57 protein-coding genes and 1 pseudogene (2 of these 58 only partly in view) are annotated in these 56036 nt (G+C 64.9%); 15 read left to right on the forward strand and 43 right to left on the reverse strand.

The features are described from left to right. The 6 genes from LCM4577_RS08695 to LCM4577_RS08720 form a co-directional block, all read right to left on the reverse strand. Nucleotides 1-186, reverse strand: the 5' end (the start) of a protein-coding gene (locus LCM4577_RS08695; protein WP_071030939.1) for an ABC transporter ATP-binding protein. The gene continues 519 nt to the left of window position 1, outside the view; 186 of the gene's 705 nt are visible here — the first part of the coding sequence; it begins with the start codon at nucleotides 184-186; the stop codon falls past the left edge of the window. After that, nucleotides 183-995, reverse strand: a complete 813-nt coding sequence (locus tag LCM4577_RS08700; protein ID WP_071070766.1) for an ABC transporter ATP-binding protein — start codon at nucleotides 993-995, stop codon at nucleotides 183-185. The genes LCM4577_RS08695 and LCM4577_RS08700 overlap by 4 nt, the downstream gene beginning before the upstream one ends. Continuing rightward, on the reverse strand, nucleotides 992-2200 hold the full coding sequence (locus LCM4577_RS08705) for an ABC transporter substrate-binding protein (protein ID WP_071070768.1): 1209 nt from the start codon (nucleotides 2198-2200) through the stop codon (nucleotides 992-994). The genes LCM4577_RS08700 and LCM4577_RS08705 overlap by 4 nt, the downstream gene beginning before the upstream one ends. A 289-nt stretch (nucleotides 2201-2489) precedes the next feature. Then, on the reverse strand, nucleotides 2490-2906 hold the full coding sequence (locus LCM4577_RS08710) for a type II toxin-antitoxin system HigA family antitoxin (RefSeq protein WP_071070770.1): 417 nt from the start codon (nucleotides 2904-2906) through the stop codon (nucleotides 2490-2492). Continuing rightward, complete coding sequence (locus tag LCM4577_RS08715) at nucleotides 2906-3202, reverse strand: type II toxin-antitoxin system HigB family toxin (protein WP_041009523.1); 297 nt, start codon at nucleotides 3200-3202, stop codon at nucleotides 2906-2908. The genes LCM4577_RS08710 and LCM4577_RS08715 overlap by 1 nt, the downstream gene beginning before the upstream one ends. A gap of 80 nt (nucleotides 3203-3282) precedes the next feature. Then, nucleotides 3283-3990 (reverse strand): SDR family NAD(P)-dependent oxidoreductase, encoded by a 708-nt coding sequence (locus tag LCM4577_RS08720; RefSeq protein WP_071070772.1) that lies wholly within the window; start codon nucleotides 3988-3990, stop codon nucleotides 3283-3285. Nucleotides 3991-4302: 312 nt separating this feature from the next. On the opposite strand from LCM4577_RS08720, the gene LCM4577_RS08725 reads away from it, so the two are divergent. After that, nucleotides 4303-4629, forward strand: a complete 327-nt coding sequence (locus LCM4577_RS08725; protein WP_071030934.1) for a hypothetical protein — start codon at nucleotides 4303-4305, stop codon at nucleotides 4627-4629. A 116-nt stretch (nucleotides 4630-4745) separates the two neighbouring features. On the opposite strand, the gene LCM4577_RS08730 is transcribed toward LCM4577_RS08725, so the two are convergent. The 4 genes from LCM4577_RS08730 to LCM4577_RS08745 all read right to left on the reverse strand — a co-directional run bounded on the left by LCM4577_RS08730 (nucleotide 4746) and on the right by LCM4577_RS08745 (nucleotide 7805). Next, nucleotides 4746-5348, reverse strand: a complete 603-nt coding sequence (locus LCM4577_RS08730; RefSeq protein ID WP_071030933.1) for a YdeI family protein — start codon at nucleotides 5346-5348, stop codon at nucleotides 4746-4748. Between the two features lie 133 nt (nucleotides 5349-5481). Beyond that, a complete protein-coding gene (locus tag LCM4577_RS08735; RefSeq protein ID WP_071070774.1) occupies nucleotides 5482-6204 on the reverse strand; it encodes an amino acid ABC transporter ATP-binding protein in 723 nt (240 codons plus the stop codon). Continuing rightward, nucleotides 6191-6859: an amino acid ABC transporter permease gene (locus LCM4577_RS08740; RefSeq protein ID WP_040980680.1), complete on the reverse strand. Its 669-nt coding sequence runs from the start codon at nucleotides 6857-6859 to the stop codon at nucleotides 6191-6193. The genes LCM4577_RS08735 and LCM4577_RS08740 overlap by 14 nt, the downstream gene beginning before the upstream one ends. Before the next feature lie 130 nt (nucleotides 6860-6989). Then, complete coding sequence (locus LCM4577_RS08745) at nucleotides 6990-7805, reverse strand: transporter substrate-binding domain-containing protein (RefSeq protein ID WP_198541030.1); 816 nt, start codon at nucleotides 7803-7805, stop codon at nucleotides 6990-6992. A gap of 327 nt (nucleotides 7806-8132) precedes the next feature. Between LCM4577_RS08745 and LCM4577_RS08750 the strand changes: the two genes are divergently transcribed. After that, entirely contained in the window at nucleotides 8133-8861 is a 729-nt protein-coding gene (locus LCM4577_RS08750; RefSeq protein ID WP_071070776.1) for an SDR family oxidoreductase, read from the forward strand. On the opposite strand, the gene LCM4577_RS08755 is transcribed toward LCM4577_RS08750, so the two are convergent. Both LCM4577_RS08755 and LCM4577_RS08760 read right to left on the reverse strand, forming a co-directional pair. Next, on the reverse strand, nucleotides 8812-9753 hold the full coding sequence (locus LCM4577_RS08755) for a LysR family transcriptional regulator (protein ID WP_071030930.1): 942 nt from the start codon (nucleotides 9751-9753) through the stop codon (nucleotides 8812-8814). The two genes, LCM4577_RS08750 and LCM4577_RS08755, sit on opposite strands and share 50 nt — an antisense overlap. A gap of 13 nt (nucleotides 9754-9766) precedes the next feature. Then, complete coding sequence (locus LCM4577_RS08760; RefSeq protein ID WP_040980673.1) at nucleotides 9767-10669, reverse strand: S1C family serine protease; 903 nt, start codon at nucleotides 10667-10669, stop codon at nucleotides 9767-9769. Between the two features lie 224 nt (nucleotides 10670-10893). Between LCM4577_RS08760 and yghU the strand changes: the two genes are divergently transcribed. After that, the gene (yghU, locus tag LCM4577_RS08765; RefSeq protein WP_041009511.1) at nucleotides 10894-11763 is read left to right on the forward strand and encodes a glutathione-dependent disulfide-bond oxidoreductase; all 870 of its coding nucleotides are present in this window, start codon (nucleotides 10894-10896) and stop codon (nucleotides 11761-11763) included. Nucleotides 11764-11794: 31 nt separating this feature from the next. Here yghU and LCM4577_RS08770 read toward each other — a convergent pair whose 3' ends face one another. Together LCM4577_RS08770 and LCM4577_RS08775 are read right to left on the reverse strand one after the other, a co-directional pair. Beyond that, complete coding sequence (locus LCM4577_RS08770) at nucleotides 11795-12340, reverse strand: YbhB/YbcL family Raf kinase inhibitor-like protein (RefSeq protein ID WP_041009509.1); 546 nt, start codon at nucleotides 12338-12340, stop codon at nucleotides 11795-11797. Nucleotides 12341-12605: 265 nt separating this feature from the next. Next, entirely contained in the window at nucleotides 12606-13775 is a 1170-nt protein-coding gene (locus LCM4577_RS08775) for a PLP-dependent aminotransferase family protein (RefSeq protein WP_198541033.1), read from the reverse strand. Nucleotides 13776-13947: 172 nt separating this feature from the next. On the opposite strand from LCM4577_RS08775, the gene LCM4577_RS08780 reads away from it, so the two are divergent. Together LCM4577_RS08780 and LCM4577_RS08785 are read left to right on the forward strand one after the other, a co-directional pair. After that, nucleotides 13948-14787, forward strand: coding sequence for a sulfotransferase family protein (locus tag LCM4577_RS08780; protein ID WP_371410034.1), 840 nt, complete (start codon nucleotides 13948-13950; stop codon nucleotides 14785-14787). A gap of 222 nt (nucleotides 14788-15009) precedes the next feature. Next, on the forward strand, nucleotides 15010-15324 hold the full coding sequence (locus LCM4577_RS08785) for a GYD domain-containing protein (protein ID WP_040980665.1): 315 nt from the start codon (nucleotides 15010-15012) through the stop codon (nucleotides 15322-15324). Nucleotides 15325-15381: 57 nt separating this feature from the next. On the opposite strand, the gene LCM4577_RS08790 is transcribed toward LCM4577_RS08785, so the two are convergent. From LCM4577_RS08790 to LCM4577_RS08810, 5 genes are all read right to left on the reverse strand, one after another. Continuing rightward, nucleotides 15382-15651, reverse strand: a complete 270-nt coding sequence (locus tag LCM4577_RS08790) for a hypothetical protein (RefSeq protein ID WP_131803220.1) — start codon at nucleotides 15649-15651, stop codon at nucleotides 15382-15384. 306 nt (nucleotides 15652-15957) lie between these two features. After that, nucleotides 15958-16680: a DJ-1/PfpI family protein gene (locus tag LCM4577_RS08795; RefSeq protein WP_071070782.1), complete on the reverse strand. Its 723-nt coding sequence runs from the start codon at nucleotides 16678-16680 to the stop codon at nucleotides 15958-15960. Between the two features lie 73 nt (nucleotides 16681-16753). Further along, nucleotides 16754-17947, reverse strand: coding sequence for an amidohydrolase family protein (locus tag LCM4577_RS08800; protein ID WP_371410037.1), 1194 nt, complete (start codon nucleotides 17945-17947; stop codon nucleotides 16754-16756). Nucleotides 17948-18272: 325 nt separating this feature from the next. Continuing rightward, complete coding sequence (locus tag LCM4577_RS08805; protein WP_041012435.1) at nucleotides 18273-18728, reverse strand: GFA family protein; 456 nt, start codon at nucleotides 18726-18728, stop codon at nucleotides 18273-18275. Between the two features lie 64 nt (nucleotides 18729-18792). Further along, on the reverse strand, nucleotides 18793-19344 hold the full coding sequence (locus LCM4577_RS08810; protein WP_071070784.1) for an isochorismatase family protein: 552 nt from the start codon (nucleotides 19342-19344) through the stop codon (nucleotides 18793-18795). 141 nt (nucleotides 19345-19485) lie between these two features. On the opposite strand from LCM4577_RS08810, the gene LCM4577_RS08815 reads away from it, so the two are divergent. Then, entirely contained in the window at nucleotides 19486-20013 is a 528-nt protein-coding gene (locus tag LCM4577_RS08815) for a hypothetical protein (RefSeq protein ID WP_371410035.1), read from the forward strand. A gap of 9 nt (nucleotides 20014-20022) precedes the next feature. Here LCM4577_RS08815 and LCM4577_RS08820 read toward each other — a convergent pair whose 3' ends face one another. Continuing rightward, nucleotides 20023-20931: a LysR family transcriptional regulator gene (locus LCM4577_RS08820; protein WP_071070786.1), complete on the reverse strand. Its 909-nt coding sequence runs from the start codon at nucleotides 20929-20931 to the stop codon at nucleotides 20023-20025. A gap of 97 nt (nucleotides 20932-21028) precedes the next feature. Here LCM4577_RS08820 and LCM4577_RS08825 point away from each other — a divergent pair, with 97 nt between their 5' ends. After that, on the forward strand, nucleotides 21029-22267 hold the full coding sequence (locus LCM4577_RS08825) for an MFS transporter (protein ID WP_116390005.1): 1239 nt from the start codon (nucleotides 21029-21031) through the stop codon (nucleotides 22265-22267). Nucleotides 22268-22346: 79 nt separating this feature from the next. On the opposite strand, the gene LCM4577_RS08830 is transcribed toward LCM4577_RS08825, so the two are convergent. The 4 genes from LCM4577_RS08830 to LCM4577_RS08845 all read right to left on the reverse strand — a co-directional run bounded on the left by LCM4577_RS08830 (nucleotide 22347) and on the right by LCM4577_RS08845 (nucleotide 27301). Then, nucleotides 22347-24368 carry an amidase gene (locus LCM4577_RS08830; RefSeq protein WP_071030920.1) on the reverse strand — a complete coding sequence of 674 codons (2022 nt, stop codon included), beginning with the start codon at nucleotides 24366-24368 and terminating at the stop codon, nucleotides 22347-22349. 109 nt (nucleotides 24369-24477) lie between these two features. Next, a complete protein-coding gene (locus LCM4577_RS08835; protein WP_371410038.1) occupies nucleotides 24478-25380 on the reverse strand; it encodes an SEL1-like repeat protein in 903 nt (300 codons plus the stop codon). Next, a complete protein-coding gene (locus LCM4577_RS08840) occupies nucleotides 25356-25643 on the reverse strand; it encodes a hypothetical protein (protein WP_131803438.1) in 288 nt (95 codons plus the stop codon). The genes LCM4577_RS08835 and LCM4577_RS08840 overlap by 25 nt, the downstream gene beginning before the upstream one ends. 77 nt (nucleotides 25644-25720) lie before the next feature. Further along, the gene (locus tag LCM4577_RS08845) at nucleotides 25721-27301 is read right to left on the reverse strand and encodes a WD40 repeat domain-containing protein (RefSeq protein ID WP_071070792.1); all 1581 of its coding nucleotides are present in this window, start codon (nucleotides 27299-27301) and stop codon (nucleotides 25721-25723) included. A gap of 288 nt (nucleotides 27302-27589) precedes the next feature. On the opposite strand from LCM4577_RS08845, the gene LCM4577_RS08850 reads away from it, so the two are divergent. Next, the gene (locus LCM4577_RS08850; RefSeq protein ID WP_116390006.1) at nucleotides 27590-27679 is read left to right on the forward strand and encodes a putative RiPP precursor; all 90 of its coding nucleotides are present in this window, start codon (nucleotides 27590-27592) and stop codon (nucleotides 27677-27679) included. 196 nt (nucleotides 27680-27875) lie between these two features. Here LCM4577_RS08850 and xth read toward each other — a convergent pair whose 3' ends face one another. The 10 genes and pseudogenes from xth to LCM4577_RS08900 all read right to left on the reverse strand — a co-directional run bounded on the left by xth (nucleotide 27876) and on the right by LCM4577_RS08900 (nucleotide 39354). After that, on the reverse strand, nucleotides 27876-28649 hold the full coding sequence (xth, locus tag LCM4577_RS08855; protein WP_071070794.1) for an exodeoxyribonuclease III: 774 nt from the start codon (nucleotides 28647-28649) through the stop codon (nucleotides 27876-27878). Between the two features lie 173 nt (nucleotides 28650-28822). Continuing rightward, a complete protein-coding gene (locus LCM4577_RS08860; RefSeq protein WP_041009483.1) occupies nucleotides 28823-29479 on the reverse strand; it encodes an alpha/beta fold hydrolase in 657 nt (218 codons plus the stop codon). 238 nt (nucleotides 29480-29717) lie between these two features. Beyond that, a complete protein-coding gene (locus LCM4577_RS08865; protein WP_071070796.1) occupies nucleotides 29718-30830 on the reverse strand; it encodes a tetratricopeptide repeat protein in 1113 nt (370 codons plus the stop codon). Beyond that, nucleotides 30827-31735 (reverse strand): Ku protein, encoded by a 909-nt coding sequence (locus tag LCM4577_RS08870; protein ID WP_040980642.1) that lies wholly within the window; start codon nucleotides 31733-31735, stop codon nucleotides 30827-30829. Before LCM4577_RS08870 ends, LCM4577_RS08865 begins: the two co-directional genes overlap by 4 nt. Nucleotides 31736-32096: 361 nt before the next feature. Further along, nucleotides 32097-32385: pseudogene (locus LCM4577_RS08875) on the reverse strand (GIY-YIG nuclease family protein). A gap of 191 nt (nucleotides 32386-32576) precedes the next feature. Next, nucleotides 32577-35069, reverse strand: a complete 2493-nt coding sequence (gene ligD / locus LCM4577_RS08880) for a DNA ligase D (RefSeq protein WP_071070798.1) — start codon at nucleotides 35067-35069, stop codon at nucleotides 32577-32579. Between the two features lie 238 nt (nucleotides 35070-35307). After that, entirely contained in the window at nucleotides 35308-35532 is a 225-nt protein-coding gene (locus LCM4577_RS08885) for a hypothetical protein (RefSeq protein ID WP_040980638.1), read from the reverse strand. A gap of 94 nt (nucleotides 35533-35626) precedes the next feature. Then, the gene (locus tag LCM4577_RS08890; protein WP_116390007.1) at nucleotides 35627-36856 is read right to left on the reverse strand and encodes a GNAT family N-acetyltransferase; all 1230 of its coding nucleotides are present in this window, start codon (nucleotides 36854-36856) and stop codon (nucleotides 35627-35629) included. 9 nt (nucleotides 36857-36865) lie between these two features. Next, complete coding sequence (locus tag LCM4577_RS08895; RefSeq protein ID WP_116390008.1) at nucleotides 36866-38173, reverse strand: hypothetical protein; 1308 nt, start codon at nucleotides 38171-38173, stop codon at nucleotides 36866-36868. Beyond that, entirely contained in the window at nucleotides 38170-39354 is a 1185-nt protein-coding gene (locus LCM4577_RS08900; protein ID WP_083354672.1) for a glycosyltransferase family 4 protein, read from the reverse strand. Before LCM4577_RS08900 ends, LCM4577_RS08895 begins: the two co-directional genes overlap by 4 nt. Nucleotides 39355-39708: 354 nt before the next feature. Between LCM4577_RS08900 and LCM4577_RS08905 the strand changes: the two genes are divergently transcribed. Together LCM4577_RS08905 and LCM4577_RS08910 are read left to right on the forward strand one after the other, a co-directional pair. Next, the gene (locus LCM4577_RS08905; RefSeq protein ID WP_244508258.1) at nucleotides 39709-40896 is read left to right on the forward strand and encodes a DUF1972 domain-containing protein; all 1188 of its coding nucleotides are present in this window, start codon (nucleotides 39709-39711) and stop codon (nucleotides 40894-40896) included. Nucleotides 40897-40906: 10 nt separating this feature from the next. Then, complete coding sequence (locus LCM4577_RS08910) at nucleotides 40907-42181, forward strand: glycoside hydrolase family 5 protein (protein WP_071031006.1); 1275 nt, start codon at nucleotides 40907-40909, stop codon at nucleotides 42179-42181. Nucleotides 42182-42203: 22 nt separating this feature from the next. On the opposite strand, the gene LCM4577_RS08915 is transcribed toward LCM4577_RS08910, so the two are convergent. Both LCM4577_RS08915 and LCM4577_RS08920 read right to left on the reverse strand, forming a co-directional pair. Further along, a complete protein-coding gene (locus LCM4577_RS08915) occupies nucleotides 42204-43514 on the reverse strand; it encodes a VpsF family polysaccharide biosynthesis protein (RefSeq protein WP_206744896.1) in 1311 nt (436 codons plus the stop codon). Nucleotide 43515: 1 nt separating this feature from the next. After that, nucleotides 43516-45609: a GumC family protein gene (locus LCM4577_RS08920; protein ID WP_071070801.1), complete on the reverse strand. Its 2094-nt coding sequence runs from the start codon at nucleotides 45607-45609 to the stop codon at nucleotides 43516-43518. Nucleotides 45610-45857: 248 nt separating this feature from the next. On the opposite strand from LCM4577_RS08920, the gene LCM4577_RS08925 reads away from it, so the two are divergent. The 3 genes from LCM4577_RS08925 (at nucleotide 45858) to LCM4577_RS08935 (ending at nucleotide 49587) form a co-directional block, all read left to right on the forward strand. Further along, complete coding sequence (locus LCM4577_RS08925) at nucleotides 45858-47378, forward strand: formyl transferase (RefSeq protein ID WP_071070802.1); 1521 nt, start codon at nucleotides 45858-45860, stop codon at nucleotides 47376-47378. A 92-nt stretch (nucleotides 47379-47470) separates the two neighbouring features. Then, nucleotides 47471-48748 (forward strand): NAD(P)/FAD-dependent oxidoreductase, encoded by a 1278-nt coding sequence (locus tag LCM4577_RS08930; protein WP_071070804.1) that lies wholly within the window; start codon nucleotides 47471-47473, stop codon nucleotides 48746-48748. A gap of 341 nt (nucleotides 48749-49089) precedes the next feature. Further along, nucleotides 49090-49587 carry an N-acetyltransferase gene (locus LCM4577_RS08935; protein ID WP_071070806.1) on the forward strand — a complete coding sequence of 166 codons (498 nt, stop codon included), beginning with the start codon at nucleotides 49090-49092 and terminating at the stop codon, nucleotides 49585-49587. Between the two features lie 7 nt (nucleotides 49588-49594). Here the strand turns inward: LCM4577_RS08935 and LCM4577_RS08940 are convergent, their stop codons facing one another. After that, a complete protein-coding gene (locus LCM4577_RS08940; protein WP_071070807.1) occupies nucleotides 49595-50332 on the reverse strand; it encodes an ABC transporter ATP-binding protein in 738 nt (245 codons plus the stop codon). Next, nucleotides 50325-51476 carry a hypothetical protein gene (locus LCM4577_RS08945; protein ID WP_071030905.1) on the reverse strand — a complete coding sequence of 384 codons (1152 nt, stop codon included), beginning with the start codon at nucleotides 51474-51476 and terminating at the stop codon, nucleotides 50325-50327. The genes LCM4577_RS08940 and LCM4577_RS08945 overlap by 8 nt, the downstream gene beginning before the upstream one ends. Nucleotides 51477-51604: 128 nt before the next feature. Here LCM4577_RS08945 and LCM4577_RS08950 point away from each other — a divergent pair, with 128 nt between their 5' ends. Then, nucleotides 51605-52606, forward strand: a complete 1002-nt coding sequence (locus LCM4577_RS08950; RefSeq protein ID WP_071070809.1) for an aldo/keto reductase — start codon at nucleotides 51605-51607, stop codon at nucleotides 52604-52606. Between the two features lie 14 nt (nucleotides 52607-52620). Here the strand turns inward: LCM4577_RS08950 and LCM4577_RS08955 are convergent, their stop codons facing one another. From LCM4577_RS08955 to LCM4577_RS08970, 4 genes are all read right to left on the reverse strand, one after another. Continuing rightward, nucleotides 52621-52848, reverse strand: coding sequence for a hypothetical protein (locus LCM4577_RS08955; protein WP_071030903.1), 228 nt, complete (start codon nucleotides 52846-52848; stop codon nucleotides 52621-52623). Between the two features lie 116 nt (nucleotides 52849-52964). Beyond that, nucleotides 52965-53594, reverse strand: coding sequence for a glutathione S-transferase family protein (locus LCM4577_RS08960; protein ID WP_071070811.1), 630 nt, complete (start codon nucleotides 53592-53594; stop codon nucleotides 52965-52967). Nucleotides 53595-53787: 193 nt separating this feature from the next. Then, nucleotides 53788-54885: an NAD(P)/FAD-dependent oxidoreductase gene (locus LCM4577_RS08965; RefSeq protein ID WP_071030901.1), complete on the reverse strand. Its 1098-nt coding sequence runs from the start codon at nucleotides 54883-54885 to the stop codon at nucleotides 53788-53790. A gap of 89 nt (nucleotides 54886-54974) precedes the next feature. Continuing rightward, nucleotides 54975-55208 carry a hypothetical protein gene (locus tag LCM4577_RS08970; RefSeq protein ID WP_071030900.1) on the reverse strand — a complete coding sequence of 78 codons (234 nt, stop codon included), beginning with the start codon at nucleotides 55206-55208 and terminating at the stop codon, nucleotides 54975-54977. Between the two features lie 116 nt (nucleotides 55209-55324). Here LCM4577_RS08970 and LCM4577_RS08975 point away from each other — a divergent pair, with 116 nt between their 5' ends. Then, nucleotides 55325-55918: a DUF922 domain-containing Zn-dependent protease gene (locus LCM4577_RS08975; RefSeq protein ID WP_071070813.1), complete on the forward strand. Its 594-nt coding sequence runs from the start codon at nucleotides 55325-55327 to the stop codon at nucleotides 55916-55918. A gap of 9 nt (nucleotides 55919-55927) precedes the next feature. On the opposite strand, the gene LCM4577_RS08980 is transcribed toward LCM4577_RS08975, so the two are convergent. Further along, on the reverse strand, nucleotides 55928-56036 hold the 3' portion of the coding sequence (locus tag LCM4577_RS08980; protein WP_244508259.1) for a LuxR C-terminal-related transcriptional regulator. 1766 nt of this gene lie beyond the right edge of the window; the window shows 109 of its 1875 coding nt (coding positions 1767-1875); its start codon lies beyond the right edge, outside the window; its stop codon occupies nucleotides 55928-55930.

Genomic DNA, 56036 nt, shown 5'->3' on the forward strand with positions numbered 1-56036 from the left:
GACGCTTCCCGTCCGCTTGCGGATTAGCCCCATGATGGCGCGCAGCGTCGTCGTCTTGCCGACGCCGTTGCGGCCGAGCAGCGTCACGGTCTCGCCGCGCATGACGTCGAGGTTAACGCCATGCAGCGCATGGCCCTCGCCATACCAGGCGTGGAGGTCGCGCACGGCAAGCAGCGGCTCACTCATGCCCCGCCCTCTTCATGCTCCGTCCCCATATAAGCCACGCGCACGCGCTCGTCCCGGCTCACGGTGGCGTAGTCGCCGGCGGCAAGCACCTGGCCGCGCTGCATGACGGTGATCCAGTCGCAAAGATCGGCAACGACGGTGAGGTTGTGCTCGACCATCAGCACGGCGCGATCCTTCGCCAGCGAGCGGATGATGCCGGAGATCATGCCGACATCCTCATGCCCCATGCCGGCCATCGGCTCGTCGAGCAGAAGCACTTTCGGATCGAGAGCCAGCGTGGTGGCTATCTCCAGCACGCGCTTCCTGCCATAGGAGAGATCGCCGGCCAGGCGATGCGCCGCTTCGTCCAGCCCGACGATGGCGAGCAGCTCGCGCGCCCTTGGCGTGAGCTGGTCGAGTGCGGAGAGAGAGCGCCAGAACTGGTAGCCCAGCCTGCTTGGGCGCTGCAGCGCGACGCGCACATTGTCGAGCACCGAAAGGTGCGGAAAAATCGCGGAGATCTGGAAGGAGCGCACGAGGCCCATGCGCGCCACTCTTGCCGGCGGCGTGCGGGTGATGTCGGTGCCGAGCAATTCGATCCTGCCGCTGGTCGGCTGCAGGAACTTGGTCAGCAGGTTGAAGATGGTCGTCTTGCCGGCGCCGTTCGGGCCGATGAGCGCATGGATCCTGGCATGATGAACGTCAAGGTCGACATCCTTGACCGCGACGAAGCCGGCGAAGTCGCGCCGCAAACCGCGGGCGGAAAGCACCACCCGCGGCGTCTGTTCCTTGCCGTCCGACCGGACGGCGGCGGCGGTTTCGAGCGTCACTTGGTGACGAGCGGGCAGCCGCTGTCCTCGGCCTTCATGAAAGCCTTGTCGCCCGGAATGGTCGCCAGATAGGTGTAGTAGTCCCAGTCCTTCTTCGACTCTTCCGGCTTCTTGACCTGGTAGAGATACATGTCGTGCACCATCGAGCCGTCGGCCTGCACCTTGCCGTTGGCGGTGAAGACGTCGTTGACCGGCATTTCATGCAGTTCCTTGGCCACCGCCTCTGTCTCATCGGTGCCGGCCTTGTCGATGGCCTTGAGATACTGCGTCACCGCCGAATAGGTGCCGGCCTGGATCATGTTCGGCATGCGGTTGGTGCGCTTGAAGAAGCGTTGAGCGAATTCGCGGCTCTTGTCGTCGCGATCCCAGTAGAAGCCCTCGGTCAGCACAACGCCCTGCSCCGCCTGCAGGCCCAGGCCATGCACTTCGGCGAGGGTGAAGAGAAGTGCTGCAAGCCGCTGGCCGCCGGCGACGATGCCGAACTCGGCCGCCTGCTTGATCGAGTTCGACGTGTCGAGGCCGGCATTGGCGAGCCCGACGATCTTGGCGCCGGAAGACTGCGCCTGYAAAAGGAAGGAGGAATAGTCGGTTGAGCCCAGCGGATAGCGCACCTCCCCCAGCACCTTGCCGCCGCTCGCCTCGACGAGCTTGGCGGTCTGGTCCTTCAGCGAATAGCCGAAAGCATAGTCGACGGTGATGAAATACCAGCTGTCGCCGCCCTGTTTGACCAGCTCGCCGCCGGTGCCGACGGCCTGCGAATGGGTGTCATAGGCCCAGTGGAAGCCGTAGGGCGAGCACTGCTTGCCGGTCAGGTCGGTGGCGGCGGCACCCGTGACGATGTCGATCTTCTTCTTTTCCTTGGAAAGCCCCTGGACGGCCAAGGCCACGGAGGATGTCGTGAGCTCCATGATCGCGTCGACCTGCTCGGTGTCGTACCACTGGCGCGCGATGTTGGAGGCGATGTCGGGCTTGTTCTGGTGGTCGGCGCTGACGATCTCGATCGGCGCGCCCTGCACCTTGCCGCCGAAATCCTCCACCGCCATCTTGGCAGCCTCGACCGACCACTTGCCGCCGAAATCGGCATAGACGCCCGACTGGTCGTTCAGGATGCCGATCTTGACCTTGCCGTCGGAAATCTGGCCGGCCGCCGCCGGCATTGCAGATGCCGCAAGGAGCGCGGCCGAGACGAGACAGGATGCTTTCACTGGTGGTTCCTCCCTGGTGGCCAACCACAGGAAACGCGGCGGCCTCGCGATGGTTCAATGGTTCTTTCGGATTTTGGATTGGAGCCTCGATCCCGCTCTGCGCTCCTCCTCTTGCAGGTCCTCCTGTTTGCGGACTGGGCCGCAGTGTGCCTTGGGTGCACGGGCGCGAGCCTAGCATCACATTTCGCGGGCCTGGAATGCTATTTTCGTAGCATGGCGGATGAATGGGATGACCAGTTGCCGGAAACGACCAAGAGGCGGTCGCACGGGGATGAGATACCCCGGGCAATCAAGCACGAGCGGCGGCTTTTTTATCCTTTTTGTTGCCCTGGTCGGCCAAGTGATAAGGGGCGATCAGAACCTCTGCGGGGATATGCCATTCACGATTGAGCTTGAAAGCCATATCCATCGTCAGCGCTCGCTTGCGGGCTAGAATCTCAGATGCGCGCGACGCTGACCCGAGCAGCTTTACCAGCGCGTGCCTGCCGAGATTGGCCATCTCCATATGAGCAGTGATCGCGTCCACCGGGTCGGTCTCCGCGATAGGGTAGTTCTTTGCCTCGTATGCTTCGATGAGTTCAGCAAGAACATCGAAACGATCGGCGTCAGGCGTGCCGGGAACCGGCTCCTTGTCAAAATAGCGAGTGATCTCCGCAATCGCCCAATCGTAATCGGCTTCGTTCCTGATGGGTCGGATGTTGTCCATCACACCTTCTCCGCGTCTATCTTGTCGTACTCCGCGTGGGTGCCGACGAACTTAATGAGCACCCTCTTGAACGTATAGCTGACATGCACAATCAGCCGGTACTTGTTGCCCGCAATGTCGAACACCACTCGATTATCAGCTACGAAATCGACGTTTGTGCCGAACTGTTCCTTGATGTCAGCCGGTCCCTTCCACTCGGCCTTGCTCGATGCATTGAACCAGGCCGTCAGCGGCATTTTTGATTGCGGGTGCGTTGTCCAGAAGGTGACGAGCGCTTTCCTGCTGACGATTTGCATGCACCCATATAGCCATTTCCCAAAGCGGGAACAAGAAGGATTTACCCAATTTGGGAAATATCCGCCTCATCGATGCCTGCTCACCACGGCAGCTTTTTGCCGTCGCGGAAGAAGCCGCCGGTCGGGCCGTCGTCGGGCAAGGTCGCGGCCCAGACGATGCCGGCGGCGCCTTGCGCGACGGGACGGCCGCCGGGACCGCCCATGTCGGTCGCGACCCAGCCGGGGCAGATCGAATTGGCCAGCACGCCCGCGCCGCGCAGCTCGGCCGCCAGGATGCGGGTCAGCGCGTTGAGCGTCGCCTTGCTGGCCGAATAGGCCGGCGCGCCGGCGCCCATCGAAGCGAGCGAGCCGCCTTCCGACGAGACGTTGACCAGCCGGCCGCGACCGGAGGCGCGAAGCAGCGGCGCGAAAGCCACCGCCACACGCCAGGCGCCGAAGACATTGGTCTCGAAGGCCTCGCGGATCACCGTCCAGTCGGGCTTGAGCGCCCGCGCCGAAGGGTCATAGTGGATCGCGGCATTGTTGACCAAAACGTCGAGCCGGCCGAACCGGCGTTCGACCTCGGCCGCGGCGCGGGCTGCCGCCTCGGGCGCGGCGACATCCAGCTCGATGGCTTCGACCTTGCCGCCAAGCGTCTTCGCCGCTGCCTCGCCCTTGGCAAGATCACGCACGCCGATGAGGACGCTGAAGCCGAGTTCCGCAAGCTGGCGCGCCGTTTCCAGGCCGATGCCCCGGTTGCCGCCGGTGACGAGCGTCACCTTGCCGGAGTGATCTATGTTGGTGGTCATTGCTCCTGCTCCCGTTCGGTATGTCAGCAGCAAGATGGCATCGATCGGATCGAATGATTAGGGCGCGCAATTCGCACGCATCGTGCGATCGGGCTCATGAAAAGCCTGCCTCCAAACCAGCCGGATGCACGGTCGCCTTCGTCGCAGGCGGCCATCTCTTTCCGCAAGGGAAAGCGTCAGACACAATCTGGAAACAAGATTCAACAGTCGGGAAAAACTCGCGAAAAAAGCGGCTGTCATAAGCGGTACCGGAGCAGCCGAATTTGCGGCGCGCGACAAAGACATCGATCTTAAACCCAAGGATTGCCGATTATGAAAAAGACCCTTCTTTCCGCACTCGGCCTTGCCGTCGCGCTCGCTTTCGCGGTGCCGGCCGCCAATGCCCAGACCGCCACGACGACGACCACGGCTCCGGCGACGACCACGGCTCCGGCTGCGACCACCGAAGCCGCGAAGCCGGCAGCTACCGATGCCGCCAAGCCGGCCAGCAATGGCCCGCACAAGAAGCATCACCGCAAGCATCATCGTCATCATGCTCGCAAGCATCACCACGTGAGGAAGCATTCGAAGCATCACGCCAAGAAGCATCACGTGCGCAAGCACCATGCGAAGAAGCATGTTGCGAAGAAGGCTGCGTAAGGCCCGACGCGTTTCGAACTTCATGACCGGATGATCCGCGACCGCTTGCAAAGGGTTCAGGATCATCGCTTTCCGAAAACGCCGCCCTCCCTTTCGGGCGGCGTTTTTGTTTGCGTTTACGGCTTCTTCTTCTGCGGGTGGATCGCTTCGCCGCGCGCCAGCATGGCGACGAGATCGGCGATCTTCTTCCTGCGTCCCGCTTCGGTCTTCATGTTGTGGGTGCGGAAGGCGAGCGCGAAGCGGTTCTGCGCCGAGAGCCTCTCCAGCATCGCTTTCGCCTTCGGCTCGGCATCGATTGCTGCCTGCAGGTCGGGCGGGATGGTCATCTCCCTCGATCCGCCATAGGCGCGATCCCAGCGACCGTCGGCCTTGGCCGCCTCGACCTCGCGCAGGCCATGCTCGGTCATGCGGCCCGCCTCGATCAGGCGCGCGACATTGTCGATGTTGATCTTGCTCCAGATGCTCTTTTTGCCGCGCGGCGTGTGGCGCTGCAGGAAACTCTTGTCGTCAAGCGACTTGCGAACCGCATCGATCCAGCCGAAGCAGAGCGCGACGTCGATCGCCTCCTTCGGCGTGATCGATGCCAGCCCCGAACCGACCTTGTGAACCTTGATCCAGACCTCGCTTTCGCCGGCATGGTTGTCGGCCAGCCACGCATAGAAGCTGTCGGCATCGCGGAACTCGCGCACCTTGTCTGGATCGACCTTGATCGGGGCCATCGCCACCTCTGCCGCATTGCTGACCGGGAGACAGTCTCGCCGATTCCGCGGCCCATGTAGCCTCCTCTGTTGCCAGTTTCTGTCAGCAGAAGCAGGCACTAAGGCCGATGGAGGGGAATCCGGCGGTCTGGCGCTACAGGATCTTCGCCAGGAAGCTCTTCGTGCGCTCCCTCTGCGGATCCGAGAAAAGCGCCTTCGGCGCCCCCTCCTCGACGATCATGCCGTCATCCATGAAGATCACCCGGTGCCCGACCTCGCGGGCAAAACCCATCTCATGGGTGACGACGACCATCGTCATGCCCTCGACGGCGAGGGTCTTCATGACCTGAAGCACCTCGCCCACCATTTCGGGATCGAGCGCGGAGGTCGGCTCGTCGAAGAGCATGACCGCCGGTCCCATCGCCAGGGAGCGCGCGATCGCCACGCGCTGCTGCTGGCCGCCGGAAAGCTCGTCGGGGTAGCTTTGTTCCTTGCCGATGAGGCCGACCTTGGCCAGCAATTCGCGCGCGACCCTGTTGGCCTCCTCGACCGAGATCTTCTTGACCTTGCGCGGGCCGATCGTGACATTCTCCAGAATGGTCAGGTGCTTGAACAGGTTGAACTGCTGGAACACCATGCCGACATGCTGGCGCAGCTGGTGGATGTTCGTCTTCGGATCGGTCAGCACCATGCCGGCGATCTCGATCTCGCCGCTGGTTGCCTTCTCCAACCCGTTCAGGCAGCGCAGGAACGTGCTTTTGCCGCTTCCCGACGGGCCGATGACGACGACGACCTCCCTTTCCTCCACATGGGTGGTTATCCCCTTGAGGATCTCGTTGTGGCCGAAGGACTTGTGAAGGTCCTTAACGTTTATCAACTTGAAGCCTCCTCTCCAGATAGGACGAGAACTTCGACAGCGAGAAGATGAGGACGAAGTAGAGGGCGGCGATCAGCCCCCAGATGGCGAAGGACGCGAAGGTCTCGGCGATCACGATCTCGCCCTTGTAGACCAGCTCGGCGATGCCGACCGGCGCCAGCAGCGAGGTGTCCTTGATCGTTTGCGCAGCCTGGTTGACCAGCGGCGGAATCATCCGCTTGAACGCCTGGGGCAGGACGATATAGCGCATCGTCTGGAAGCCGTTCATGGCGATCGACTGCGCCGCCTCCTTCTGGCCCCGGTCGACGCCGAGAATGCCGGCGCGAATGATCTCGGTGACATAGGCGCCCTCGTTGAGGCTGAGCGTGAAGGCGGCGGCGAGGATGGGATAGGTGAGCTGACCGAACCACTGGTTGACGGGCAGGATCGCCGGCAGGCCGAGCACGATGAAGAAAAGCTGCACCAACAGCGGGGTGGATCGAAAAATCTCGACATAGCCGGTGGCGATCCAGCGCAGCGGCGCGATTGTCGACAGGCGCATCAGCGCCGCGAACAGGCCGATGACCACCATCAGGAGGATAGCGACGATCGAATACTGGATGGTGAGCCGCAGGCCATCAAGGATGACGGGTAGGTTTTGCCAGATCGAGCCCATGGACCGTGCCTTGGAATGCTATTTCCCGCCTGCCTCGCCGGCGGTGCGCATGGCTCGCGCCATGCGCTCCCTCCGGCCGGACAGGTCGGGAAGCTGAGGGAATCCGTCGTTCGGTCGATCCGAACGGTCCTCAGCCCGAAATCGCAACGGAGGCCGGTTTTTGCACCTCATTGACGACGCCGCTGGTGTCACCTCCAAAATATTTCTCGAAAAGCTTCTGGTATTCACCGTTCTGCTTGATCTTGGCGAGGCCGGCATTGATCTTCTCGACCAGCTCCGGCTTCTGCTTGCTGATGGCGATGCCGTAATATTCGCCGGTCAGCAGCGGGCCGACGGTCTCGACATTGTCGTGGCCGGCCTTGAAGTTGACGTTGACGGGATTGTCGAAGATGACCGCGTCCGCGCCGCCGGTCTCGAGCGCCTGGTAGGCGGCATCGATGCTCTGGAACTGCTTCACATAATCCGCCGCGAAGCCGTGGCTGGTCAGATAATCGACGGACGAGGTTGCCTTCTTGGTGGCGACCACATGGCCCTTGAGGTCGTCGAAGCCCTTGATGCCGGAGTCCTTCTTCACCAGCACCGACAAGCCGGATTTATAGTAGGCGTCGCTGAAATCGACGTTCTGCATGCGGCTGGTCTTGATGGTTATCCCGGCAACCGCGGCATCGATCGAGCCGGCCTGCAGGCTTGGAATGATGCCGTTGAACGGCAGCGTTTTCAGGCTGACCGTCATGTCCTCGGCCTTGGCGATCGCCTTGATCATGTCGATGTCGAAGCCCGTGACCTCGCCATTCGTCTCGGTCTCGAATGGCGGGAAGGTCGTGTCGGCGCCGACCACTATGTTGGTTGCAGCACTTTGCGCCGCCGCCATGGGCGTTGCGCCGAACGAGAATAGGAGGCCGGAAACCAGCGACGTGGCCAGCATGATAAGCGACTTGTTGTTCACAGATATCTCCTTTCGGCGGGCATTCGTCAGCCTGAAATACGTCGACGATCAGGAGTGCGCGCAATGCATGAACTCGGAGCCCGTACTGTGCATCTGGAACGGGCAGCGCCCAAGTCAAGGCTGCCGAAATTGCGGTTCCTCGCGCAGGACCGCGAGGAGCCGGGTTTCCCGCGCGGCCAGGTTCTCGCGACCGTTTATGCCAGAGCCTGAGCTGACAGTCGGCGAGCCCGTCGGCCTCGCCATCGGAGTTTCCGATGGCGCCATCGGTTTCTTCCGTTTCCGCTTCGCCCTGCGACCTGCCAAACCCTCTCCATGCAAAGGAAAGGTATGGACATGGACAAGCAAAGAATCCTGGTCGTCGGCGGCAGCTCGGGTATGGGGCTGGCGCTTGCCAAGCGCTGCCTCGCGGAAGGCGCGCACGTCATCATCGCCGGGCGCGGCGAAGCGAAGCTGAGCGCGGCGCGGGAAGCGCTCGGCCGTCGGGACACGCTTGAAACGGCGGTGGCCGACATCGGCCGCGAGGATGAGGTCGCCGCACTGTTTCAGCGCATCGGCCGGCTCGACCATATCGTCAGCACCGCCGCTGCAATCGAGGGCGCCTACCGGCTGCTGCCCGAGGTCGAGCTTTCAGCCGCGCAGCGTGTGGTGGAAAGCAAGTTCTACGGACCGCTGCTGCTTGCCAAGCATGGAGCGCCGATACTGCCTCCGTCCGGTTCGCTCACCTTCGTCTCGGGCATCGCCGCCTACCGACCCGCAGCGCGCGGCTCGGTGGTCGCCGCGGTCAACGCGGCGCTGGAAGGGCTGGTGCGGGCGTTGGCCGTCGAGCTGGCGCCGATCCGCGTCAACGCCGTCTCGCCGGGTTGGGTCGACACGCCGATCTGGGGGTTCGTCGTTGGCGATGCGAAGAACGAGACGCTTGCCGCGATGGCGGAGCGCTTGCCTGCGGGGCGGGTCGGAAGGCCCGAGGACATCGCCGACGCGATCCGCTTCCTGATCGGCAATGGCTTCACGACGGGAGAGACGCTGCATGTCGAGGGCGGGCACCGTCTGATTTGACCGGGACGAAGCCCTCCCCCACAGCGGTGAGCAGCGCCTTCAGCGCCGGCGGCTGGACGCGCCGGCGGCGCCAGATCATCACGACGTCCGCCGAGCGGACCGGGCCGGGCCAGGCAAGTTCGGCAACCTCGCCGCGGTCGATCGCGGCAGCGACCGCGAGCCGCGGCACGAGGCCAAAGCCGGCGCCGGCCGCCACCAGGCCGGCGATGGCATCGATGCTGCCTGCTTCGGCGGCGAGGCTAGGTTTGCCCAGGCCCGCTTCGGCAAACGCCTTGTCGACCATGGCCCGGTAGACGCAACCGGTCTCGGTGGCGACGAAGTGCTTCTCGGCCAGCGCCGCCAGATCGACATCCGCGCGGTTGTCGCCGGGCGGCACGATCAGCGCAAGCGGCTCGGCCGCCACGACGCGCCTGGCAAAGCGCAGGTCCGGCTCACCGATATTGGACCGCTCGAAGCAGAGAGCGACGTCGATCTCGCCGTCCTCCAGCCGGCGCAGCAACTCGCCGCTGCCGGCCACCTTAAGCTTGATGTCGATGCCGGCATGCGCGGCGCGGAAACCGGCGAGCCAGCCGGCAAGCCTTGCCGAGGCGATCGTCTCCAGGGCGCCGATCGACAGGCTGCCGGCCGCCTCGGCTTTGGTGGCATCGATGACGGCGCGGGCATCGTCGGCGAGCGTCAGCAGGTCCTCGGCATAGGGTTTCAGCGCCTCGCCGGCCGGCGTCAGGGTAAGCCCCTGCCGCGAGCGGGTGAAGAGGTTGGCGCCCAGCTCGGTTTCCAGCGCCTGGATCTGGTCGCTGACGCTCGACTGCGCGAGATTGACCTGTTGCGCCGCGCGCGTGACGTTGCGGGTGCGCGCGACCGCCAGAAAGGTTTTCAGCAGCCTGGGATGCATAAGGGCGCCGAACCTATTGGAGTTGCGGCTTTTTCAGAAAGGAATTGCGGTCGGCGGATTTGACGCGCAGCCAGGTCTCGCGGCCGTCGCGCACGACGCGCAGCGGTATTTCCGAGCCGGCCGGGTTCTGCCAGAGCTTTCTGTAGAAATCCGCCAGACCGTCTACCTCGCCGTCGCGCACGTCGGAGATGATGTCGCCCTGACGCAGGCCCGCCTTGGCGGCCGGGCCACCTTCCGCCACGCTCATCACCACCACCATGCCGTTCGACTCGGCCGAGAAGGCGCCGAGCCAAGGGCGCGGCGCCGTCGCGGTCTGGCCGCGCTTGATGAGATCGTCGAGGATCGGCGTCAAAAGGTCGATGGGCACCACCATATTGATGTCGGCGACCTCGCCGGCCCGGCTCATCTGCAGGCGCAGCGAACCGACACCGAGCAGCTTGCCGTCGCCGTCGAACAGCGCGGCACCGCCCCAGGACGGATGCGCGGGCGCCGTGAAGATCGCCTCGTCGATCAGATATTCCCAGTAGCCGGCGAATTCCTGCTTGGTGACGATATGCGCATCGACCTGCTGGCCGATGCCGTCGGCGAGCGTCACGGCATCGCCGATATTGGCCTTCCTGGCGTTGCCGAACTGGACGGGCGGCAGGCCGAGCGGCGCCAGCGCCTGGACGAGACCGAAACCGGTCTCCTGGTCGTAGGCCAGCGCGTGGGCCGCGACCACGCGGCCGTCCTGGTCGGTCAGCCACACCTCCTCGGCCTCGGTGATGAGGTAGCCGATGGTGAGCACCAGCCCATTGTCGCGGATCACCACGCCGCTGCCTTCGCGGCGCGTGCCCAGCGCGTTGGCGGTGAAAGCGTCGTCCGGCACCATGGCGCGCACGGCAACGACGGAGCGCGAAATTTTCCCGATGGTCATCGATCCATCCTGCATTGCGGGTCTTCGCCTATTAAGTATGGCCGGAGGCGCGCGGCGCAAGGGCCCTCGTCCTTCTCCCAGTGGGAGGAGGGAAGCCCTGCATGCTGGTACAAGCGCTAGTTCAACGAAGATTGAACTTTTTTCTTTGACGCGCGCGCAACCGCACCTAAGTCTATCGCCATCAGCAGACGTCGCAGTTCTCCGAACCTACAGGGCCTCCGCACATGGACGAATATATCCCGCCGAAAGTCTGGACCTGGAACAAGCCGAATGGCGGTGAGTTCGCTTCGATCAACCGGCCGATCGCAGGCCCGACGCATGAGAAGGAATTGCCGGTCGGCAAGCACCCGCTGCAGCTCTACTCGCTGGCCACGCCCAACGGTCAGAAAGTGACGATCATGCTGGAGGAGCTTCTGGCGCTCGGCCACAAGGGCGCGGAATACGACGCCTGGCTGATCAAGATCGGCGACGGCGACCAGTTCGGCAGCGGATTCGTCGAGGTCAACCCGAACTCGAAGATCCCGGCGCTGATGGACCGCAGCGAGCCGAAGCCGGTGCGCGTGTTCGAGTCCGGCTCGATCCTCACCTATCTCGCCGAAAAATTCGGCGCGTTCCTGCCGACCGAGCGCGCGGCGCGCGCGGAGACATTTTCCTGGCTGTTCTGGCAGATGGGTTCCGCACCCTATCTCGGCGGCGGCTTCGGCCATTTCTACGCCTATGCGCCGCACAAGATCGAATATGCGATCGACCGCTTCGCCATGGAGACCAAGCGGCAGATGGACGTGCTCGACCGCAGGCTGGCGGAGAGCGAATATCTCGCAGGCCCCGATTACACCATCGCCGACATTGCGGTTTGGCCCTGGTATGGCGGGCTCGCCAAGGGCCGCAGCTACAACAACGCCGCGGAGTTCCTGTCCGTGCACGAGTACAAGAACGTCCAGCGCTGGGCCGACGCGATCGATGCGCGGCCGGCGGTGAGCCGCGGGCGCATGGTCAACCGCATGTCCGGCGATCCGGCCTTCCAGCTGCGCGAGCGCCACGACGCCAGCGACTTCGAGACGAAGACGCAGGACAAGCTGGAGGCGGCGGAGTGAGGGTAATCTCCCCATCAAGGGGGGAGATTAGCTACCTTCCATAAGTATACGTCACCGTCGCCTGGCCGAGCGCGGAACTCTTGGCGGCGACCGAGACCATGTCCGGCAGCGGATTGTCCGGCGTGCGCAGCGTCTTTTCGCCCAGCGCATAGAGCGTGAAGACATAGTGATGGTCGCCGCTGCCGGGCGGCGGGCACGGGCCGAAATAGCCGACGCGGCCGACGTCGCCTTTACCCAGTACCGAGCCCTTGGGCATGCGCTTGCCACCCTGCGCGCCGGCGCCCTCGCGCAGTCCCTTGGCGCTCGCCGGGATGTTCCAGGCCAGCCAGTGCCAGAACCCTTTGCCGCCGTTGGCGTCGGTGTCGAACATGGTCAGCGCATAGCTCTTCGTGCCGGCCGGCGGATCCTTCCAGGCAAGCGCGATCGAGACGCTCTGCCCACCGCAGCCGGCCTTGTCGCCGAGATATTTCGCATCCCATTTGCCGTCGGAGACCGAGGGGCTGGATATCTCGAACGCCTGCGCCTGGGTGGCCAAGGCGACCAGGGCAAGCATGGTGAAGCTGACGCGCAAGATCATTTGATCCTCCCTGAACAACACAGCGTAGCGGAAAAGCGGCCCGAAAAAGGGCAAGCAGGCGCGACCGCCTGCCTGGACAAAGAAAAAGCCCCGCCGGTGGAGGCCGTCGGGGCTCTTTCGTTCGGACTATGGAGGTGGGACCCCACGGCCGGTCGATCCAGGGGGTGTTGGATCGATCACGACACTAACCGAGGAATCGGCCGCGCGAACAATCACGCCTGCGCACTACCAATCACGCCTGCGCGAGACGGCGGTGATTGAAGGCTTATCCCCGCAGCAGCTTCGCCAGCCGCGGCACGCCTTCGTTCACCGCGCGGTCGTCGGCAAGCGTGAACGACATGCGCAGCGTGTTGCGGCCGGTGCCGTCGGCGTAGAAGGCGTTGCCCGGCACGAAGGCGACGCGCGCCTCCTTGACCGAGCGCGCCAGCAGCTCGGTGGCGTCCGTGCCTTCCGGCAGCGTCAGCCAGACGAACATGCCGCCGTCCGGGCGGCTCCAGGAAACGCCGTCGGGCATGTTGGCTTCGAGCGCGCCAAGCAGCGCGTCGCGCCGCTTGCGGTAGGCGCCGATCAGCTTGTCCACCTGGGCGTCGAAAATGGTTTCGGCGACGCGGTGCATGACCATCTGGTTGATCGAGGGGCTGTGCAGGTCGGAGGCCTGCTTCATCAGCACCAGCTTTTCCACCACATGACGCGACGCGCAGACCCAGCCGACGCGCATGCCGGGCGACAGGATTTTCGAGAAGGAGCCGCAATAGAGCGTGCGCGCATGATCGATGCCGCCGGAGCGGGCGCAGTCGAGCGCCAGGATCGGCGGCACACCCTCGCCGTCATAACGCAGCGCGCGATAGGCGGCGTCCTCGATGRCGGCGATGTCGAGCTCGCCGGCCAAGTCGAGCACCGCCTCGCGCTGCTTGGTGTCCAGGGTGCTGCCGGTCGGATTCGCGAAATCCGGCACCAGATAGGCGAACTTCACTTTGCCGCCATTTGCGGCCGCGGCAGCGCGATAGGCCTCCGGCGTCATGTTGCCACCGGCGGTGTTCAACCGGTCATAGCGCGGCTCATAGGCGTTGAAGGCTTGCAGCGCGCCGAGATAAGTCGGCCATGTCACAAGCGCAGTGTCGCCGGGGGACAAAAAGAGCTTGCCGAGATAGTCGAGCGCCTGCTGCGAGCCGGAGGTGATGAAGATGTTGCCTTCGTCGCATTGAACGCCAAGCTTGCCCATATAGGCGGCCAGCCATTTGCGCAGCGGCAGGAAGCCTTCGCTGACCTGATACTGCAGCGCTGCCCCCGCGTCCGTGCCGCCCAGCACCGCCTGGTAGGCATCGCCGATCGCTTCGGCTGGAAACAGCGACGGGTCGGGAATGCCGCCGGCGAAGGAGATGATGTCCGGCTGGTCGAGCAGCTTCAACAGCTCGCGGATTTCCGAAGCCTTCATGCGCGAGGAGCGCGAGGCCAGAAGGTTCAACAGGGTCAAGGCGCACCTCCCGCGGGGCGTGTTTATTTAGGTCAGCCTGGTTGACCTATTATCAGGCCGCGCCCTTCGCGTGAATACACAAAACGGTCATGGCGCATCGTCGAGGCGACATCTGGCCCAGAAATTTCACCGAATGCTAATGGAAAACCGTTGCGCGACTGGGCGGACAGGCGCACGATTAAACCAGGGATCCGGAAACCGCGAGAAAATCAATCCGGACCAATGGGGACGCGCAATGACGCTCGAGGTCATCGGGGCCGGCTTCGGCCGCACTGGCACGTGGTCGACTTTCGCCGCACTGAACCGGCTCGGTCTTCCGAGCTATCATATGCAGGAAGTCATCATCAACAAGGCAAACAAGGGCCATTTGGATTTTTGGCGCAAGGTGGCGAACAGCCCGCCGGGCAGCCAGCACGACTGGAACCGGGTGTTCGCCCACTACAAGGCCACCGTCGATAATCCAGGCTGTTGCGTGTGGAAGGAATTGATGGCCGCGTACCCCCGCGCCAAAGTGCTTCTGACGCTGCATCCGCGCGGTGCCGAAGCCTGGTACGACAGCACTATCGACACGATCTACTTCACCGAGAATGTCTGGCAGTTCAAGGTGCTGGAATGGCTGACGCCTTTCGGCCGCAAGTTCGGCGACATGTCGCGCAAGCTGGTGTGGGGCCGCACGCTGAAAGGCGTGATGAATGACCGCGACAAGGCGGTGGCGCGCTACAACGCCTATATCGACGAAGTGAAAGCGGCGGTATCCCCTGAGAGGCTCCTGATATTCAAGGTCACCGACGGCTGGGGTCCGCTCTGCGATTTCCTCGGCGTTCCGCTTCCCAACGAACCCTTCCCCAACCTCAACGACCGCGCCAGCATCAAGAAGATCATCCGCGAGATGATCATCGGCTCCTATATGATGCTGGCAGGTATTGTGCTGGCGGTCGCGTTGGTGATCGGCGGACTCTGGTGGCTAGCCTGACGACCCGCGTTTGCAGGTCCCGGAACATCGCAAGATTGCCGTTATATTAGAAAAGGCGCATATTATGCCAAGCCGGAGCCTTCGCTCCGGTTGGACCGCCCGTTGGCCAGGACTGCCCGAGCGGTCCACGGACAGACCAGTCAAATGCCAGGAGAGAACAGGCACGTCCGTGCTGCCCACATCATTGGGTGGCCGAGGCAGTGATATTAGGAGGAGAGTCCCATGAAGGTTACCATATTGGCGACTTATGAACCCCACGCCGCCAAAGGGCTGATGCAAGGATCGAACCGTGAGGTTGCAATCGCAGCGCTGTTTGAAAGCGTGGGCGGCAAGATGAACAGCCTGATGTTCACGCGCGGCCTCTATGACGTCATCGTCAACGGCGAGGTGCCGGACCAGATCGCCGGGATGGGGATGACGCTCGCGGTGCGGGCAAGCGGTTCGGTAAGCGATCTCGTCGTCCTTGAAGAGCTCGACATGAAGGCAGTGATCGCGGCCGCCAACAAGGCAGCCGGCGCTTACAAGCCGGCCGGCTGACGGCCTGGCCGGCGGCTTGGGCGTTCATGCGCTCCATGCCGCCGGCTCTCAAATGTCCTAAAATGGCAACCGGATTTCGTCGAGGTGGTTCGACTGTTCCGGCCAGCCGATATCCTTCTTGATCTCGGTCGGCAGTTCGTTGAGCTGGCGCGTCGTGCGGCGGCGCTTGCTTGCCTGCGCGAAGGCGGCGCGGATCCGGTTGAGACTTTTGAACATGGAAAGCTCCCATAAATCAGCGGCGCAAACCGGTGCCGCCTCTTCACCCAGCGCCGCTTTTGCGATGCGTCTGTAACCGGTGGATTGCGCACGAACGGTGAAATGCTTCACGAAGCCGAGGCGGCTTGAAACATATGCATGCAAATTAATTTATGGGATCGGGCATGCGGCCTGCCAGGCGGCGTAGCCTGCAATGTCAGACGCTTGGGCTTGTCGCCTGGTGCAGCGATTCACGTCCCTTAAGGGCTGCGCCTTACTCCGGCGCCTGCGCATCCGAACCACTTGGTCTCGCGGTCTGTGCCGAAAGCCGGCCTTTGCTGACGAGCGTCGGCTTTGAGTATTCTCTCTTCATGGCAAATCCCGAGCCCGCGTGGAAACATGCGGCGTCGGCGCACAAGCTGCAAAGCCGGCCGCCGCTCAGTTGGCCGACGACGCGAGCCTACCACCCAGCGCCTGCTCTATCCCTGCGCGGGCTGCGGCGTTGCGCTGTGTCATCAGCGCCGTTGCCGCCTTGGATGCCTTGTCGGGATGGCCGGCATCGAAAGGCGGCTCAGGGTCGTACTCGATCGAGAGCTGGATGGCTTTTGCAACGTCAACTCCGGCAAGTTCAGCGATGATCGCGAAAGCGAAGTCGAGGCCGGCGGAAACGCCAGCCGAGGTGAAGACATTGCCGTCGCGCACGATACGCGCTTTTTCGTAAGTCGCGCCGACAAGCGGCAGCAGGCTGGTGTGGGCCCAATGGGTGGTGGCCCGCTTTCCCCGCAGCAGCCCGACGGCGCCAAGCAGAAAGGCGCCGATACAGACCGATGTCACGTAACGCGCACCCGCGGCCTGACGGCTGATGAAACCAAGCGTCTCCGCGTCAGCGAGCGCTTCGACGATGCCGGCGCCGCCAGGCACGCAGATCAGATCGAGCGGCGGACAGCCTTCAAAGGTGCAGTTGGGCATCAACAGGAGGCCCCGATCGCTCTCGACCGGCGCCATGGTTTTTGCCGCGACGTAAGTCTGCGCGTTAGCAAACCTGCTCGGCTCGGACATAGAGGGTGGCGTTGCGAGCCGGCTCAAAACCTCGAAAGGACCGGTGAAATCGAGCTGGGTGATGCCCGGGAAAACCACGAAGCCGACATTGAATTCCGACATGGCTATCCCTCCAAGCCACTCGGGTGCAATATAGCTTCTCCGGCAATATTAGGCGAGCGATATGTAAGGCGACCTAGGTGGCCAGCTTCCCACCCCGGGCTACTTCCCTGCCGGCCCGATACACGGTGCGCTCCTTCGGCACCGCCACCACCGCTTCCGGGACATGCTCGGCCCTCAGCGCGACGAAATCCGCCCTGGCGCCGACGGCGATGCCGTAGCCTTCGAGGCCTAGCACCTTGGCGCCGGCATGGCTCACCACATCATAGGCCGCTTCCAGTTCCCAATCCTCGTAGAAGCCGGAGCGATAGCCGATCATGTTCGCGCGGTTGAGCATGTCGCCATCGCCATAGGGCCACCAGGAATCGCGGATGTTGTCGGACCCGGCGAAGACGGTAACGCCCGCCTTGCGCAGCGCCGCCACCGGCGGGAATGGATGATCGCCGGGCGCGTTGGTCATGATGGCGACTCCGGCAACGGCGATGCGCTCGGCCGCGGCGGCCAGCGCCTCGGCGGAAATATCGCCCAGCCCGTAGGCGTGGCTGACAACGACCTTTCCTTGCATGCCCGACGCTATGGTCCGGGCGACGATCTCCTCAATCTCGAACAGGCCAAGCGTGCCGCGGTCATGCAAGTGGATGTCGATACCGGCGCCGCGTTTTTCGGCAAGGCCGAACACCACATCGAGGTGTCCGTTCACATCGCGGTCGAAGCTTGCCGGATCTAGCCCGCCGATCAGGTCGCAGCCGAGCTTAAGCGCCTCGTCGAGCAATTCCGCAGTGCCTGGCGAGGATAGGATGCCGCTCTGCGGGAAGGCGACAAGCTGGATATCGATCAGGTCGCGATATTTCTCCCGCACCCCAAGGATCGTCTCCACATGCTTCAACCCGACCGCGGCATCGACCATGACATGGCTGCGCATGGCGAGGCTGCCATGCGCCACGCAGAGCTCGAGCTGGTTTCTCGCCCGCTCCGCCATGGGTGCTGCCTGCTCGAGGTTGCGCATCTGGAAGGCGACCCGCTCGCGCACGTCAAAACCGTTGGTGCAGGGAATGTGCGGGCGCCAGACATCGCCGTAGAATGAAGTGTCGAGATGGATATGGCCCTCAACGAAAGCCGGCAGCACCAACTGGCCGGCGAGATCGATAGCGCCGGTCAGCGGCGCATTAGCGGCAGGCGCGACAGCGCTGAAGCGGCCGCCGGCGACGGTGAGGTCGCAAAGCGAGCCATCGGCAAGCCTGGCGTTGAGAAAATGAGTCTGGTTCACGATGCAATCCCTTGAAAAGGAAAGCGTCAGTCGTCGCCGGTCGTGCGGACGAGGTCAATGCGGTTCGAGGGAGAAAGTGTTTCGCCCTTGCTTTCTCGTCCGTGTGCAGGAAGGCAAGTGCAACCGCCGCAATATACCGTTTTCGCGGAAGTTTCAGCGGGCGGCAAATGTGCCATGGTGAAGCCTGCGGTATGAGGCCGCCGTGGTCGACGCGGACGCCCAAGCACATCCCCAACAATGCGCCCCCAACGGCCGCGTCGACCATGTACGGAGATGGCAACGGCGACCTTGCCCTAGGTCGCCGCTTTTTTATCTGCACAGTCCTCGATCAACCCTGGGTGCCGGCGTATTCGGCGACCAGTCCCTCATATTCCTCGAAGGCGGGCAGCGCTTCGTAGCTGTGCACGGCCGATGTCTCCGCCCAGGGCAGTTTCTCAGCCGTCCAGGTTTCGATGAAGGGTGTGAACCAGGCGTGGTCGTCGAGCATGGTCGGGCGCAGATTGACGAACCAGTCGATCCCTTCCGGCCGCGTGAACATCCAGGTCATGCAGTAGCCGCAGAAATAGTGTTTCGACGCGCCGTGCAGACCGCCGACCACCGGCTCGCCCTTGGTTACCTCGAACCCTTCCGAGGGGACCGCCGCGCTCAATGAATAGGCGCTGGACGACATCGACTGGCAACCGGTGCAGTGACAGGCCATGGTGAGCAATGGCCTTGCCGAGATCTTCAGTCGCACGCGGCCACAGCGGCAGCCTCCTTCGGCGGGAAGAGTGAGGGTGGGCAAGATGGGACTCCTTGGGTTGTGGTTCGTCCCTTCTCCCCTTGTTGTGGGAGAAGGGACGGTGCGCTCAGCCTTCGGTCAGCTCAGCCGTCGTCGCCATCCGTGCGCCCTGCCCGGCGAACGCCTCGTTGTGGCGGGTGATGATGTCGGGCGCCTTTTCCTTTTCGCTGTCCTGCGTCGAATGCGCGTCGGAAACTACCGTGACGCCGAGCCCTTCGGCGAAGGCGCCCTTCACCGTGGCGGCGACGCAGAAATCGGTCTGAGCGCCGATGAGCACGACGTCCTTCGCGCCCTGCCCGGCCACCCATTCGGCGAGTTCGGGGTTCGAGAAGGCGTTGCCGACCTTCTTGCCGAAAGTCGGCTCGTCGGTCGCCTGGCCGAGCGGCGGCCAGACCGGCCAGCCGGAGGCGCCCGGCGCAAGCGGGTCGCCTTCCGGCCCGTCATGACGCACGAACGCCACCTTGCGGCCGGAACGCCGCGCCCAGTCGATCAGCCTGCGGGCGTGCTCGGCGATCGTGTCGGCGTCATGGATTGGCGGGTCGAAACGGCCGTCGAACATGCCGGTCTGCAGGTCGATGATGATCAGCGGCGCGGCGGYGGAGGGAGCGGTGTTCGGCATGGCGCGAAGATAGCGGAGGTGGGGGTCGGGTCAAGGACGAGGCAGGAGTCAGCAAGCAGCAACTCGCGCGACCCATCTACAATTTTTAGTTGTATTTATGATCAATCACAACTAATATGGTCGAGAGAGCGGGGGATGACAATGGACGAACAATACACGGTGTTCCTGATCGGAGGAGGCACGGGAGGTGACGAGCAGGCGGTGTTCACGCCGCGCAATGTGGGGAGCCGCTGCAGGCTTACCTGCAGCTATCGCAATAAAGTCATCGCTGCTGAAGAGGACGACTATTTCGAAGCCCTATGCCAAATCCGCAATCAGCTCGAAGTGGAAGGACTACTACCCTTTTGTTATGGCGCGAGCGCCAATGTTTTCCCTGAAGGCACCGTGACAGAGATGAGTCGAGGATTGGTGGTCTGCAAAGTGAAAACAGGTGAGCGTCCCAAAAAGGGCGACCTAGTCAATATATTTGACGACGGCTATGATGTGATGCCCGTGTTCGTCTCCATGCAGCAGAAGTTTTGGGATTCGTGGCTCGCCTCCTTGCCCCGGTCGCAAGACGCGGAGATTGCGAATTCAAAGGGCGGCGCAGTCCACTCTCTCCGGCGGTCTTTGACACTTAGCTTCGGCAAGATGTTGAAGTCGCTTTTTCGACTGCCTGGGGGAACATAAGCCTGGCCCTCACGACATCAGCGGCATCGGCCCCTTTAGCGCCTCGGCCAGCGCATCGCGGAAGACCGCGATCGGGCGCGCCAGCCGGCCGGCCGGGGGGCGGTGGAGCAGCCAGCAGCGCACCTGCGGCTTGAAGCCGGGGCAGTCGACCACCTCGACCGCGTCGCGCCATTGGCTGCCTGACAGCGCGCCGGGCGTGACGACGCCGATGCCGTGGCCGCGCGCCACCAGCGACATTCTCAGATCCGCGCCCTGCGCCTCGACGCCGACATGGAAAGGCAGCCGCGCCGCCTCGAAGCGGTGGCGGATGAAAGCGCGGAAGCCGCAGCCGCTTTCGTTGAGCACCCAAGGATAGCGTGCGAGATCGTTGAGCTCGGCCGGCTTCGGCACGCCAAGGCTTGGCGAGGCCACCAGCAGCACCGCCTGCACGCCGAGATCGTCGCCGACGAGCTCGGGCGGCGGCGCGACGCCCTCGGCAAGGCAGACGGCGACGGCATCGATCTCGCTGTGCAGCACCTGCTCCACCAGGCGCGGCGAGAGGCTGGAGGTGATCTTGAGCGTCAGTTGCGGGAAGGCTGCGCGCAGACTGTCGAGCGGCTCGGACAGCGCGCTGGTCGAAAGGTAAGGCATGATGCCGAGGCGGAACTCGCCCCTCACCTCGCCGTCCGGCGAGACGCCCGCCTTCATATCCTCCAGCGAGCGCAGCACGCGGCGGCCATGCTCATAGGCCTCGCGGCCGGACGCGGTGGGCTTGAGCGGCTTCGACTGGCGGTCGAGCAAGGACGTCGCCAGTTGCTCCTCGAGATTTTGCACCCGACGCGTCACGCCGGGCTGGGTGAGGTTGAGCCTAGCCGAGGCGCCGACGATCGAGCCGGTTTCGACAACGGCGACGAAAGCTTCGAGGTCATGGATGTTCATGCGTATCTCGCATAATCATTATCAGATCATTTGAATTGTAGCATTATGATCAATGCGAATAAAGTCCTCGCGAAATATGCGGACAGCGAGGCTACCCATGAACGGAACAGACAACGCCCGGATCGCGACGGCCAAGTTCGGCGATCCGTCGCCGCATGCCGGAGGCGGCACCATCACCCGGTCCCAGACGCTGCTGTTCGCCGCCTCTGTCGGCATCATCGTCACCAATCTGTTCGCGCCGCAGACGCTGGTCGGGCTGATCGGCCCGTCGTTGGGCGCCGCGGCATCGGAGGGTGGGCTCGTCTCGATGGCCACGCTGCTCGGTTATGCGGCKGGACTGTTCCTCCTGGTGCCGCTGTCGGATCTCGTCGAGAACCRCGTGCTGGTTCTGCGCATGCTTTGCGCGGCGGCGCTCGCGGCGGCGGTCRCTTCGTTCGCGCCGGCCGCCCCCTCGCTGCTTGCCATGCTGTTCGTGCTCGGCGCCGCCTGTTCCTGCATCCAGGTGCTGGTGCCGGTCGCGGCCTCGATGGCGCCGCCCGGACAGGACGGACGCGTCATCGGCGACGTGATGAGCGGGCTGATGATCGGCATCCTCTTGTCGCGCCCGATTGCCAGCCTCGTCGCCGACGCCTTCGGCTGGCGCGCATTCTACGGCATCAGCGCCGCGGCGCTGGCGCTGCTCGCCATCCTGCTCGGCCTGACGCTGCCGAGGCGGAAACCGGTGGCGCATGCGACCTATGCGGAGCTCATCGCCTCGCTGATCGGACTTCTGGGTCAGGAGCCGGTGCTGCGCCGCCGCGCCTTTACCGCCAGCCTGGTGATGGCCGCCTTCAGCGTGTTCTGGACCGCGGTGGCGCTTCGCCTCTCCGCTCCGCCCTTCAATCTCGGCCAGAAAGGCATTGCCCTGTTCGCGCTGGTGGGCGCTGGGGGTGCGGCGGTGACGCCGATCTTCGGCCGCGCCGGCGATCGCGGCTTTACGCGTTCCGCCACGATCCTGTGCCACCTCGTGCTGATCGCGGCGCTCGGCCTCGCCGCATGGGCGGGCGCAGCCAAGGCCGGCGACGCATGGCTGCCGCTCATCCTCATGGGTGTCAGCGCCGTGCTGCTCGACATCGGCGTCACCGGCGACCAGACGCTCGGCCGCCGGGCCGTCAACCTGCTGCAGCCTAAGGCGCGCGGCCGCATCAACGGGCTGTTCGTCGGCATCTTCTTCATCGGCGGCGCGATCGGCTCGCTGCTGGCGGGGGTGGCTTGGGCGTGGGGCGGATGGAACGCGGTGTGCGCGGCAGGCGCGATATTCGGGGTGACAGCGCTGGCGGTGGATTGGATGGGATAGTGGGAGCGCCTTGTGGGGAAGCGCCGGCGCCAGAGCGCTTAATCTCCCCTCTTGTGGGGAGATCGGCAACTTCGTCGCCTCAGCCAATCCCGCCAGTCACGACATACGCCCCGGCAGCGCGCCCGTCTGCCAGCCTTACGATCGCGGTGACGATAGAGCCATAGGAACCGCGCCAGACGCTGTGGAAGCCTTGATGCGTAGAGGCCGGCAGCACGATCCGGCCGGTATAGCGGTTACCGCCGGCCTGCATGATCACCGGCTCGCCATTAACGTGGACTTTCACGGCCGCCTCCGGTTCCGCCCTGCCCGCCTCGATCTCCAGCGCGATCGTGATCTCGTCCGTATCACCGGCGCGGACCGTTTCGGCGGTCAGCATCAGGGCAAACGGCGCACCGCCCGCACCACTCGTCACACCGCTGCCCGCCGCAAACACATCGTCCGCCAGCGGCGGCGTGCGCGACGGAGCGGTGCGGCGCCTTGTGGCGCACTCATAATCGCCGGCAATCCTCAGCAACGCCACGTCGTCATGAGCCTTGCCGGCGAAGGTCAGGCCGACGGGCATGCCGATATCGGCCATGGTGCCCATCGGCACGGTCACCGTGGGGATGCCCAGATGCCGCCAAACGAGATTGCCGTTGGCGACCCAGGTGCCGTTGCGCCAGGCAAGCCGGGCGGAAGCCTCGTTGACGTCGGCATCGGCCGGGCCGACATCGGCGACCGCCGGCAGCACCATTGCGTCGAGGCGGTTGGCATCGAGCCAGTCCTCAAAGTCGATACGGCGCGTTGCTTCCAGGCCCTTCAGGCCTTCCTCGATGGTTGGGATATCTTCCAGTCGCGCCACGCCCTGCTTCGCGCGCTCGACATACTGCGCCAGATCGAAATCGGCCTCGCCATAGCGGTCGCGCAGCGTGCCCGGCGGCTGCGGGAAGATCTTTGCGCCGTCGACCGAAGCGAGATCGGGGATCGCGGGATCGGCATTGGCGCGCAGGAAATCGTCCCACGACCAGATGGAAAGGTCCCAGATCTCGCGTTCGGCGAATTCCTTCGGCACCAGCCCGCGATCGACCATGGAGCGGGCGCCCGGACGGTCGCGCTCGTAATTGGAGACGACGGGGAAATCGACCTCGACCACCTGCGCGCCGAGCGCCTGCAGGTCGCGCGCAGCCTGCCGCCACAACTCCAGCACCGAGGCGCGCGTCTCGATCGGGCGATCCGAGCCCTTATCCTTGCCGATATACATCTTCGGCACGCCCAGACGTTTTCCCTTGAGCGCGCCCTGCACGGCAAGCGCGGCATAGCTCGCCTGCCGCAGCGCCGAGGCTTTCGGGATTTGCACCCAAGGCTGCACGCGCCAGAAATCGCCGCGCGTCTCTTCATCGTCGGCGACGATCACATCGAGCAGCTCCAGCATGTCGGCGACGCTTCGCGTGTGCGGCACGACCACATCCATGGTCGGCACCAGCGGCCAGTTGCCGCGCACCGAGATGACGCCGCGCGAAGGCGTGTAGGCCACCAGCGCATTGTTGGAGGCCGGCGCGCGACCGGACGACCAGGTTTCTTCGCCCAGGCCGAAGGCCGCGAAGCTGGCCGCGGTCGCCGTGCCCGAGCCGTTGGACGAGCCGGAGGCGAAAGCGGCGGTGAGATAGTCGGCATTATACGGGCTTTCGGCGCGGCCATAGACGCCGCGCTGCATGCCGCCATTGGCCATCGGCGGCATGTTGGTGAGGCCGATCAGCACCGCGCCGGCGGCGCGCAGCCTGGCGATGGTGAAGGCGTCCTCGTTCGCCGTGAGATGCTCGAAGGCCGGCGAGCCGGCGGCAACCGTCAGCCCCTTGGCCTTGTAGCTGTCCTTGGCGGTGTAGGGGATGCCGTCGAGCGGCCCGAGCGTCTTGCCCTCGCGGCGGCGGCGGTCGGACGCTTCGGCTTCCTCGAACATGTTCGGGTTGAGGACGGGCACGGCGTTGAGCACGATGCCGTGGCGGTCGTAATGCGCGATGCGCTTGAGATAGGCCGCGACCAGCTCGACGCTGGTGATGGTGCCGTCTTCCAGCGCGCGGCGCAGGTCGGCGATCGAGGCTTCGACGAGGTGGAGGGTGGGCATGATTTGCTCGGCTGGCGTGGCATTGCGCTACCCTTGCCTGCCGGACATCAACACCGCAAGGGGCGAGACCGGACGTCGCAATCGCTTTCGCAAATCATCGGTGATGCACTCACAGCGTCTTGCTGTCGAACTGGCCGTTTTGTTTCATGAGTTGGAGAAAAGCCTTGGCTTCTTCGCTACGATGCCCCGCCGCCTTAACGAACCATTTGCCGGCTTCCGGGTAGTTGGGCTTGCCACCTATCCCGCTGTAGTAGAGCTTGCCGAGGTTGAGTTCGGCAGTGACATTTCCAGTTCTGGCCGCCTGCAGCAACCAGAATTCGCCGGACTTCTCGTCCTTCGATATGCCTCTGCCGGTGGCATACGCCGCGCCCAAATTCAATTCGGCCGAAGCGTCTCCCTGCTTCGCCGCCTTGAGCCACCATGAAACGGCATTCTCGTCGCTCTGGGGGAGGCCCGCACCGGTCAAATAAGCAATGCCCAGGCTGGACTGCGCATAGGCATCTCCCTGGTTCGCTGCTCTTAGCCACCAAGACGCGGCTTCCGCGTCGTTCCTGGCCACACCCTTGCCCGTCGAATAGGCAAAGGCCAGCGCTGACTGCGCCGGGATATTACCTTGCTCGGCTGCTTTACGGTACCAGACAACAGCTTGGGCATCATCCTTTCCGACCCCGCTGCCCAGCGCGAAAGCATTCCCGACGGCAGTTTGTGCATCGACTTGGCCGCGCGCAGCGGCCTTCATCCACCATTCGAATGCTCTCTCGAAATCCTGGTTGACACCGTGGCCGCGCGCATAAAGGGTGCCGAGCAAACTCTGGCCGTTTGGCTCTTCGTTGTCGGCGGCTTTTCTTACCCAGGTCGCAGCAATCTTATAGTCTCTCTCCACGCCTTCGCCGACATAGTAGGCGCGACCTATGCTGTAGGCCGCCTGGGCGCTTCCTCCATCTGCAGCCTTCCGCCACCAGTAAAGTGCCTGCTCGCGGCTTTGCGCTACGCCTTGGCCTTCCCAGCACAGAACCCGAGACCATACTGGGCGCCGGGATTACCCATTTTTGCCAGTAAAGAAAGCTGTCGATACTCTTCCGCGTAGTCCTTTTTCAGTTTGGCGGCTTCGGCCTTCCTTATCGCGGACCACTGTTGGTAGTAGTTCAAGGCTGGTCCAAACAGCACGAAGCCCGCCATCACGACCAAGGCGAGGCTCAGCATCAATCCGGGACGAGGCGCCCGCGGACCAAAGACTGGTGTCTGGGATTTAGGTGGCCATTCGTAACTGCTCAAGATTGCCCGTCCATTTGCAATCAACAGTAGTTGATAGCGCAAGCTGGGCTGCACTGAAATATACCCTCCACTAAAAACTATTCCGGTGCCCCGGCAAACAGCACCGTGCCATCGCCTCCCGTGGCCGGCCAGTTGCGGATGGTGCGGTCGATGCCGCCGGTCAATAGCGTGCCGTCGGCGGCGAACGCCACCGAGTACATTGGTCCGGTGCCGGGATCGAATTCGGCGATCTCGGCGCCGGTGTCCATGTTCCAGATACGCGCCGTGCCGTCGAGCGAGACGGAACCGAGACGTTTGCCGTCGGCCGACAGAGCCAGCGCATAGACCGTGCCTGAATGGCCGTCGAAGCGGCGGATCTCCTTGAAAGTGTCGAGGTCCCAGAGTTTGATCGTGTAGTCGCCGCTGCCGGTCACCGCGTGGTGGCCGTCGGCCAGGAAGACCGCGCCATAGGCGCCGCGGTCGTGGCCGTGCCAGCTGCGCAGCTGCTTGCCCGCAACGATATCCCACAGCTTCAGCTCGCCGTCGATGCTGCCCGTGAGCGCCCTGGTGCCGTCGGGCGAGATGGCGACGGAGCTCACCGACCAGTCATGGCCAGGCAGCACATGCAGCACCGTCCCCTTCTCCAGGTCCCAAACAACCACAGAACCGGTGTCGTGGCCACTGACGGCGCGCTTGCCGTCCTGGCTGATCTTCAACTGCCTGACGCCGCCGTTCGCCCCCGAGGAGAAGACGTGCAGCACCGTGCCGTCGGAGAGCTGGCGCAGCACGATCTCGCCGTCGTCGCCGGCGGTCAGCGCCGTCTTGCCGTCGGGCATGAAAAGCGCGCTGCGCGCCATGTCCTTTTGCTGGCCAAGATCGCGGATCAGCCGCTTGCCGTTGATGTCCCAGAGCTTGATCATGCGGTCGGTGCTGGCACTCATGATCTCGTGGCCGTCGGCGGACACCGCCAGCCAGACGACGGCATCGCGATGACCTTCCGGCGCCGTCGGCTGAGGCGGAGGCGCCGGCGGAGGCGCCGCCACCGTCTGCGGCGGCACGGGCGCGAGCGCCGTCTGCTCGGTCGGCTGGACGGGCTTTGCCGGTTGGGCAGGCTGCGGTGGCGCGTACTCGGCCGGCTGCATCGGCTGGATGGGAACTGCAACCGGCTCGGGCACCGCGGACTTTGCTGCCTCTTGCTGCGCGGGTGCGGCTGGCTCGATGTTCGCCTCCGGCGTGGCCGGTTTTGCGCCCGCCTCCGGCGTAGTTTTTAGCTCGGATGGCCGGGGCGCCGGCTCCGCCGGCGCGGCGGCGACTTCCTTCGCCGGCTCGCTGCGCGGTTCCTGTGTCCGCCACGGGCCGAACTGGTCGGCGATGATGACGAGCAGGGCCAAAAGCGGCAAAGCGAGTGCTGCGCGGCGCAGTCGTGGATGGCCTGCCGGCGCGATCTCGGCGTCGCGGCCGAACAAAGGGGCGGCCGGATCATGCCTGCCGGCGCCCGGCAGCAGGCCGGCGAGAAACAGCAGCCCGGCAAGGACCGACAGCAAGCCGGCCACACCGAAGACTTCCAGGCGCGCCATCGCCGGCGGCTTGCCGCCAAGCGCCGGATAAAGCTTGGCGAAACAGGCAGTGCCGACGGCAAGCATCGCCAGCGCCAACAGCCTGTCGGTCGATCTCTTCATCGGTCTTCCCCCCGCACCTCGCGGCCGCCGCTGCCTTGTCACATGCGGCAGCAGGCCGGCCCCGGTATCTTAGCCGAGCTCGCGGCCAAGGCTAAGTGCAAGAGATCACACAGCCCCGCCGTCGATATCTTTGGCATCCATTTCCCAGCCGGCGCGGTCGCCCACTATTGGGTGCGGTTGTATCAGTAGAGACTATCCCCAGGAACAGAACAGCTCGCTACAGCCGGTTGTTGACAGAAATTGCTCATGTGAGATTATCCACTCGGGATTTTTAAGGAGAGCAACCGCATGAAGAAGACTTACGAGAAGCCGATTTTGGTCCGCAAGGGCAAGCTTTCGACGGTGGTGGCGGGTTCGCCGCCCGTCTTGCCGGGTTGATGCTGAAATCCTCGGTGCTTCTGCAGCATAAACCGACGAGGGACGCATAATAGAAAGACTTACGAGAAGCCGATTTTCGTCCGCAAGGGCAAGCTTTCTGCGGTGGTGGCGGGTTCGCAGCCGCCTACGCCCATATAAGCGGGGCACCAGAACCTGATTCTCAATAATCCCCGCCACGGCGGGGATTTCTGTTTTCTCACCCCAACTCCACCCAGACCGGCGCGTGATCGCTGGGGTTTTCCCCTCCCCGCACCTCGCGGTCAATGCCCGCGCCCTTCAGCTTCCGCGCCAGCTTCTTCGACAACAGGATGTGGTCGAGCCGCAAGCCGGCGTCGCGCGGCCAGCGGTTCCGGCGGTAATCCCAGAACGTGTAGAGCCGCTCCTCCCTGGGAAAGACTTTGCGCAACGCGTCCGTCCAGCCCTGGTCGATCAGCGCGGCGAAGGCGGCCCGGCTTTCGGGCTGCACCAGCGCGTTGGCGTCATAGGAGCGGGTTTCATAGATGTCGCGCGGTTCGGGCACGATGTTGAAGTCGCCGGCCAACACCACCGGCAGGCCGGTGCCGATGAGATCGCCGGCGTGCGCCGCGAAGCGCTTGTGCCAGGCGAGCTTGTAGTCGAATTTCGGCCCCGGTTGCGGGTTGCCGTTGGGAGCATAGAGGCAGGCGATGACGACGCCGTCGACCGCGGCCTCGATATAGYGCGCTTGGCGGTCGGCATCGTCGCCGGGCAGCGCGTCGCGCGTCAGGACAGGCTCGGCGCCGCGAGCCAGGATGGCGACGCCGTTCCAGGTCGGCTCGCCCTTCCACACCGCGCCATAGCCGGCCTTGGCGAGCCTCGTCAGCGGGAATTGCGTGTCGCGGGATTTCAGCTCCTGCAGGCAGACGACATCGGGTTCGGCGCGGGCGAGCCAGGCCAGCAGGTTTTCGAGCCGGCTGTTGATGTTGTTTATGTTGAAGGTGGCGAGTTTCATGCTCGGATGCCGAAGGCGCCCCTCGCTTCGTCATCCTCGGGCTTGACCCGAGGATCCATGCCGTGACGCCCGCCATCGAACGGGGCGGGGCAAAATTCTGAACCGTTGCAACCCCTTAACGTCACGGAATGGATCCTAGGATCTGCGCGCGTCGCTTCGCTCCTTGCTCCGCCCTAGGATGACGACGCCGAGTGGTGCGCCAGCTTGGCCTTGATCGTCTCCGACACCGTCTTCAGATGATCGCCCGTCGAAAAACCCGAGATCGCCTTTCGCGGCTTCAGATCGTGGTCACCGTCCTCCAACCACACCATCTCGATCGCATTGGAAAGGCCGTAGGTTGCGACCTCGTCCTTTGTGCCGAACTCATCGCGCGTGCCTTGGAAGATCAGCGTCGGCGTCTTGAGGTCGGCGAGATGCTTCGTGCGCAACTGCTCCGGCTTGCCCGGCGGATGGAAGGGATAACCCAGACAGACCAGGCCGGCGATCTCGCCCTTGGCAAACATCTCGTCGGCGACCATCGAGGCGACGCGGCCGCCCATCGACTTGCCGCCGATGATCAGCTTGCCGGTCACGCCCCTGGCGCGCAGATCGGCAATCGCCTTGATGTATTCGGGGTTCACCGTCTCGGCGCGCGGCGGCGGCTTGCGGTGACCGTAGCGGCGCGCGGCCATGTAGTGGAATTCGAACCGCGCGACCTGGAAACCGGTGGCGGCAAGCGCCTTGGCGGTGGCGGTCATCGATGGCGAGTCCATCGACGCGCCGGCGCCATGGGCGAGCAGGATGGTGACGGGGGCGGTGTCGAAGCCATCGAAGAGGAAGTGGGTCGTCATAGGACCGTTCTCGGCGCGGCGGCGAAACTGCTGATCTCCCCCCTTGTGGGGGAGATGGCCGGCAGGCCAGAGGGGGGCGCGAAGGAATGCCGACTTCTGCCTTTGTAAGATGACAATTCTAGAGGTCGTGGCAGCGAGCCGGTTAGAGGCCGGCGGGACAGCGCCCCCCTCTGTCCTGCCGGACATCTCCCCCACAAGGGGGGAGATTGGCTGTCGCGAAGGCCTTCGCCAACCATCTTCACCCCGCCGTACGCGCCATGTGCAAATCCACGAACTGTATCCCCTTTTGCGCGGTCCGCGCCCATTCGGACTCGGCATCCAATTCCAGATAGCGGACCCACAAACGGCGGGCCTCCATCAGATTACCCGCATCGAATTCCAGCCGAGCCAGGTTGAACACCGGGTCGGCATAGGCCTTGTCGAGCGCGATCGCCTTTTGCAGATGGCGCCTTGCCGAAGCCACCTTGCCCTCGTCGCTCATCAACCCAGCGAGGTTGAACCAGGCTTCGACGAAGCCAGGATCGAGTTTTATCGCGCGGGCATAATCATGCGCGGCTTCGGCAATCCGGCCTCCTGCGCGCAGGCAGTTGGCGCGGTTGAAGGCGGCGATCGCATCCTTGGGGTCGATCGCCAGGCAGCGCTGGTAGAGCGCCGCCGCATCGTCGTGATGCCCCTGCTCTTCCGCCATCTCGGCCTCGGCGAACAGTTCCTCCAGCGTGTCGTCTTCCGGCGAGCCCAGGTCGAACAGCAATTGGCCGTCGAGCTCGCTCGTCCCATCGTCGAGATAGATCGCGTCCGGTCGGCCATGCTGGGAGCCGAGATTGAGCGATTTTGCCGTGAGCGAGGCTACCGGGCCGGAGCGGTGCACGGAGCGCGCGATCGCGCCCCAGCTGGCGCCGCTGGCGATCAGCCCGGCATATTTGCGCGCCAGGATCAGGTCGCGGAAAGAATAGGGTTCGCCGTCATGCTCGAAGGCGTCGAACAGCGAGAGCATGTCGAGATCGTCGCCCRCAAGCCGCGACTGGTCGACGAGCGACTGCCTGGAGAGCGACGAGGCGTCGGGCGCCTTCATCAGACCGAGCAGGCGCAGGAAACCGTTCTCGCTGAGGAGTTGGCGGCCTGCTTCGCGCTCCGCCTTCACGCGGCGCTCGATCTCGACGTCGCCKGATTTCGCCGCCTTGGCGAGAAGCGCGCGGCCGAACACGACATGGGTGGTGCGGCGGGTGACGCCGCGCCTCAGCTCGGCGTGGCGGCGCTCGACCTCACGGACAGCGAGGCGCAGCGGAAAGGCGGCCAGCGCGCCGACGACGCCGAAGACGGCGCCGGGAACGATGACTGGCCCTGCCGTCACTTCTTGCTCTTGCCGACGGCCTTCAACAGGTTCGCCTTCAGTGGGTTTTCGGCCGCGCCGCCCGCGGCCGCCTTCCTGGCGGGTTTTGCCGGCGCTTCCTCGGCTTTGCTCTTCGACTTGGCCGGGGGCTTCGCCTGCTGCGACAAGCTCGCCTTCAACGCGTCCATCAGGTTGATGACGTTGCCCCGCTCGGGCGCTGCCGCGATGATCGGCTTGTGGCCCTTCAGCTTCTCGCGGATCATCGCCATCAGCGCCACCTCGTAGCGATCCTCGTAGTTCTTCGGATCGAAATGGGTCTGCTTCTGCTTGATCAGCGCTTCGGCCAGCTGCAACATCTCGGGGTCGGGCTTGGCATCCGGGATGTTGCCGAAATATTCAGTGGTGCCGCGCACTTCGTTGGGGTTCCTCAAGGTGCAGACGAACATCCCTTTCTCGCGCGCGCCGATCGTCACCACGCGTTCGCGGCTGGAGAGCACCAGGCGGGCGATCGCCAGCTTGCCGGACTTGCGCATGGCTTCGCGCAGCACCGCGAAGGTTTCTTCCGCCATGGCGCCGTCGGGCGCCAGATAATAGGGCGAGTCCTGGTAGATGACGTCGACCTCGCCCTCGTCGACGAAGGCCTCGATGTTCATCGTATGGTTGGATTCGATCCGGACCGCATCGAGGTCGGCGTCGTCGATGATGATGTACTGCTTGTCTTCATATTCGTAACCGCGCACCAGGTCCGAGCGCTCGACCAGGCCGAGCTCGGGATCGACCGGCTTCATGTTGATGCGGTTGTGCGTCTTCTTGTGCAGCTGATTGAACGAGATGCGCTCGCTCGCGCTGGTGGCCGGATAGAGCCGGACCGGACAGCTGACGAGGCTGAGCTTGAGGTAACCTTTCCAACTTGCCCTGGGCGCCATGATGAACTCCTACGCGGCCATGCACTGACACTATGTTGGAGCATGGTCTTGTCCAAAAACCGGTTCCCATTTTTTGGAACCATGCTCTTTGCAGCGCTTCGTCCGCAGGACGATTGGCGCTCTGGAAATCCTACACCGACCCCTGATGGTACTGCCGAATTCCTAGCGAAATGTTTTCGGGGCGGGTTGGCGCGGAGGATAATTCAAATTGTAGGAAGCGTCGATGGAGTGGATTGAGGCGCTGGAGATTAGCCGAAGCCCCGAAGCTTCGTCATCCTAGGGCGAAGCAAGGAGCGAAGCGACGCGCGCAGACCCTAGGATCCATGCCGTGACATGCGAGCGCCGCGACGGTGCGGATCGCTTACCAGCCCGTCCCGCGAAAGAGCTCGGACCATTCTGGATTGGTCTTCTCGATCAGTTCGATCTTCCATTGGCACGGCCAGCGCTTTAACGATTTTTCGCGCTGTATGGCATCGGCCGATATCGAAGTATTCCTCGTACCAGACTAGACGTTGCACGCCGTAGCGGCTGGTGAAACGCGAGCCTTGGCCGTTCTTGTGCTCGGGCATCCGACGCGCGAGGTCGTTGGTGACACCGATGTAGATCGTGCCGCCTTTCTGGCTCGCGGTCATATACACGTAACCTGTCATCGAGCGATCCTAATTGGCGCTGGTTCTGGCAGCTATTCTTCTGGACCGCCGCATCCTAAGGCCAATGTCACGGCATGGATCCTAGGGTCTGCGCGCGTCGCTTCGCTCCTTGCTCCGCCCTAGGATGACGAAATCTAGCACTGGCGCAGCCCCTCTCCGGCCGCTGCGCGGCCACTTCGTGGGGCGAGGAACTAGCGCTCAAACACCGGCAGATCTCTCGCCGCCTCATCAATCTCCGCCCATGGATCACCCGACGTCTCGAGCAATCCCGGCAGCGAGGCGTAGTTCAAATCCTCCGGAGCGTCGATTGCTTCGAGGTCGGTCCAGCTCACCGGGGTCGAGKCCGGCAAATTGGTGCGGGCGCGCAGCGAATAGGGGGCGGCGGAGGTGTGGCCGCGGGCGTTGCGGTGGAAGTCGATGAAGATGCGCTTCTTGCGGTTTTCCTTGCCCATCGTGGTGGTGAAGGTGTCGGGCGCGCTTGCCGCCAGCAAAGTCGAAATCGCGCTCGAGACTTGGTGTAATTTCTTCCAGTTCTGCTTGCGCGTCACCGGCACCGTGATGTGGATGCCCTTGCCGCCTGAGGTCTTGGCGAAGGGCACCAGCCCCAAACCTTCCAGTCCGGCCTTGATGTGTACGGCCGCCTCCACCACCTCGCGCCACGAAATCCCCTCGCCCGGGTCGAGGTCGAAGACGATCTGGTCCGGCTTGTCGAGTTTTGTCCGGTGCGTGCCCCAGGTGTGGAACTCGACGACGCCGAATTGCGCCAGTGCCAGATAGCCCTTGGCGTCCTCGACCGAGAGATAGGTTTTCGTCTCGCCTTCCGAATTGGTAGACTCGAACACCGCCACCGAAGGCGGCATGCCCGTGAAGGCGTGGCGCTGGAAGAAGCAATCCTGCGGCTTGCCGGTCGGGCAGCGCACCAGCGATACCGGTCGGCCGATGATATGCGGCAGCATGAAATCGCCGACCAGCGCGTAGTATACGGCGATGTCGAGCTTGGTCGGCCCGGTCTTGCCGAACAGCCGCCGCTCCGGATTGGTCACCCAGATGGTGGCAAGGTCGGATTCGGCGATCAGCCGCTTGCGCTTGACCGCCACCGGCGTGGTCAGCCCGCCAACATCGCGCAGGCCGCGAAAGACGCCGTGGCGGATCGCGTTGTCGCCGGTGCGGTTCGAATAGCGGACGCGGGCCGACAGCAGCGGCTTCACCCAATGCATCTCGCGCATGATCTCGCGCGGCACGCCTTCGGGCGGGCTGGCGCCGGCCGTCAGCCGCTCCAGCCGGGCGAGCAGATCCCGCGCCATGTCGCTATCGAAGCCAGTGCCGACCTTGCCGCGATAGTGCAGTTCGCCATTCTCGAACTCGGCCATGCCGAGCGCCGCAAGCCCTTCCGCCTGGTCGGACACGGTATAGCCGGCGATGACGAAATCGTCCGTCTTTTGCGCCTTCACCTTGGTCCAGCTCTTGGTGCGGCCGCTCTGGTAGATGGCGTCGGCGCGCTTGGAGACGACACCTTCCAGTCCAAGCTCCGAGGCCTGATCGTACAGGCCCTGGCCATCGCCCTCGACATGATCGCTGTACTGGATGGCGGAATTGGCGGCCTGACCGGCGAGTAGCTCTGCGAGCAGACTCTTTCGCCTTTGCAGCGGCGCCTTGCGCAGGTCCCAGCCGTCGAGATGGAGCAGGTCGAAGGCGTAGAAATGCAGCTTCGAGCCGGCGCCTTCGGCTAGAGCATCCTGCAGCAGCGCGAAACGGGAGATGCCTTTATCGTCGAGAACCATGATCTCGCCGTCGATGATCGCCTGGCCGACCGGCAGCCGCGAAAAGGCCTGAGGGAGATCGCCATAGCGTTTCGTCCAGTCGATGCCGCCGCGCGTGATCAGCCGCACCTCGCCGCCCACCACATGCGCCATGGTGCGGTAGCCATCGAATTTTATCTCGTGCAGCCAGAGCTCCGGCGTCTTCCGCGAGGGGTGTTCACCGCCCGGCGGCTCCATCACCTGGGTGGCCAGTTGCGGCTCGATGCGGGCGGGCGGATCGCCTTTCACCGCGCCGGGCAGCGCGCCGGGCTTCAGCGAGCCACGCTTTGGCGGCAGGCGCTCCGCCCTCTTCGGCGGCGCGACCAGCTCCTCGATGCGGCGGCCGGACTTCACGCTCTCCGGCCGTGCCTCGAGGATATCGAGCTTGGTGTCGGAAGCGAGGTCGCGCTCCTTGAACAAGAGCCAGTTCTTCTTGTTCTCGTCCTCGCCGGGCTTCGGCTTCAGCCGGGTCAGCATCCAGCCGCCATTGAGTTTTTGCCCGGCCAGCCGGAACTTGAAGGCGCCGGTCCTGAGGCTTTTCTCGACATCCTCCATCGGCGCCCATGTGCCGGTATCCCAGACGATCATGGGCCCGCCGCCATATTCGCCTTCGGGGATGACGCCTTCGAAGTCGATATATTCGATCGGATGGTCCTCGGTCTCGACGGCAAGCCGCTTGTCGGCCGGGTTGAGCGAGGGCCCGCGCGGGACAGCCCAACTTTTGAGAACGCCRCCGACTTCGAGGCGAAGATCGTAGTGGTCGGCGGTAGCGTGGTGCTTGTGCACGACGAAGCGGTTGGAGGCCTCGCCGGCCATGCTGCCCGCGGGTTCGGGGGTGCGGGAGAATTCGCGCTTGGCGCGATAAGGTTTGAGGTTGGCGGGCATGGGTCAGCGCATGGTGGCCAAAGACAAACGCCTCGTTCCTTCGCGCCCCCCTCTGTCCTGCCGGACATCTCCCCCACAAGGGGGGAGATCAGATGTCACGACGGCTTTCGCTAATTTTCGACTATGCAGGAGAAGCGCCGTCGGCGGAACTGCCAATCTCCCCCCTTGTGGGGGAGATGGCCGGCAGGCCAGAGGGGGGCGCTGTCCCGCCAACCTCTCAGTCATCATCTCCGAATGCTCAATCGTCGATCGCCGGCGTCAATTCGAGCTCGGCGGGCGACAACCCTTGCCGCAGCTGGCTCAGCCGGAACTCGTCGACCCAGTAAGCCTCGCCGTCAACCAAAACGCGGGCGCTGTAGGAGCCGCCGGAAAAGCGCTGCGCGGTGACATAGACCTTGTGGCGTTCGAGCGCGGTCTTCACCGCGGCGCGGCGGGATTTTTCTCTGGCGACGGGACTGGCCATGACCTCACTCGAACACGCTGCCGCTAAAGATGCTGCTAGCCGTAAGCATGGCGGAGAGCGGAATGTGAGTCAATTTGTCGGCCAAAGCCGCCGCTCAGCCACCCGAGCGCAGCCGCCGCCAGCGCTGCATGAATTCCTGCGCGAGTTTGAACAGGCGCGGGTTGTCACGCACGAAGGCGACGCCCCGGCCGCGATATTTGATGGCCTGGCTCACCGCCACGCCCTTCAACGTGATGCCGTAGCAAAGCTCGGACAGAACCGACTTCACCGCGCCCATATGTTCCTTGTAGCTCTGGTTGCCGACGGACAGGTCGAAATAGTCAAAACCGGCGCCTCGCCCCCATCTGATCAGCTCGCCCATGATGCAAAGCCCGGGCGAAACGTTGGGCACCGCGGCCTGGTCGATCGCAATCAGCAGCGCGTGCAAGGTGCCCAGATGGACCGCCAGGTACTGGACCGCGACCATCACGTTGCCTGCGCGCAGGCCGAAGATCCGCACCGAGCCATCCGTCAGGCCGCGATGCGCAGCCTTGCGGTAGAAATCGATGACCGGCGGCCGCGCCAGCAGATCGAACCGGCCTAGTTCGCGAAAACGGCTGAGCCGCATTTGGACCAGCTTGCCGAAAATCGAGTCCACCAGGGCCGGCGTGTCGGCTTCCACCAGGGCCAGGCCACCATTGCGATCGAGCCGGCGCAGGTCCTTGTTGAGCGCCTTGACGAAGGACGGGCGGCAGATGCGCTTGACGACGGTTTCGGCGTCGCCATCCATGGAGATGCCGTAGTGCGAGTGGATGGAGTCGCGCGCCGGCGAAAGCAGCGCCAAGGGATTGTCGACGCCGCCGACCTCTTTCGGGATGCCGGCGATGTGGACGCGGTCGGCCGGCGGCAACACGGCAAACACCGCCGCCCACGCAGCCTCGGCGGATTGCCTGGTCCAGGGCGTCGCGTCGGCGAGCAGGGGTGCCGCATAGTCGCACACCCCACAGCTCAGCCATTCGATCACCCAATGGTGGAATGCGCGGCGCCGCATCAGCGGCACAAGCATCCTCGGCTCGCCCGTGCCTGCATCCCTCACCTCGACGATCGCAAGGTCGGCTTTTTGCGGCAGGAGCCCCTCAACGATCCCCTCGGCCCAGGCGAAATGCTGGTGGCCCGTGCACAAGCCCGTAGCCTCGAGACGCTGCCAGAGCGGTTTGATCGCCTCGAGGCTGGTGTGCAACTGCGCCACGTAAGCGCCGCTGGCCGCGCCGGCGGCATGCGGCGCGGTCTCGCCGTCGGCCAGGCCGGTCGTCATCGCGGCCATCGGCATTGCCTGGCTTGCCACATCATTCTCCTATCGTCTCTGCACGGCGAGCGTCGCCGCGCGGCGCCAGGCGCCGACCATCGTGGGGCGCTGCTCGCTCGGGTGCTTGAGGTTCCACATGCGATTGGCCGCGAAATACCATGAGGCCACGAGCACGAAGGTCTCGGACACCGCGGCGCCGGCCAGCGACCATGTCGACGGCGCGACGGCCAACAGGGCGCCGATCGTCGCGAGCCCGACAATCGCGCCGGCCATGGTGATGAAGGCGACGATGCGGAAATCGCCGACGATCTCGAGGACCACGCGCGGCATCACATAGGCCATGATCGGCGCGAAGTTGGCGATGGCGAAAATCCCGATCAGCCCGATCGAGGCGTGCTGTAGGGCTTGGGATCTGATCATCGGCAGGACGAACAGGACGCCGCAGCCATAGGCCAGGCCGCCGACGCCCATGACGAGCGCCCAGATCTTGGCCTGCATCCATACACGGTCGAACTCTTTGTTGCGCACCAGCTTTGCAAGTTCCGGCTGCACCATGTTCGAGAAGGCAAGGCTGGAAATGCGCAGCGGCGCAAACAGCACCAGCACCGCCGCCAGCGGCGCGTAAGCGGCGGGCCCGGCGATGCCCGCGACCAGAAGCGCCAGGGATTGCCCCTGGATGTTGGTGGTGGTGGCGCTGAACCCCGACCAGCAGAGCTGCGGCCAGAGCTTTGCATAGCGCCGCCAGGTCGGCGCGCGGAAGGAGACGCGCAGCCTGCGGCGCGCCAGTCTCACCAGCACGGCGATGCCGACGACATTGGCCGCGGCAAGCGCATAGAAGGTGGCCTGAAGCGCATCCGCGAAGAACCAGATCGCCGCCCCCGCGAGGACTGTGCCCGCGATGGTGAACACGGCGTCGCTGATGGAGACGACGAGTTGCATGCGACGAGCGAAGAAGGCCGTGCGCATATGGCTGCGCAGCGACCAGGCGCAGACGAAGCAGGCGGCGCCGATGCCGCTCGGATCGCCCAGGACGCGCATCAGCAATCCCGTGCCCAGCCCCATCAGCAGCGCCACCACCAGCGCCGCCGATCCGAAGGTCACGTCATAGGCGTCGACGCCGGCGCTGTTGGTGCTCTTGCTCATCCATATGGCGGCGGGAACGGCGGTAAGCGAGCGGATGTAGGACAAGCCGACGCCGCCCATCACCATGGCCAGCGCGAAGAGGCCGTAGCCTTCGGCCGACAGAAGATGCAGCAGCGCGATGTTAAGGGCAAAATGGAAGCCGCTCTGCATCGCTTCGCCGCCGACCATCAGCATGAGGCGCCGCACCAGATGGGCCGGGAAGGTGAACTTCACGGGCTCGTCTCCGCCTCGCGGGCGATGTGTGCCCGCCCCTGCCGCGGCGTTGCCGCCTTCAGCTTGTCGGCGACGATCGCCACGATCGCGGCGGCGGCGATATGTTCGCTGAACACCGCCTCGTAGCGCGCCCGGCCGGCGGCGGCGAAGCCGCGCCAGAGGTCCGGCCGCAGGATGATCTCCGTGAGCTTGCCGGCAAGGGCCGCGGCATTGCCGGGCGGCACGTGCCAGCCGGTCTCGCCGTCCGCCACCACTTCAACCAGCCCGCCGATCGCCGACACCAGCGGCGGCCGTCCCCAGCCCATCGCCTCGATGGCGACGCGGCCAAGCGATTCCGGGCGGCGCGACGGCACCGCCACGATATCCGCCCAGCGATAGTGGTCGGCGGGGTCGGAGACGAAAGGCAGCACCTCGACATGCCCGGTCAATCCCATGCGCCCGACCAGCTCGGCCAAGGCCTTTTCGCGCTCGACGCTTTCGAAGGCGCCGCCGACGAGGCGGACCTCGACGCGGTCGCGCAACTCCGTGGGGAGCGAGGCTACGGCTTCGAGCAGCACCTCCTGCCCCTTGATGCGGTTGACACGCCCAAGCAGCAGTATCTTGAGGGGCCGGTTGCCGTCATAGGTCATCGGCAGGGCGGCGGCCGGGCCGGCGACACCGTTATAGACGACGTGCGTGCGCCTTCCCTTGGCGTCGATGGCGGGCGGGTCGCCGAAGGTGGCGCGCGTGGCGCGGGAGTTGAAGATCAGGTCGGCCTTGCTCCAGCGCATCAAGGCGACAAGCACCTTGCGCAGGATGCCCTCGGGAATCTCGTGGATATGCAGCAGCGCCTTGCGAGGCAAAAGCCGCGCTGCCAGCGCATAATCGGCAATGATCGAAGTGTTGATATAGGTCAGTTCACTGCCCCGCATGCGCCGCCAGGCGCGCCAGAGCGCCGCCGGCAGCCGCGCCATCTCGACGGTGGCGAGCCTGAGCATCGCCTGGCGCCTCAGCACCCACAGCGGTTCGAACACGATACGGCTGGCATGCGGCTTGAGGATCTCGACAATCGGTCCCTCGCGCGGCAGCACGACCTCGATCTCGGCGGCCGGAAACGCCGCGCGCAACGCAGCCACGCTCTCCGCAAAGCTGCGATCCGAACCATAGAGCTCATAGCCCTGATGAACGCAGGCAATGCGCATCACTCTCTTTCCACCTTGCACCCCGGGTCCGCTCAGCACCGGACCCTTCAAGCGCGGAAGAACTTCATGCCAAATCCGCACGCCGATCTACCCAGCGGTGGCCACTGCAAGCCCGGAAGCAAGGATCGTGCCGGGTTCCTGAACGCCCTGCTGCGACCCCGGAACCCGGCCGTGCCCCGTATCGGTACAGATACGTCGCGAAAGTTGACCGATAATGAAGCAAGCCATGCCTTCTGAAGAGAAATTTTACACCTTCATGCGAGTGTTCGCCCTGGGGGTACCCCTGGCACGGAAGTTGCTGGGCGGTCATTGACATAACGCAACCATGACCGGACCCCGGGGGAATCCCTTATTTTGAAACCGGAACGACCTTCCAACCCGATCGAAAAGCCTTCGATCCTGATCCTGGGGACACGCGGCATTCCGGCTTCTCACGGCGGCTTCGAGACCTTCGCCGAGCGGCTGGCGCTTTTCCTGGTCGGACGCGGCTGGAAGGTCGGCGTCTACTGCCAGAAGGAGGTCGAGCGCGTCGGCCAAAGGGTGACGAGCGAAACCTGGCGCGGCATCGAGCTCATCACCATCGAGGTCGCCTCCAAGGGGCCGCGCGCGACGCTGGAATTCGACTGGCAATGCGTGCTCGACGCCGCCAGGCGGCCGGGCGTGTGCCTGGTGCTCGGCTATAACGGCGCGGTTTTCCTGACCTGGCTCAGGCTCATGCGGCGCAAGATCATCACCAACATGGACGGCATCGAATGGCGGCGGCCGAAATGGGGTCCGGCGGCGCGCAGTTGGTTCTGGCTCAACGAATGGATCGGCGCCTGGCTCTCGCACCGGCTTGTGGCCGACCACCCGGCGATCGCCGATCACCTGGCGACAAGGCGGCCGCGCAGCGCCATCGCCACGATCGCTTATGGCGCGGACCCGGTGATTTCGGCGCCGGAGGAACCCATTCGCGCGCTCGGGCTCGAGCCCGGCAAATATCTGGTCTCGATCGCGCGGATCGAACCCGACAACAACATCCTGCCCATCATCGAAGCCTTCCGCCGCCGCGACCGCGGCGACATGAAGCTGGTGGTGCTGGGTACCCTCAACGACGAGATTCCCTATCATCGCGCGGTGCGCGAAGCAGCAGGTTCGGTGGTGATGCTGCCGGGCGCGATCTACGACCAGGCGGCGGTGAAGGCGCTGCGCTACCATGCGCGTGCCTATATGCACGGCCACACGGTCGGCGGCACCAACCCTTCGCTGGTCGAGGCGCTGGCCGCCGGCAACATGGTGATCGCGCATGACAATCGCTACAACCGCTGGGTCGCCGGCGATGCGGCGATCTATTTCAGCGACACCGACAGCCTGAGCCAACGGATCGACGAGGCGCTGGCCGATGACGCACTGGTGGCGCGCTGCAGCCAGGCGGCAAGGACCCGCGCCCGCGAGGCCTTCCGCTGGGAAGACGTGCTCGCCGCCTATGAGAAGGAAGCGCTGCGGCAGCTCGGCGTCGCCATGGCCGTGCCGGCRAAAGCCGACCGCGCCAAGCATGCATGACTGGGCACGCATGACCGGCTGGTCGCGCCGGCGGATCCTCGGCGCGGCGCTGGCCGCTGCGGCATCGCCTCTGACGGCGGCGGTCCCGCCGCCGATCTCCCAGGCAAACGCCGCGACCGGCGAATGGCCTTTCAGGCGCGGCGTCAACACCTGGCCGTGGTTCGCGCTGACGCGCGAATTTCCCGCGCCGCGCACCGACTATGACTGGCCGCCCTTCCAGTCGCAGAGGCCCGTGCCGACGCAGGCAGACCTTGCCCGGCTGCGCGCCAGCGGGCTCGATTTCATCCGCCTGCCGGTCGATCCCGGCCCGTTCCTTGCCGCCGATGCGGGCCGGCGCGCCGAACTGATGGACATGCTCGACGCAGCGGTCGATGCGGCTCGAGCTGCCGGTCTCGGCGTCATCGTCAATGTGCAGGCCAATGGCGCCACGCGCTACTGGAATCCCGAGCGACTGTATTCCAGCACCGCGGCGCCTGAATTCGAATCCTATCGGGCGCTGGTGAGCGAAATCGCCGAGAGACTGCAGGGCAAGACGTCCGGCATGGTGGCGCTGGAGCCTGTCAACGAGCCGCCGCAGGACTGCTCCTCCGAGGCATGGCCGGCCGTGCAGGCCTCGCTGCTGACGGCCGCCAGGGTTTTGGGACCGAGCGTGCCGCTCGTCGTCACCGGCGGATGCGGCTCGATGGTGCGCGGACTGACAGCGCTCGATCCAGCGCCGCTGGCGGATTTCGAGCCGATCCTGTTCACCTTCCATTTCTACGAGCCCTATCTGTTCACCCATCAGGGCGCGCCATGGATGCGCGAGCCGGTCTACCGCGCGCTGAACAATGTGCCATGGCCGGCCTCCGCCGGGACGCTGGAAAGGACGCTGGCCTCGGTCAGGGCAAGGATGGCACAGGATTCCGAAAGGTCCGAGGAGGCCAAGAAAGCCGCCTACGAGGAGACCGAAAAGGTGCTCAAGGTCTATTTCGATGCGCAGCCCGACCGCCGCTTCATCGACGGCTATCTCAAGCAGGTGAGCGACTGGGCTGAGACCCGTGGCATAGCGCGCGAGCGCATCATCATGGGCGAGTTCGGCGCACTGCGCACCGATGCCCGCTACACCGCAGCACCCAATCCCGACCGCGCCCGCTACATCGCCGATGTGCGGCAGAGCGCCGAAGCGGCCGGCTTCCCCTGGGCGTTCTGGGACCTGTTCGACGGCATGGGCATGATGGACGACACCACGCGCGCGCTCGATCCGGCGATGGTCGAGGCGCTGGGGCTGACGATGCCGCGCGCTTGACTGGTTGAATCACCAAATCGCGCTAAGGGTGACGCGCAACAGGCCTCACCGGCCGATAAAGCGCCAGCGCGATCACCACGAATTTGGTCATCAGCGTCGTCTTGGAGGCGATGCTTTCGGAGGTGTTGAGCAGGATGAGCCAGCCCAGCATCGGCAGCCAGATGCCCGGATGGCAACGGCGCGCGACCTCGTGCATGAACAGCGCGAAGCCAAAGAAGATCAGGAGGGTAAAGAAGGCGCCCTGATAGAGCGTGAAACGCAGGATTGGGTTCTCGATTCCCTGCTCCAGGCCGGTGATGCGGCGCATGCTGTCGAGCAGGTCGACATCGGGGCCGACGATCAGGTCTCGCAGCTCCAGATGCCTGAAGAGATCGAACATCTCGACGCGGGCATTGGCGCTGCCGCTGTCGGAGACGAAACGTTCCAGCAGCGCGTCGAAGAAGCCGTAATAGCCGGCAAGCGCGATCGCCAGCGGCAGCAGCGCGGCGAGCATGATCACCAGCGCGGCGCCCAGAAGGTTGACGCGTCCGGTTCTGAGCTGTGCCAGTCCCTGGATCAGCAGATAGACGCCGCCGAGCAGGATCGTCAGCACCATGCCCGAGCGGCCGCCGAAGGCAACCAGCGCGCAGAACTRCAGCCCGACAAGCGCCAGCCTGAGCGGCGTCGGCAGGGAGCGCGACCCCGACAGCAGCGACAGCACATAGATCGAGGTGACCGTGGCATTGGAGAGCGGATGCCCCTGCAGCGCCGTCGAGCGCAGATCGTTGACGAACACGGCGCCGTCGAACCTGTACGGGAACACCAGATGCTTGGTGCCGAACTCGAACAGCGCCATCAGCGCGTTCACCGTCATCACGRCATGGATGACGATCCGCAGCTGGGCAAAGGTCTTCTYGTCGTCCTCGCTGAGCAGCAGCACGACCAGCGCCGGGGCGACGAACGTGTCGATCATGCCGGCCATGCCGGGGCGCTGCCTGAGGATGACGACGAAGAGAAGCACCGTCGAAATCACCGCCATCAGCATCGTTGCCGGCCGCTTGTTGGTGACATGGACCACGTAGCCGACCGGATTGCCGAAGGTGCAGGAGCGCCAGACGAAGACGAGCACGAAGAGATAGGTGGACGGGTGGATCTTGCTCAGCGGACTGCCCTGCAGGCCGTCGTAATTGTAGCCGGCCAGCCACAGCATGCCGCCCGAGATGGAAAACAGGAGCAGCACCGCCACGGTGATGCCGAGACGGGTCAACGTGTCGACCGGGACAGTGCGCGGGCGCGCCATGCCATAGCCCGGAGCCAGGACAGGCCGCGCGGGACCCGCCAGGATCGAGGCCATGTCAGGCCGCCTCGTCGACCAGCATGGCGCCGGTCGGCAGCCGCCCCATGACAGAGACCGCTTCGGAGGTCGAGGCGACGTCGCGCATCGGCGTTGCGTTCAGCCTGGCCACGAGCAGGATCTCGTCGGCCATGGCGACCAGCGGCAGGACGTTGAGATCGTCTGCCAGGGCGCCGCCGTCGACGACGACGAGCTCGAAACTGTGGTTGGCCTCGGCCAGCATGCGGTGGGCGAAATAGAGCGCCTGGGCTTCCTGGAACACCGCGGTYGGCCGGCCCCTGCCAATCAGCGCCACCGAAGAGCCGGGCGCATAACGGCTGACCGCTTCGAGCGGATATTCGCCACGCAACACGTCGAGCACCCCGGGCTGCGGGTCCTTCTGGCCCTTGCCGGCATTGATGTCGATGAACAGCACACGCCGGCCCCTGGCCGCCGCGGCGTTGGCGAGCTGCCACGCAACCCTCGACCGCTGCGCCTTGTCCTCGGGCGGCGACGCCACCAGGATCGAAGGCACCAGCGGCCAGTCGGCCGGGCGCCTTGTGGCGGCGGCGATGCGCTGCAGCGCGAGCCCGGCCACGGCGTCGGTCTTCTGGGCGGCAGTGCCGGAGCGGCGCCGCCCCCTGCCCGGCAGCACGCCCAGCACCGGCGCCTCGATGAGCGACTGCATCTGGTTGGCGGACAGCACGGTCGGCGACAGATATTCGGCGATCAGCGCCATGCCGATGCCCAGCGCCAGCCCTCCGAAGATGGCGCCGAAGACAAGCAGTCCCTTCGGCGGCCAGCTCTTCTTCAGCGCCGGCATGGCCTGCGAGATGATGCGGGCATTGGTGCTGTTGACGTTGGTCTGCTCGCGCGTTTCCTGGGCGCGCTGCAGGTAATTGGCGTAAACGGTGCGCACGGCATCGAGGTCGCGCTGCAGCTCGCGCAGCCTGACCGACGCCTGGTCGGTGTCGAGCGATTTGCCTTTCAGCGACGCCACCTTGGCCTCCAGTTCCTTCTGGTTGGCCAGAGCGCGCTGGTAGTCCGTCTCGGCGGCGGCGACGAGGCGGCCGAGCTCACGGGAAATCAGCTTGCGCAGATCGCTCAGCTGCTGCTGCGCGGAAATCATCGAGGGGTGGCGCGGCCCGAGYGCGGTGCCGAACTGGGAGATCTGATCGACGAGCGTCGCCTCCTGCGCCCTGAGGCTGGCAATCACCGGCGAGCGCATCGCCTCCGACGTGGCGTCCGGCGCGCTGCCCTGCCGGCGCAGCTGGTCGACCTGCGCCTTGAGCTGCGCGGTGCGTGTCTGGGCGGCGGTCAATTGCGTGTTGAGGTCGGTCAACTCCTGGTCGCTCACCAGATTGCCGGCCGCCATCACCATATTGTGCTCGGCCTTGTAGGTCTCGACGGCGTTGGCGGCCTGCTCGACGCGCTTGCGCTGGTCTTCCAGCCGGGCGCTGATCGCATCGGAGGCGTCGGCGGCGGCCTTCGAGCGCGCTTCCGCCTGGTCGTCGAGATAGGCCTGCGCAATGGCATTGGCGAGCTCAGCCGCCAGATCGGCGCTCTTGGCGGTGATGATGATGTTGAGGACCAGCACCTTGTCGTCACGTTTCACCGCAAGGCGGCGGCGCAGCGAATCGAGCGTCTCAGCCGTCCTGTCGCCGTCGTCGGAGCCGAACAACATGCCGAGCCACCCGCCGAGTCCGCCCTGCCCGTTGAAGTCCGGGTTCTCGGTCAGGTTGGTCGCCTTGATGGCACGCAGCAGCACGCCGTTCGACTGGGCCACGCTCACCTGGCTTTCGACCTGGGTGATGCCGCCATCGGGAGAAATGCGGCTTGGATTGACGTCGTTGGTGACGACCTGGAGGTCCTGCGGGTCGATGATGATCTGCGCCGTCGAGGAGTAGAGCGCCGGTGTCAGCATGGCGTAGACAAGCGTCAGCGCGGTGAGCAGCGCGGTGACGGCAAGGATCAGGAAGCGGCGCCGCAGCAGGATGCGGCCGAGATCGCCGAGCTCGACGGTGGCGTGCACGGGCGCGGGCGCGTAATAGGCCGGCGCCGGCGCGACAGCCTCCGAAGCGTTCTGCTGAGGCACCATGAGCAGGGATGGTTGCAAAGGTCGCTCCGACAACGCTCCATCGGCCGGCACAGACGAGAAATGCGGCGTTGGCCTAGCTATTCCCGGCAACGATTAAAACACTGTTAATTATGTTCATAAATTGGTGCCGCGCTGGCACGAAGTTTGCACCTACGCAGTAGAATTTAACTGCAGCCCAAAGTTGGAGACATCGTGCGCATGCGGCGGAAGCTTGACCTGGCCTGCCGGGCCGCCGGCACCGGATATGAGTCGCGCGGGGATTGGCCATGCGCCTGACGCTGCGCCTCAACGGCGATCGCGTGCGCGCTTTCCATGTGGCGCTGGCCGAACAGCTGTCGCGGCTGCCCGGCGTGGAGCTTGGCGTAGATGCCMGTCCGGCGGCCGGCGGTGTGCCGCGCAGCGCCGAAGCGCTGTTCCAGCTTGAAACGCTGATCCATCGCCTGCCCGCCAATGGGACGGCAAAGCGTATTCCACTTTCGACGCTGGCCAGCCATGCGAGACCATCGGCGTCCGCCGATCTCACGATCGATCTCGTCGGCGATGTCGAGCCGCAAGGCCGACGGGTCTGGCGGCTGGCCTATGACGGCGTCTGCGGCGAGGAGGCCCTGCTGGCGCTGATCCTTGCCGGCCGCACGCCGCTCGTCCGCCTGGAACAGAACGGAGCGGCGGTCGCCGAGGGACGGCTCGGCACCGAATATCACGGCATTGCGCTGGCTTCCTTCCAGGACATGCTGGCGCGCACCGCCAGCCTGATCGTCGCGGCGGTCAACGGCGCCGCGCGCTCGCCGCTTCCGGTGCTGCCCGAACCGTCATCCGAAGCCTCGGCCCCGGCCTTGCCGTCGGCCACGAAGCTTGGTGTGCGTGCGGCCAAGGCAACGGCGCGCCGCATCGTCCAGCAGATCTATCACCTATGCTACAACGCCCCGCATTGGCGGGTCGGCTGGCGCGAGACCGGAGGCAAGGACCTCTACGAGCTGCGCGCCCATCCGCAATCGGGCTGGCGCGACTTGCCCGACGACGGCAGCCGCTTCTATGCCGACCCGTTTCCCGTGCTCCATCGCGGCCAGGTGACGCTGTTCGTCGAGGATTATATCCATCGCACAGGCAAGGCGATCCTGTCGGCGGTGGCTTTCGGGCCGAACGGACCGGCAGGCCAGCCGAAGCCGGTGCTGGAACTGCCATATCACCTTTCCTACCCCTTCGTGTTCGAACGCGGCGGCGAGATGTGGATGGTGCCAGAAAGCTCCGCCAACCGGACGGTCGACCTCTACCGCGCCACCGCGTTCCCGGGCGGCTGGGTCAAGGAAGCGACGCTGCTGTCGGACATCGTCGCCAGCGACGCCACGCTCATCGAGCATGGCGGGCGCTGGTGGATGTTCGCCACCGTGCGCGACGGCGGCGGCGCCTTCTCGGATCAACTGCATCTGTGGTCGGCGCCGGATTTCCGCGGGCCGTGGACGCCGCATCCGAAGAACCCGCTGCTGATCGACATTGCCTCCGCGCGCCCGGCAGGCCGCATGGTCAGCCGCGGCGGGCAGCTTTTGCGCCCGGTGCAGGATTGCCGCAGGAGCTATGGCGCCGCGCTCGGCATCGCGCGCGTCACGCAGCTTGACGACAGTGGCTTCGAGCAGGTCGTCGAAACGATCCTCAATCCCGGCGCCGGCTGGGCCGGACGCAAGCTGCATACGCTCAACGAAGCGGGCGGACTGGAATTCATCGATGGCTCGGCAATGGCGCCGCGATGGAAGCAGGCCAAGAACGGCACCACCCAGGGCGATGGGAATTAACCTAACTTTTCATTGCTACCCGTCTCGCTCTTGGGTTGCTTGAGATTGTCTTGACCGCCACGGATATTTGCCCCGTGACTTTGGAGAATAGAATGAGCACCGAACAGGGGCGCGAAACACCTGCCGCGCCGACCGGCCGGGCCGAGGTCGATGTAGCGATCGTCGGCGCGGGACTCSCCGGAACCATTCTGGCGACAACGCTCGCCAAGACGGGCCGCAAGGTAGCGCTGGTTGACCCGCATCGGATCCATCACGACGAATTCCGGGCCGAGAAAACTCGCTCGGAGCAGATGGGGCTATTCGAGAAGCTCGGGCTCGGCCCGGTTTTCAGGTCGCTGGTCACGCCGATGACCGATCTCCATGTCTTCCGCTTCGGCCAGCTGTTCGAGCGCAAGCAGACCTGGGAATACGCCTTTTCCTATGCGCCGCTGGTCAACGGCCTGCGCGCGGCGCTGCCGCCGCAAGTGCCGCTGACGGTGGGCAAGGTCGCCGAGGTCTCGACCGGACCGGACCGGCAGCGCCTGGTGCTCACCGATGGCTCCGTCATCGAAGCCAGGCTCCTGGTCGTGGCCACCGGTTACAGCGAGGCGGTGCGGCGTGCCATCGGCGTCGAGCGCATCGAGGAATCGAAGGCGCATTCGCTGTCGATGGGGTTCGATTTCGCGATCACACCGAAGGAATTCGGCCTGCAGTCGCTCACCTTCTACGCGAGGCGGGTCGCCGACCGCATTGCCTTTCTTACCATCTTCCGGATCGGCGAGCGGATGCGGGCCAACATGTTCGTCTATCGGACCGTTGCCGATCCTTGGGTGCAGGCGTTCCGCGAAAACCCGCAAAAGATCCTGCTTGAGCTGATGCCGGAGATTGCCGCGCGATGCGGCAACTTCGCGATCGCCAGCGAGGTGGAAGTCAGGCAGGTCAGCCTGACGACGACGCGGGGGCATCGTCGCGACGGCGTCGTCTTCATCGGCGATGCGTTCGCCACGACCTGCCCGGCGCAAGGCGACGGCATTCACCGGGTGCTTACCGATGTCGATCGCCTCACGGCACACATCCCGGCCTGGTTCGCAACACCCGGCATGGCAGCCGACAAGATCGGCGCGTTCTACGACGATCCGGCCAAGGTCGCGGCCGACGAAAAAGCCTTGCGCGCCAGCATCTATGCCCGGCGGATCAACGTCGAAACCGGGTTGGAATGGCGACTGCGCCGCCTGCGCAACAACACCGCGCGGCGGCTGATGATTTTCGCCCGCCGGTTCCGGGCAGCTGGAAAACCGAGTGACGCCGCGCCTGGCGTAGCAGGAGTTGCTTTCGACCACATCGACAAGGCAGGTCAGGAATTGCCCGCCGGGCCGCGCCTGGGACCATAATCGTAAGTGAGCTTACGAATCCGTAAGTCGCGATTCCCGGTGAGGCTGGTTTAGATCGCCTTGAGCAGTGTCTCCTGCTCGGCGGGACAGCACACTCCCGTCGCACCAATGGCCCGCTGCCGTCTCTATCGGCAGCGGGCTATCGAGCGGCGGCTCGCAGGGCCTGTACTTCGCCGCCGCCCCGCCTCGCGCCCGGGTTGGTTCGGATCGTTTCAGCCGCTCGTGATATCCGCTCGAACGCACGGCACGGACGCCGACGGAGATCCGCGCCTCCCCGCGCATGGGGGTTGGCCCCGCCCCGCGCTTCGCCCTATCTTCGGATTGGAACAAGGACCACGACCATGACCCGCGTCCGGGCGATGACGAGGAACGACCTGGCCGACGTATCGCGGCTGCTCGGCCAATCCTGGCGGCGAACCTATGCGCCGATCATGGGCGACGAGACCGTGGCCAGGCTCTCCGACGAAAGGCACGCGCCGGAAAGGCTCGCGGGCGAGCTCGACGACGAGGACAAGATGTCCTTCGTCGCGGAACGCGCCGACGGCTCGATCGCCGGCTACGCCATGGCGGCGATGGACGCAAAGGGCGACGTCATGCTGGAGAGGCTCCACATCGAGCCGCAGGCCTTCGGCAGCGGCCTCGCGGTCGATCTTCTGCATGCGGTGCTTGCCGCGCATGCGGGTATTCCCAGCATTGCGCTGGAGGTGATCGAGGGTAACGACCGCGCGATCGCCTTCTACCGCAAGCATGGCTTCGAGGTGGTTGAACGCCGGGAAGCCGCGCATGGCGTTGGCGGTCACGCTTCGCTGATCATGCGCCACATGCTGCCAAGGGCTTAGGCCGACATCAGGCGGCGGCCCGCATGCGCAGCGCCTGCATGACGCTGTCCTCGAAAGCGCCTGGCACCCTGCCCGCTTCGGCCAGTTGGACCGCATCCCAGCTTTGGCTCAGGCTGCCATCGGCCATCAGCACCGCGCGGTTGCAGAGCGCCGGCACAGCCTCCACGACATGGGTCGAGACGATCGCGGCGTGACGGCCGCTCGCGCAGAGCGCGGCGATGACGCGCTTCACCTCCCAGGCGGCGACCGGGTCGAGGCCGTTCAGCGTCTCGTCGAAGATCAGAAGCGGCGGCCGGCCGAGAAGCGCCGCGACGATGGCGATCTTGGCCCGCGTGCCAAGCGAATGTTCGGCGATCGGGCGATCCATCCAGYGGCCGAGTTCGAGTCGCTCCAGGAGGTCGCCGCTCGGCAAATCGTTTGGCGCGCAGCCGCGGATCGAGGCGACGAGCTCGATATACTGGCGTCCCGAAAGCGTCGCCGGCAGCTCATGCGGCTCGATGGCGAGGCCGAAGCCGGCCTTGGCGCGTTCCGGCGCGGCGGCAAGCTCGATGCCGTCTATCGCCACGCTGCCGCCGATCAACGGAATCTGGCCGGTGACCGCCCTGATGAGCGTCGACTTGCCCGAGCCGTTGGCGCCGAGCAGGCCGAGGATGTCGCCCCGGCGGAGCGAAAGATCGATGCCGCGAACCACAATGTGCCCGCGATAGCCGGCGCTGAGCTCTTCGACGGTGAGGACTTCAGCCATTGCGATACCTCTGTCGGGTTCGATGCCACAGGAAGAACACCAGCGCCGCCAGACCGATCAGCACGGTGCGGCCATATTCGAGCGTCTCGTAGCTGGCATAAGCGAGCGCGCCGGCGAAGCTCAGCATGGCGACGAAGGGCGCGTTGAGGAAATAGGCGCCGAACACCGCATAGGCGCCGTTCAGCACCAGCAGCCAAAGGCCGCTGGCGACCGGCACGGACCACGCCGACGGCTCGGCCGCGAGCGCCGCGCCGGCCGGCAGCAGGAAAAAGGCGAGCGACAGTTGCAGCGGCAGCCGCACCAGCCGCAGCCACACATGGGTAAAGCCGATGGGCGCCGTGCGCAGCACCGGCGAGCCGAGCGGCTGGCAGCGCAGGCTGAGCATGAAAACAAGAATGCCCCCCGCCAGGCCAGCAACCGCCGCCGGCCCGGCCGAGCGGCCGGCCAAGCTGGCCCATGCGCCGACGATGGCCGCGAGCGCGAGCAGCAGGCCGGCGGCAGCCAGCTTCCAAGACGGCCGCATATGGCCGGCTGGCAGTTTCCAGGCCCAGCTGGAAAGCCAGCTTGGACGTGCGCGGTCGAGGCGGCGCAGCCAGGACCGTCCGACCGGTGTCACCTGGCTTGCCGCCTCATCAAAAACAAGGCGTGGCCGCCGCAGGCGCCAAAGAGCTGCCGTGCCGAAGCCCAAGGCAAACAGGATCGCCGCGCCCAAGCCCCAGGCCTGCGCCAACGGCTTTCCAACGACGGCGCAGGCAAAGCCGGCCGACATGGCGATCATCAGCGTGAACGGGAGGCCGAGCGCGAAGGTTCCCACCCCGGCCATGCGACGGCGCTCCGCGGAAGCGAGCGGCAGCGCCTTGAGGAAGGGAGCGAAGGCGCGAGAAAGGCAAAGCCGCGACATTGCATTGCCGGCCAGGCATCCCAGCGCGGCGAAAGTGATTGGCAGTCCAAGCATCCACAGAAGCTGGTCGTCCCGCAGTTTCGGCGCCGCGGCATGCAAGGCGATGACGATATCGGCGATCGCATAGGCCAGAAGCCCACCGCCGCCGAGCGCAATCCAGGCAAGATCGCGGCGCCGCATCGCGCGCAGGCCGGCAACCAACTCGCGCCAGAGCAATATCAGGACAAGCCCGTCGTGCCGCATTGGTCCATCACCACGTGGATCGCCGCGCAAGGATGACGACGATTGCGCCGTCAATAGGGCCAGCGCTGGACGCCTCCTCTCCCGGCCCTATAATTTAGCCGGATTGAAAATTCGGCTGGAGAGAATTGATGAGCCTCGGCAGACACAAACTCGGCAGCCAGGGGCTCGAAGTCTCGACTATCGGTCTCGGCTGCATGGGCATGAGCCAGGCCTATGGGCCGGCCGATGAAGCGGAGTCGATCGCGACCCTGCACCGGTCGATCGAACTCGGCTGCACTTTTCTGGACACGGCCGAGGTCTACGGGCCTTTCCACAACGAGGAGCTGCTTGGGCGCGCGCTGAAGGGCCGGCGCGACCAGGTGACGATCGCGACGAAATTCGGCTTCCGCATCGTCGACGGCAAGCAGTCCGGCACCGACAGCCGCCCCGAGCATATACGCGAGGTGGTCGACGCTTCGCTCTTGCGGCTCGACACCGACCGCATCGATCTCCTCTATCAGCACCGCGTCGATCCCGCCGTGCCGATGGAAGACGTCGCGGGCACGGTCGGCGAACTGGTGGCTAAGGGCAAGGTGCGCTTCTTCGGCCTATCGGAAGCGGGCATTGCCAACATCCGCCGCGCGCATGCCGTGCATCCGGTTTCGGCGCTGCAGAGCGAATACTCGCTGTGGGAGCGCAATCTCGAGCCCGAGATCATCCCGGCGCTGAAGGAGCTTGGCATCGGTCTGGTGCCGTTCGCGCCGCTCGGCCGCGGCTTCCTTGCCGGCGACGTCAAGCGCGCGGAAGACTATCCGGAGGGCGATTTCCGGCGCGGCGACCCGCGCTACCAAGGCGAGAATTTCGACCTGAATGTCGCGGCGGCGGCCACGGTGCGCGACATCGCAGACGCCAAGGGCGTCAAGCCCGGCCAGATTGCGATCGCCTGGCTGCTCGCAAAGGGCCTGGATTTCGGCATTGACATCGTGCCGATCCCCGGCACCAAACGCCGAACCTATCTGGAAGAGAATGTCTCGGCGGCCGACATCACGCTCGACGCCACCGAGATGCTGGGGCTCGACATGGCGCTGACGCCCGACAAGGTATCGGGGCCAAGGTATAACGAACGGACGATGTCGTTGGTGGACCGGTAGGCGTTATCCAGCGCCTACTTCTTCTTGCAATCCGCCATCGCCTCCATCGCTTTCCTGGCCTCTCCCTCGCTGGCGTATTTCTTCTTCCCAAGGTCGACGACAAGCGTGCCGTCGGGCTTCTTGGGCACGATCTCGCACTGCTTCGATACCGCGTCCCGGGCGACCCAGTATTGCTCGGCCGCCACGGCGGGCATGCTCATCATGCCAGTGGCGAGGATTGCGACGGTGACGGTGCGAACCATTGCGGATCTCCATGGCTCTGATTGGAACGCAACGCGAAAACAAGCGGGCGCCGATCGGCGGCGCCTGACACGCTGCCGTCTGGAAAACGCCCTGTCCGCCGCTGTGTTCCGGCGGCTCATGCGTGCGAATGGGGGTCGATGCTGTAAGGATGCACCGGATAGCCCGGCCCGATCGCCTCGCTGACGCGCTCCATCCAGGCACTGACCGCCGGATAATCGGCAAGCTCAAAACCGCAATCTTCTGCGCGGTGAGCGTAGGCATAGACAGCTATGTCGGCGATGGTGAGCACATCGCCGACCAGGAACGGCATGTCAGCCAGGCTGCGCTCCAGCGCGCTAAGCGCCCGCACACCCGCCTCGCGCTTGCCGGCAACCAGCGCCTGGTTGCGCTCCAGCCGGCCGGTCAGGGTCCAGAAGCGCAGCGAGCCGATGACCGGCTCGACATAATACTGCTCGAAGAACAGCCACTGCATGACCTTGGCCCGGGCAAGCCGGTCTGCCGGCAGATAGGACGTGCCCTCCGCAACGAGCACGAGGATCGCGTTGGATTCGGCGATCGCCTGCCCGTTCTCCACGGCGAGCACCGGAACGGCGCCTGCCGGGTTCAGCTTGAGGAAGGCTTCAGTTCGGCTCTCGCCCTCGAAGATCGAGACGATACGGGTTTCGTAGGCGATGCCGAGCAGGCCGAGCAGGACGCGAATCTTCCAGGCGTTTTGCGACGGGAGATAATCGTAGAGCGTGAGCATGGCCGATCCCTCATTGGCAGCAATGGCTTCGCATGAGGTGGTGCAATGCGCCACCCGATTCACGCATTCGCAGCTCAAAACGAGCGAAGGTCGTGGCGGGGCACCACCCAAAGTCGGCGCGAGGCACCTCCCTCTGGCCTGCCGGCCATCTCCCCCGCAAGGGGGGGAGATCAGCAGCTTCAACGTCTCGTCCTCATCGCCCCGAAATATCCTTCGCCACCGCCTGCGCCTCGATGCCGATCTCGCGCAACAGGCCGGTGACCGGGTTGTAGAAGCCGACGAGATAGATGCCGAGCTCCGAGGCTCGCGCGTTCACGCCGCTCTTGCCCGGGCTAAGCTCCGCCGGCAGGAAGGCGCCGTAGCCCGGACGATAGCCGGTGGCGAAAATCGCCGCGTCGAACTTCTTCTCCACGCCATCGACGAATGTCACGCCGTCTCGGGTGAAGCTTGCAATATCCGGGGCTATGCCGATCCGACCCTGCTTGATCGCCGCCACCGTGCCGACATCGATCACCGGGATGCGGCCGGCATCGATCCCTTGGAGGATGCCCTGCTTCGGCCGCACAATGCCGTATTTCTCCAGCCGGCCCAGCGCCAGGTCGAGGATCTTGGGAAACATCCAGTCGTTCAGCGCCTGCGGCATCGGCCGGCTGGCGATACCCACCATCTGGATCGGCACGCCGAACAACTGGCGCGGCACGATGTGGACGCCCTTGCGCACCGAGATGGTCGGATGGGCGCCGCTTTCGGCCAGATCGAGCGCGATCTCCGCGCCCGTGTTGCCCATGCCAACAACCAGCACGTCCTTGCCGACATAGGGCGCGGCCTCGGTGTAGGCAGCGCTGTGCAGCACCTTGCCCCTGAAGACCTCGATGCCCGGAAAGGCCGGTGTGATGGGCTCGGCATTGTTGCCCGTGGCGACGACCACCTTGCGGGCATTGAAAGGGCCGGCATCGGTCTCGACCACGAGCTTTCCGTCCTCGCGGTGGACGGATTTCACGGTGACGCCGAAGCGCGGCCTCAGCCCGAAACGCCCGGCATAGGCGTCGAGATAATCGATCACTTTTTCGCGTGGCACATAGCGCGGGTGACTCTTCGGAAACGGCACGAAAGGCAGCGATGAGAAGGACTTCACCGTGTGCAGGTGCAGCCGCCGGTAATGCCGGCGCCAGGACGGCGCAACCTCATCGGCCTTTTCAAGGATGACGAAATCCTGCCCCGCCTGTTTCAGGCAAGCGGCGACCGCGAGCCCGGCAGGGCCGGCACCGACGATGACGACATTGGTGTCCAAAGACCTCTCCTCCCGCCCAAGCGGCAAAAGCTATGACGGGAGGCGTGCGGGCGACAAGTAGGGAGAAGCACCTAGGGGGCGTCGCTGCCCTACTCCATCGCGCCGGGTGTCTCGGGCTCGTCCTCGGGCGATTCGAGGATCTCGATCAGTTTCGCCACGCGGGCGCCGGGCATGGCRTGACCTTCATTGACCAGCGCCTCGTCGGCGCCAATCCAGGCGAAGGCCTCACGCAGCTCCTCGATACTGGCGCCGGTGAGCGCGATGTCGGCGATGACAGCCTCGTCGACCGGTCCAAGCACGGAAATGATCTCGTTGCGGGTCATCTTGGCCTCCCCATGGGTCGGGATGATTGCCCAGGGAAACGACCGGCGGGCGGAGCGGGTTCCGATAAACCGCGGGCCGGCTTCTTCCGAACGAGGCCCAATGCTATGGCTCGTCCATGAAGCCAGCCCTCCTCCTTGCCGCCCTGCTCCTGTCCACGCCAGCCCTCGCAGACTGGAAGCCCGTCGAAAAAATCGACACCTATGCCGTCTCGGGCCAGACGGCAGAGCAGCTCTACCTCTCGATCGGCGAGAAAGGCCCGCTGATCGGCACGGCCGGCAACGCTCGGCGCGTCATCGCGCATACTTTCTTCAAGCTGACCTGGCAGCGCGACTACCAGCCGCAAGGCAACGCCTGCGTGCTGAAGACGGCGCGGCCGAAGCTGATCATCACCTACACGCTGCCCAAGCCGGCCGGAAAGCTGGAGCCCGCCCTGCAGGCGCGCTGGGACAGGTTCGCCGCCGGGCTGATCGCGCATGAGAAGGTGCATGGCGCCGGCATCGTCGACATGGTGGACAAGATCGTCGCCTTCAGCACCGGCCTCACCGTCGAAAACGATCCCGGCTGCAAGAAGGTCAGGGCGGAACTGACGGCCTATCTGGACCAGCTCTCCAGGGCGCAGCGCCAGGGCAGCCGCGACTTCGACACGAAAGAGTTCGGGCATGACGGCAATATGCTGAAGCTGATCGCGGCGTTTCTGGACGGGGATTAGCGCCGACGGTTAGCGGATCGGCACCAGTTTCGCCGCCTCGCGCATGGCCTGCGCGGCGCAGGGATTGCTGACCGGATAGCCCGAGATAAAACCCTCGATCGAGAAGCCGGGAAATTCG

Source organism: Mesorhizobium sp. LCM 4577 (assembly GCF_001854795.2).
In the GTDB taxonomy this organism is placed as follows: Bacteria; Pseudomonadota; Alphaproteobacteria; order Rhizobiales; family Rhizobiaceae; genus Mesorhizobium; species Mesorhizobium plurifarium.

Excerpts from the sequence above, each read along its gene's own strand:
- LCM4577_RS08710 (WP_071070770.1), bottom strand. The coding sequence starts at position 2,906 with ATGGACAACATCCGACCCATCAGGAACGAAGCCGATTACGATTGGGCG.
- LCM4577_RS08715 (WP_041009523.1), bottom strand. The coding sequence starts at position 3,202 with ATGCAAATCGTCAGCAGGAAAGCGCTCGTCACCTTCTGGACAACGCAC.
- LCM4577_RS08720 (WP_071070772.1), bottom strand. The coding sequence starts at position 3,990 with ATGACCACCAACATAGATCACTCCGGCAAGGTGACGCTCGTCACCGGC.
- LCM4577_RS08725 (WP_071030934.1), top strand. The coding sequence starts at position 4,303 with ATGAAAAAGACCCTTCTTTCCGCACTCGGCCTTGCCGTCGCGCTCGCT.
- LCM4577_RS08730 (WP_071030933.1), bottom strand. The coding sequence starts at position 5,348 with ATGGCCCCGATCAAGGTCGATCCAGACAAGGTGCGCGAGTTCCGCGAT.
- LCM4577_RS08740 (WP_040980680.1), bottom strand. The coding sequence starts at position 6,859 with ATGGGCTCGATCTGGCAAAACCTACCCGTCATCCTTGATGGCCTGCGG.
- LCM4577_RS08750 (WP_071070776.1), top strand. The coding sequence starts at position 8,133 with ATGGACATGGACAAGCAAAGAATCCTGGTCGTCGGCGGCAGCTCGGGT.
- LCM4577_RS08755 (WP_071030930.1), bottom strand. The coding sequence starts at position 9,753 with ATGCATCCCAGGCTGCTGAAAACCTTTCTGGCGGTCGCGCGCACCCGC.
- LCM4577_RS08760 (WP_040980673.1), bottom strand. The coding sequence starts at position 10,669 with ATGACCATCGGGAAAATTTCGCGCTCCGTCGTTGCCGTGCGCGCCATG.
- yghU (WP_041009511.1), top strand. The coding sequence starts at position 10,894 with ATGGACGAATATATCCCGCCGAAAGTCTGGACCTGGAACAAGCCGAAT.
- LCM4577_RS08770 (WP_041009509.1), bottom strand. The coding sequence starts at position 12,340 with ATGATCTTGCGCGTCAGCTTCACCATGCTTGCCCTGGTCGCCTTGGCC.
- LCM4577_RS08780 (WP_371410034.1), top strand. The coding sequence starts at position 13,948 with ATGCTAATGGAAAACCGTTGCGCGACTGGGCGGACAGGCGCACGATTA.
- LCM4577_RS08785 (WP_040980665.1), top strand. The coding sequence starts at position 15,010 with ATGAAGGTTACCATATTGGCGACTTATGAACCCCACGCCGCCAAAGGG.
- LCM4577_RS08795 (WP_071070782.1), bottom strand. The coding sequence starts at position 16,680 with ATGTCGGAATTCAATGTCGGCTTCGTGGTTTTCCCGGGCATCACCCAG.
- LCM4577_RS08815 (WP_371410035.1), top strand. The coding sequence starts at position 19,486 with ATGGACGAACAATACACGGTGTTCCTGATCGGAGGAGGCACGGGAGGT.
- LCM4577_RS08820 (WP_071070786.1), bottom strand. The coding sequence starts at position 20,931 with ATGAACATCCATGACCTCGAAGCTTTCGTCGCCGTTGTCGAAACCGGC.
- LCM4577_RS08830 (WP_071030920.1), bottom strand. The coding sequence starts at position 24,368 with ATGCCCACCCTCCACCTCGTCGAAGCCTCGATCGCCGACCTGCGCCGC.
- LCM4577_RS08845 (WP_071070792.1), bottom strand. The coding sequence starts at position 27,301 with ATGAAGAGATCGACCGACAGGCTGTTGGCGCTGGCGATGCTTGCCGTC.
- LCM4577_RS08850 (WP_116390006.1), top strand. The coding sequence starts at position 27,590 with ATGAAGAAGACTTACGAGAAGCCGATTTTGGTCCGCAAGGGCAAGCTT.
- LCM4577_RS08860 (WP_041009483.1), bottom strand. The coding sequence starts at position 29,479 with ATGACGACCCACTTCCTCTTCGATGGCTTCGACACCGCCCCCGTCACC.
- LCM4577_RS08870 (WP_040980642.1), bottom strand. The coding sequence starts at position 31,735 with ATGGCGCCCAGGGCAAGTTGGAAAGGTTACCTCAAGCTCAGCCTCGTC.
- LCM4577_RS08885 (WP_040980638.1), bottom strand. The coding sequence starts at position 35,532 with ATGGCCAGTCCCGTCGCCAGAGAAAAATCCCGCCGCGCCGCGGTGAAG.
- LCM4577_RS08900 (WP_083354672.1), bottom strand. The coding sequence starts at position 39,354 with ATGCGCATTGCCTGCGTTCATCAGGGCTATGAGCTCTATGGTTCGGAT.
- LCM4577_RS08910 (WP_071031006.1), top strand. The coding sequence starts at position 40,907 with ATGACCGGCTGGTCGCGCCGGCGGATCCTCGGCGCGGCGCTGGCCGCT.
- LCM4577_RS08935 (WP_071070806.1), top strand. The coding sequence starts at position 49,090 with ATGACCCGCGTCCGGGCGATGACGAGGAACGACCTGGCCGACGTATCG.
- LCM4577_RS08945 (WP_071030905.1), bottom strand. The coding sequence starts at position 51,476 with ATGCGGCACGACGGGCTTGTCCTGATATTGCTCTGGCGCGAGTTGGTT.
- LCM4577_RS08950 (WP_071070809.1), top strand. The coding sequence starts at position 51,605 with ATGAGCCTCGGCAGACACAAACTCGGCAGCCAGGGGCTCGAAGTCTCG.
- LCM4577_RS08955 (WP_071030903.1), bottom strand. The coding sequence starts at position 52,848 with ATGGTTCGCACCGTCACCGTCGCAATCCTCGCCACTGGCATGATGAGC.
- LCM4577_RS08960 (WP_071070811.1), bottom strand. The coding sequence starts at position 53,594 with ATGCTCACGCTCTACGATTATCTCCCGTCGCAAAACGCCTGGAAGATT.
- LCM4577_RS08975 (WP_071070813.1), top strand. The coding sequence starts at position 55,325 with ATGAAGCCAGCCCTCCTCCTTGCCGCCCTGCTCCTGTCCACGCCAGCC.